The organism is Arthrobacter sp. NPDC057388 (assembly GCF_042668165.1).
Classification (GTDB): Bacteria; Actinomycetota; Actinomycetes; order Actinomycetales; family Micrococcaceae; genus Arthrobacter.
Window position 1 is genome coordinate 1 of sequence record NZ_JBHVBL010000011.1, and the last position, 57,671, is coordinate 57,671.

At 65.4% G+C, this 57,671-nt stretch carries 45 protein-coding genes and 1 pseudogene (1 of these 46 running past the window's edge); 16 read left to right on the plus strand and 30 right to left on the minus strand.

Annotation, left to right across the window (positions count from 1 at the left end; genetic code table 11):
- The first annotated feature begins 143 nt into the window (after positions 1–143).
- The 4 genes from ACFUTU_RS07470 to ACFUTU_RS07485 all read left to right on the plus strand — a co-directional run bounded on the left by ACFUTU_RS07470 (position 144) and on the right by ACFUTU_RS07485 (position 1,668).
- Positions 144–515 carry a hypothetical protein gene (locus tag ACFUTU_RS07470; protein ID WP_377962759.1) on the plus strand — a complete coding sequence of 124 codons (372 nt, stop codon included), beginning with the start codon at positions 144–146 and terminating at the stop codon, positions 513–515.
- A complete protein-coding gene (locus ACFUTU_RS07475; protein ID WP_377962761.1) occupies positions 508–1,014 on the plus strand; it encodes a hypothetical protein in 507 nt (168 codons plus the stop codon). The genes ACFUTU_RS07470 and ACFUTU_RS07475 overlap by 8 nt, the downstream gene beginning before the upstream one ends.
- Positions 1,015–1,102: 88 nt before the next feature.
- A complete protein-coding gene (locus tag ACFUTU_RS07480) occupies positions 1,103–1,414 on the plus strand; it encodes a hypothetical protein (protein WP_377962763.1) in 312 nt (103 codons plus the stop codon).
- An 11-nt stretch (positions 1,415–1,425) separates the two neighbouring features.
- Entirely contained in the window at positions 1,426–1,668 is a 243-nt protein-coding gene (locus ACFUTU_RS07485) for a hypothetical protein (protein WP_377962765.1), read from the plus strand.
- A 69-nt stretch (positions 1,669–1,737) separates the two neighbouring features.
- Here ACFUTU_RS07485 and ACFUTU_RS07490 read toward each other — a convergent pair whose 3' ends face one another.
- Together ACFUTU_RS07490 and ACFUTU_RS07495 are read right to left on the minus strand one after the other, a co-directional pair.
- On the minus strand, positions 1,738–1,950 hold the full coding sequence (locus ACFUTU_RS07490) for a hypothetical protein (protein WP_377962767.1): 213 nt from the start codon (positions 1,948–1,950) through the stop codon (positions 1,738–1,740).
- A 720-nt stretch (positions 1,951–2,670) separates the two neighbouring features.
- Positions 2,671–3,564, minus strand: a complete 894-nt coding sequence (locus ACFUTU_RS07495; RefSeq protein ID WP_377962947.1) for an ATP-dependent DNA ligase — start codon at positions 3,562–3,564, stop codon at positions 2,671–2,673.
- 153 nt (positions 3,565–3,717) lie between these two features.
- On the opposite strand from ACFUTU_RS07495, the gene ACFUTU_RS07500 reads away from it, so the two are divergent.
- Positions 3,718–4,092, plus strand: coding sequence for a hypothetical protein (locus ACFUTU_RS07500; protein ID WP_377962769.1), 375 nt, complete (start codon positions 3,718–3,720; stop codon positions 4,090–4,092).
- On the opposite strand, the gene ACFUTU_RS07505 is transcribed toward ACFUTU_RS07500, so the two are convergent.
- From ACFUTU_RS07505 to ACFUTU_RS07605, 21 genes are all read right to left on the minus strand, one after another.
- Complete coding sequence (locus ACFUTU_RS07505) at positions 4,093–5,196, minus strand: hypothetical protein (protein WP_377962771.1); 1,104 nt, start codon at positions 5,194–5,196, stop codon at positions 4,093–4,095. It lies immediately after the preceding gene.
- 105 nt (positions 5,197–5,301) lie between these two features.
- Positions 5,302–5,673: an HU family DNA-binding protein gene (locus ACFUTU_RS07510; RefSeq protein WP_377962773.1), complete on the minus strand. Its 372-nt coding sequence runs from the start codon at positions 5,671–5,673 to the stop codon at positions 5,302–5,304.
- Positions 5,674–5,782: 109 nt separating this feature from the next.
- Positions 5,783–6,148: a hypothetical protein gene (locus tag ACFUTU_RS07515; protein WP_314191922.1), complete on the minus strand. Its 366-nt coding sequence runs from the start codon at positions 6,146–6,148 to the stop codon at positions 5,783–5,785.
- 30 nt (positions 6,149–6,178) lie between these two features.
- A complete protein-coding gene (locus ACFUTU_RS07520) occupies positions 6,179–7,930 on the minus strand; it encodes a hypothetical protein (protein ID WP_377962776.1) in 1,752 nt (583 codons plus the stop codon).
- A gap of 1 nt (position 7,931) precedes the next feature.
- Entirely contained in the window at positions 7,932–13,484 is a 5,553-nt protein-coding gene (locus ACFUTU_RS07525; protein WP_377962778.1) for a hypothetical protein, read from the minus strand.
- A gap of 166 nt (positions 13,485–13,650) precedes the next feature.
- The gene (locus ACFUTU_RS07530) at positions 13,651–17,748 is read right to left on the minus strand and encodes a type IV secretory system conjugative DNA transfer family protein (protein ID WP_377962780.1); all 4,098 of its coding nucleotides are present in this window, start codon (positions 17,746–17,748) and stop codon (positions 13,651–13,653) included.
- Between the two features lie 127 nt (positions 17,749–17,875).
- Positions 17,876–19,945, minus strand: a complete 2,070-nt coding sequence (locus ACFUTU_RS07535) for a hypothetical protein (protein ID WP_377962782.1) — start codon at positions 19,943–19,945, stop codon at positions 17,876–17,878.
- A 132-nt stretch (positions 19,946–20,077) separates the two neighbouring features.
- Positions 20,078–21,844 (minus strand): AAA family ATPase, encoded by a 1,767-nt coding sequence (locus ACFUTU_RS07540; protein ID WP_377962784.1) that lies wholly within the window; start codon positions 21,842–21,844, stop codon positions 20,078–20,080.
- Between the two features lie 153 nt (positions 21,845–21,997).
- On the minus strand, positions 21,998–22,270 hold the full coding sequence (locus ACFUTU_RS07545; protein ID WP_377962786.1) for a hypothetical protein: 273 nt from the start codon (positions 22,268–22,270) through the stop codon (positions 21,998–22,000).
- A gap of 25 nt (positions 22,271–22,295) precedes the next feature.
- Positions 22,296–23,090 (minus strand): hypothetical protein, encoded by a 795-nt coding sequence (locus ACFUTU_RS07550; RefSeq protein WP_377962788.1) that lies wholly within the window; start codon positions 23,088–23,090, stop codon positions 22,296–22,298.
- An 87-nt stretch (positions 23,091–23,177) separates the two neighbouring features.
- The gene (locus ACFUTU_RS07555; RefSeq protein ID WP_377962790.1) at positions 23,178–23,717 is read right to left on the minus strand and encodes a hypothetical protein; all 540 of its coding nucleotides are present in this window, start codon (positions 23,715–23,717) and stop codon (positions 23,178–23,180) included.
- 159 nt (positions 23,718–23,876) lie between these two features.
- Positions 23,877–26,153 (minus strand): relaxase MobL, encoded by a 2,277-nt coding sequence (gene mobL, locus ACFUTU_RS07560; protein ID WP_377962792.1) that lies wholly within the window; start codon positions 26,151–26,153, stop codon positions 23,877–23,879.
- Between the two features lie 93 nt (positions 26,154–26,246).
- Complete coding sequence (locus tag ACFUTU_RS07565; RefSeq protein ID WP_377962794.1) at positions 26,247–27,263, minus strand: hypothetical protein; 1,017 nt, start codon at positions 27,261–27,263, stop codon at positions 26,247–26,249.
- Positions 27,263–27,799, minus strand: a complete 537-nt coding sequence (locus tag ACFUTU_RS07570; protein WP_377962796.1) for a hypothetical protein — start codon at positions 27,797–27,799, stop codon at positions 27,263–27,265. Before ACFUTU_RS07570 ends, ACFUTU_RS07565 begins: the two co-directional genes overlap by 1 nt.
- A 53-nt stretch (positions 27,800–27,852) precedes the next feature.
- Complete coding sequence (locus tag ACFUTU_RS07575) at positions 27,853–28,584, minus strand: hypothetical protein (RefSeq protein WP_377962798.1); 732 nt, start codon at positions 28,582–28,584, stop codon at positions 27,853–27,855.
- Positions 28,581–29,387, minus strand: coding sequence for a hypothetical protein (locus tag ACFUTU_RS07580; RefSeq protein WP_377962800.1), 807 nt, complete (start codon positions 29,385–29,387; stop codon positions 28,581–28,583). The genes ACFUTU_RS07575 and ACFUTU_RS07580 overlap by 4 nt, the downstream gene beginning before the upstream one ends.
- 73 nt (positions 29,388–29,460) lie before the next feature.
- A complete protein-coding gene (locus ACFUTU_RS07585; protein WP_377962802.1) occupies positions 29,461–30,186 on the minus strand; it encodes a hypothetical protein in 726 nt (241 codons plus the stop codon).
- Positions 30,183–31,163, minus strand: a complete 981-nt coding sequence (locus ACFUTU_RS07590; protein ID WP_377962804.1) for a hypothetical protein — start codon at positions 31,161–31,163, stop codon at positions 30,183–30,185. The genes ACFUTU_RS07585 and ACFUTU_RS07590 overlap by 4 nt, the downstream gene beginning before the upstream one ends.
- Positions 31,164–31,296: 133 nt before the next feature.
- The gene (locus ACFUTU_RS07595) at positions 31,297–33,588 is read right to left on the minus strand and encodes a phage tail tip lysozyme (protein WP_377962806.1); all 2,292 of its coding nucleotides are present in this window, start codon (positions 33,586–33,588) and stop codon (positions 31,297–31,299) included.
- 58 nt (positions 33,589–33,646) lie between these two features.
- Positions 33,647–34,948 carry a hypothetical protein gene (locus ACFUTU_RS07600; RefSeq protein WP_377962808.1) on the minus strand — a complete coding sequence of 434 codons (1,302 nt, stop codon included), beginning with the start codon at positions 34,946–34,948 and terminating at the stop codon, positions 33,647–33,649.
- Between the two features lie 172 nt (positions 34,949–35,120).
- Positions 35,121–35,504 carry a hypothetical protein gene (locus ACFUTU_RS07605; RefSeq protein WP_377962810.1) on the minus strand — a complete coding sequence of 128 codons (384 nt, stop codon included), beginning with the start codon at positions 35,502–35,504 and terminating at the stop codon, positions 35,121–35,123.
- Positions 35,505–35,946: 442 nt separating this feature from the next.
- On the opposite strand from ACFUTU_RS07605, the gene ACFUTU_RS07610 reads away from it, so the two are divergent.
- On the plus strand, positions 35,947–36,438 hold the full coding sequence (locus tag ACFUTU_RS07610) for a helix-turn-helix domain-containing protein (protein ID WP_377962812.1): 492 nt from the start codon (positions 35,947–35,949) through the stop codon (positions 36,436–36,438).
- Here ACFUTU_RS07610 and ACFUTU_RS07615 read toward each other — a convergent pair.
- Positions 36,419–37,591 (minus strand): hypothetical protein, encoded by a 1,173-nt coding sequence (locus ACFUTU_RS07615; RefSeq protein WP_377962814.1) that lies wholly within the window; start codon positions 37,589–37,591, stop codon positions 36,419–36,421. The genes ACFUTU_RS07610 and ACFUTU_RS07615 overlap by 20 nt on opposite strands.
- A 350-nt stretch (positions 37,592–37,941) precedes the next feature.
- Between ACFUTU_RS07615 and ACFUTU_RS07620 the strand changes: the two genes are divergently transcribed.
- From ACFUTU_RS07620 to ACFUTU_RS07665, 10 genes and pseudogenes are all read left to right on the plus strand, one after another.
- Complete coding sequence (locus ACFUTU_RS07620) at positions 37,942–40,653, plus strand: DNA methyltransferase (protein WP_377962816.1); 2,712 nt, start codon at positions 37,942–37,944, stop codon at positions 40,651–40,653.
- Positions 40,650–42,635, plus strand: a complete 1,986-nt coding sequence (locus tag ACFUTU_RS07625) for a DEAD/DEAH box helicase (RefSeq protein ID WP_377962819.1) — start codon at positions 40,650–40,652, stop codon at positions 42,633–42,635. The genes ACFUTU_RS07620 and ACFUTU_RS07625 overlap by 4 nt, the downstream gene beginning before the upstream one ends.
- Positions 42,632–43,825 carry a GIY-YIG nuclease family protein gene (locus ACFUTU_RS07630; protein ID WP_377962821.1) on the plus strand — a complete coding sequence of 398 codons (1,194 nt, stop codon included), beginning with the start codon at positions 42,632–42,634 and terminating at the stop codon, positions 43,823–43,825. Before ACFUTU_RS07625 ends, ACFUTU_RS07630 begins: the two co-directional genes overlap by 4 nt.
- A gap of 18 nt (positions 43,826–43,843) precedes the next feature.
- The gene (locus tag ACFUTU_RS07635) at positions 43,844–44,935 is read left to right on the plus strand and encodes a hypothetical protein (protein WP_377962823.1); all 1,092 of its coding nucleotides are present in this window, start codon (positions 43,844–43,846) and stop codon (positions 44,933–44,935) included.
- 118 nt (positions 44,936–45,053) lie between these two features.
- Positions 45,054–45,905, plus strand: a complete 852-nt coding sequence (locus ACFUTU_RS07640; RefSeq protein ID WP_377962825.1) for a hypothetical protein — start codon at positions 45,054–45,056, stop codon at positions 45,903–45,905.
- Between the two features lie 10 nt (positions 45,906–45,915).
- Positions 45,916–46,086: a hypothetical protein gene (locus ACFUTU_RS07645; RefSeq protein WP_377962827.1), complete on the plus strand. Its 171-nt coding sequence runs from the start codon at positions 45,916–45,918 to the stop codon at positions 46,084–46,086.
- A gap of 80 nt (positions 46,087–46,166) precedes the next feature.
- Positions 46,167–47,036 (plus strand): annotated as a pseudogene (locus tag ACFUTU_RS07650) (YifB family Mg chelatase-like AAA ATPase); the annotation flags it as partial.
- 11 nt (positions 47,037–47,047) lie between these two features.
- The gene (gene dprA, locus ACFUTU_RS07655) at positions 47,048–48,232 is read left to right on the plus strand and encodes a DNA-processing protein DprA (RefSeq protein ID WP_377962830.1); all 1,185 of its coding nucleotides are present in this window, start codon (positions 47,048–47,050) and stop codon (positions 48,230–48,232) included.
- Between the two features lie 99 nt (positions 48,233–48,331).
- Positions 48,332–49,258: a tyrosine recombinase XerC gene (locus tag ACFUTU_RS07660; RefSeq protein WP_377962832.1), complete on the plus strand. Its 927-nt coding sequence runs from the start codon at positions 48,332–48,334 to the stop codon at positions 49,256–49,258.
- A 255-nt stretch (positions 49,259–49,513) separates the two neighbouring features.
- Positions 49,514–50,017, plus strand: coding sequence for a DUF3145 domain-containing protein (locus tag ACFUTU_RS07665; RefSeq protein WP_377962834.1), 504 nt, complete (start codon positions 49,514–49,516; stop codon positions 50,015–50,017).
- Positions 50,018–50,133: 116 nt separating this feature from the next.
- Here ACFUTU_RS07665 and fabF read toward each other — a convergent pair whose 3' ends face one another.
- The 6 genes from fabF to aceE form a co-directional block, all read right to left on the minus strand.
- On the minus strand, positions 50,134–51,369 hold the full coding sequence (gene fabF / locus ACFUTU_RS07670) for a beta-ketoacyl-ACP synthase II (RefSeq protein ID WP_377962836.1): 1,236 nt from the start codon (positions 51,367–51,369) through the stop codon (positions 50,134–50,136).
- Between the two features lie 191 nt (positions 51,370–51,560).
- Positions 51,561–51,806, minus strand: coding sequence for an acyl carrier protein (locus tag ACFUTU_RS07675; protein ID WP_003806076.1), 246 nt, complete (start codon positions 51,804–51,806; stop codon positions 51,561–51,563).
- Positions 51,807–51,886: 80 nt separating this feature from the next.
- Complete coding sequence (locus ACFUTU_RS07680; RefSeq protein ID WP_377962838.1) at positions 51,887–52,948, minus strand: beta-ketoacyl-ACP synthase III; 1,062 nt, start codon at positions 52,946–52,948, stop codon at positions 51,887–51,889.
- Positions 52,945–53,874 (minus strand): ACP S-malonyltransferase, encoded by a 930-nt coding sequence (locus ACFUTU_RS07685; RefSeq protein WP_377962840.1) that lies wholly within the window; start codon positions 53,872–53,874, stop codon positions 52,945–52,947. Before ACFUTU_RS07685 ends, ACFUTU_RS07680 begins: the two co-directional genes overlap by 4 nt.
- A gap of 88 nt (positions 53,875–53,962) precedes the next feature.
- Positions 53,963–55,207, minus strand: a complete 1,245-nt coding sequence (locus ACFUTU_RS07690) for a PucR family transcriptional regulator (protein ID WP_377962842.1) — start codon at positions 55,205–55,207, stop codon at positions 53,963–53,965.
- A gap of 173 nt (positions 55,208–55,380) precedes the next feature.
- A protein-coding gene (gene aceE / locus ACFUTU_RS07695) for a pyruvate dehydrogenase (acetyl-transferring), homodimeric type (protein WP_377962949.1) crosses the window boundary here: on the minus strand, positions 55,381–57,671 show its 3' portion. It continues 478 nt past the right edge of the window; only the last 2,291 of its 2,769 coding nucleotides appear in the window; its start codon lies beyond the right edge, outside the window; the stop codon is at positions 55,381–55,383.

The window sequence follows — 57,671 nt, forward strand, 5'->3', positions numbered from 1 at the left end:
CCCTCGACCCGAAATGGGTCGAGGGCGGGGGCCTGCTTCTCTTCAACTGCCCCTTTATGCCATTCCCCAGCGACTCAATGTCCATCAGCAATGGTGGGGTATGAGGCACTAGCTTCCCATTCGACCACGAATAGACTGGAACCATGACTGACGACAAGACCCCCCAGGCCCCGCGCGAGGGCTCCCTGCCGAAGTTCTCCGTGAACGTCGCCCCGACCCAGAAAATTACCGCCGCCGACCTGGGCACCCTGCTCGAGCGCTTCCGCGCCGGGGATGCCGAACCCCTGATCTTCGGTGACGGGAACGTCCCCGAGGCCGCCGTGATCCCGTTCGCCGACTTCGTCGACCTGCTCCGGCGGGTCCACGCCGAAGAGACTGCCTTCCAGGCCGAGCTCTCCCGCCGCATCCGTGCCTCGGACGACTCCGAGGAGCCCGGCCTGACCCTCGATGAGCTCGGCGAAGATCTGGGCGAGCCGGCCCGGTCAATGATCCGCAAGGTGCTCGACGATGACTGAGGGGCTGCGGATCAAAGTCCATCTCAGTCCCGGGGCCCGCCAGGACATCGAACGGCTCAACCAGCGCGCCCTGAAGAATCCGCACGGCCGGGACGAGGCGCTCCTTGAAGCCACCATCGTCATGCTCCACCGGCTAAACGGCCGCCGCCACCCGACCAAGCCGCTGGACTACGACTCCCGCTTTGCCGACCTCTCCGACTGCGACACGACCTATGTCGGCGCGGACCCCTATGAGAAGCCGCCGCTGCGCATCGTCTCACGCGACATCAGGCCCGAGCCGCCCGGCGGCATCACCCGGCGCGAGATCGTCGCCATCGGCGCACGCCGCGACAGTGAGGTCTACCGGACGGCCGGCCAGCGCCTCGGGCGACCCGTCGGGGTCACCCTCGACCAGCTCGCCGCCCAGCGCCGCGCATCCGCGGCGAAGAACCATGCCCCGCAGGCGGGCAGGGGGCTCGACACACCCGCACCCGTCGGTGCAGACCTCGAGTTCGACTGACCATTGGGCCTCGTTTCTGTTCGTCATTCAGTCTTCTCATAGAATGGGTGGGAATGATGATTCGATGGAGACGGGATGAGGGCGCTCGATGCACGACTACGACACGGACCACCAGACCTGGGATCCGGCAGTCGCGGAACCACGCCGGGGGATGAACCCACGGGTGCAGCTGACAATCCGCCGGAGCCTTGCCCTGGCGATCGCCCTGGGAATGGCCTACGGCATCTTCCATGTGGTCTTCCGCACAGATGTTCTTGCGCCGGTGCTCGCTTACGCCGAACCCGTCAAAGACGGGATCACATGGGTGATCGAGGACCCGAAGCGGGCCTGGATGGCCTTCGCCGTGCTCGTCATCCCGCACATTGGGCTCTACTACCTGCTGTTCGAGGACCGGAAATGAGGGGACTGGCCATGTTCAGGAACACCAGAACGATCGTGGGGCTGTGCGTGCTCAGCGGAGTCTCGGTCACCGCCGTCATCAGCTGGGCTACCGGCTTCTTCGCCTGGGCCGTGGGCTCCACCCGCAGCCTGTGGGATGGCTTCATCGCCTTCCTCAACTCGCCGTTCAGCTGGGAGCACCTCGCCGCCGGCGCGGGCGTGCTGCTCATCCCGATCATCATCATCGTCGTAATCTTCGCGATCGCAGATAACTGAGTCGCGCGGCATCTTTCGCGAAACCCGCTCCGGCTGCCGACGCCTGCCCAGCGGGCAGAAATTGGCTGCTTAGGCCCGCGACAGCTCGGAATGCCGCTCGAGGCTGTACCGGATCAGATCCATGGCCGGGGTAAGGGCCCAGACAAGCAGCCTCATGGTCGGCCGGTTCTCCTTGACGATGACATCGTCCGGTAAAGAAGTGGATTGCGTCGGCGTCAGCACAGCATCAGCGGCCCAGCGCCTGCCGTGGGCAAAACCCGAGCACAGCTGCCATACGGACAAGGCGGACGTCCTGGGCACCAGGTCGCGGACCTGCGTGAGTATGTGCGTGCTGCTGGGGAGAATCAACTTTCCAGCGGCCCCGGAGGCATCGAGAATAGCCTGCAGTTGCGCCTTGTCGCTGTCGAAGTCCGGAAGCGTTCCCTGAAGATTCGGATGGCGACGTGCCAGTTCGCTGTACGCAGTCTCGCGGTCTTTGGCTACCTTCAGCGACAGAGACAGCGAACGAACTAACCTTGTGTCCTGTTTCTGGCGCTAAAATCCAGGCGGCCTGTGCGGCGCACTCAATAGCTGCCCTGACCAGCGAGAACGGGGCAAGAGTATGTGAGGCTCCGGCACCAATCATGATGCTGTCCAGAGCGTGCAAATGATCGATCGCACTGACTACCGCATTGGCGATGTTATGCGACGCCTGGTGGGGTTTGATGAGCCCATCGTCCTGCGCCAGACGGCTTCCGGCTTCCGGGATCCACGCCTCGTGGGAATCCCGGAAACCCAGCCAGGTCCTCAGCTCCTGAAAATACAAGTCGGCAATCTTGAACTCTTCAGGTTCATCTTCTCGTCGCATGACTCCATTCTTCACATGGCTACATTCTTTATCGCCAGGCACGCTGGAAGCCTTCCGGGAGGGATACTTCAGTCGGCGACAACTCAGGCCTGACCCGCGTGAGGCGGACTGAATGCCTGAATGCCTGACCCGACCAAGCTACGTCGGCCGAGACTTCAACCACCAACGGCTCCACCAAAGTCAGGCGGGTGATGCCGCCCTCCTTGGTAAAGCGGTCCAGCACCCGTTCGCTGATTTCCTCCGGCCATGGATGCCTTCCCTGGGGAGGACGAAGATATGTGGCCAGATCCCTTCCCGCACGAGCCGTCAAGGACGTGGACCGGCCGACAATGCGCAGCCGTCCGTAGACCGGCAAAACCCACCACCGCTGCCCGCGGATGCGCCATGGGACCTATGACCGCCGCAAGAACCACATCAAGGGCGCTTCTGCTCTTGACCTTCAGCCAGATTCGCCGGGGCTCGTACGTCTGACCTTCACCCTTGATCACAATTCCTTCCACACCCGTGGCGGTCATTTCACTTAACCACGTGGCCGCCAGGGCCCGGTCGCTGGTCGTTGGTGACAGCTGCAATGGCGGAATCCACCCGCGCGCCAGTTCCTCGAGCAAAGCCCGGCGATCCCGGAATTGAAGCCCGCGGGTATCCTGCCCGGCCACTGCCAGGACGTCGAAGGCGATCAGCGAGGCAGGGCTTTTCATCACGAGCTCCGCAAGAGCCGCCTTTGAGCTCACCAGGCGCATCTGCAGCGCATCGAAATCCAGCCGCCCTTCGGACCACACCACAACTTCGCCATCGACAACGCAGCCCGGAGGGATCTGCTCACGCACGGAAGCCAACACGTCCGGAAAGTACCTGCTCAGATCCTTGCCCTGTCTGCTGTAGAGCCACGCCCCATCCGAACCGACCAGGCACACTGCCCGGAAACCGTCGAACTTCATCTCAAAGACTGAGCCGCCGGACAGTGCGTCACCGCGTGGAATCGACTCCACGGCCTTGGCCAAAGCAAGGGCAACAGGAGGATGCAGGGCGGCCGGCAAACCTTCGAACATCGTGGGCACAGCGTAAGCCCAGCGAAGCAGGGGTGGAAACAAGGCTTCCTCCCGGCTGGATACAGCACCAAGCCCCGGGAAGCGTCACAGCAAAGCTGTGACCGGGTCCTTCTTCGATCAGGGAAACCAACCACGTTCGAAACAGGAGTCGTCATGTCCACTGAAGCTGTTGCAAACCCCGCTGGGTCTGCCGGGACTGCCGGTGGCCGGCGCTACAAGGAACCTACCTCACAGCAGATTGAAGATGCCGCAGCCCTGATGTTCCTGGCGGCGACAAGGAAAGCTCTGCGGGACCAGCAGCACATCTGGGATGTCGAACTGGAGTTGGAAGTCACCTACACCGTGCACAACCAGCGCAGGTACTGCGTGCACGCCAGCACCCGTACAGGTGAAAGCCTCACGGGCCCACACGGTGTTCTAGTGCATCCGGCCAACGGAACTGCGGAAACGGCTGCCTGGAGCATTGCCGCCGAGGCTCGCATTGCAACCGCAAAACGCCGGCAAAAGGCGACCATCAAGATTGCGTGACTACTGGCCTTTACCGGGGCGGGGCTTCCGAGGACCTTTTGGCGTGGCTTGTGTTTCGTCACTGCCGATCTTTAGCGAGAACCAACCGACATACCAAAGAATTGCCACCAGCCCGATCACAAAGCTGCCAAGCAACACTATTTTGGCCAAGACGTCCAAGCCCTTGGGCTCAAAGGACATCATGATCAACGGTACGAGGATTCCCAGGGAGAGGAGGCCCAGCATCCACATGGCCGCAGCCACACCCACAGGCTTGCCGACGCGGGCCAGCTCTTCATCCAAGCGGTCCCGCTCGGCAACAGCAGCCCGCAGTTGCGTCCGAAGATCGGCCTCAGCGCGGATTTCCTCATCCCGGTGTCGCACTTCGGCTGCGATCGCCCAGCCCGGTCTCAACGCCGATGCCAGATTTGTGTAGTCGAGGAGATCTCTAGATCCAAGAATCGATATTGCGGGAGGATTTGGCAGGAAGGCACGCCGGTGCTTGAATGCCTGTTCATAAATATCCTGGTCGGCGTCCGTAATTTCCAGACCGCGCTCGACGAGATCTGCAAGGTCAAGATTCCTCGTATCGCCTTTTCGGAGCTTCAAGTTGATGGCCTGCAGTCCATTTTGCACCCGTTGCCGGAGTGCAACCGCGTATGGTCTGAGCTCTTCCTCTGTTGTTCCCCGTGGCAGGTGGTCCTGGATCAGAGCATCAAGGTCCAAAGCCGGCTCTTCAAGCAGTTTTTCCACTGCCACTCCGTAAAAGCTGCTCTTCGCCCTATCAAACCGAATCCGCTGCGCGTCTTCCAGATCCGCCTCGATGTGTACGATGCGACCAACTGCCGCATCCACAAGCCTCCGGATTCCCTCCCGTTCGCTGGAGATCGCAACAATCCGGCTGACGAGAAAACCTCCAATGATGGCGACGAGGACAGCCGACGCCTGGCTGAGGGCGGACAACAATGTGCTCGGGTCCCAGCCCTGTTCCGCCGACCCGACAATCACGCTAAATGGATCGCATTGCACCACTGACTGGAGCAATGGCACATGAGAGGTACAGGTAAGGAATTCAGACGAGATCACCGAGCGATCATAAGCGACCCTTGACGATGCGTCGTGCACAGAGACCGGCCTTGGCACCTACAGCCCCTTACTCACAGACGAACCCCGGTGATGCTTCCGCATCGCCGGGGTTCTTATTTTTTTCTGTCAGCAGCTGTCCCGTGTCTATCCCGCCGCCCGGGCAAGGCCCTCCTCAGCCTCATCAAACTCATCGATCAGCCTCAAGGTCTCCTGACCACTCAGGTCAGCGTCCGGGTCGAGCCGCCGATTGATGCTGCGTGACGCGGAAAACTTCAGCACCGAGTAATCATCCACGTCCTTCTTGCCGAACCGGACCTTGTGGCCTTTATGCGTCTGCCGGGCGAAGCGGCCAAAACCAGTAAGGACGACGGTGTCTCCACGGCGCACGGCGTCCGTGAGCTCCGCGATGAGCGACTCGTACACCTCACTCACAACCCTTATAGGCTGTCCGCTGCGGCCGGCCACCTTCGAGATGAATCCTCGCTTGCTGATCCGCGGATGAACCGTCGTATTCATGCCCACACCTTTGTCCTATCGTCCCTCGTCGTCCGCTTCCTGCTTGAAAACCAGTTTATCCGACAGGCCTGTCGAAAAGCGATCCACAGGCCTGTCGGTGTCCATTCAACTAAAGCTCGAAATCCGGATCAATGGACTGGCGGTCGTCCTTGTACTCGTAGTCAACTGACTCAATAATCGACCGGGTCTTCGGATCGCGCCGGGTGCTGACGATCTTGTCGTGGGACTCATCGAACCGCTGCTGGTCGGCGATCCGGTGGGCCGCGTTGAGCTTGGCGTTGATGTTCTTATCGCCGAACTCCATCATCGAACTTACCGAGGACTTCGCACCCTGCTTGGTTGCGTTGACGTTCTTCTTGTTCTGCGCACGCTGCTGCTCCCAGCGACCGCGGTCCTCGGGCGTGACGTACCCGAACATCTGGGCAAGCCGGGAACCGTACCGCTCCTGCCGCTCTACCTGCTGGTCGTCGCTCATGGTCCTGTCTCCTTCTCGTTCGTTTCCGGACTATGCCGGCTGGTAATCCTCGGCCCCGCGGTCGCGGCTCCACTGGCCCTCCGGTCCCGGTCGGGCCGAGGGGCCGGGCCCCTGTCGGAAAGGCTGGGGCCGCGTGCGCTGCGCCGCCAGGAAAGTAGCGGGATCGTCGACTGCGGCCCGCATCGTGTCCTGCCAGTCCTCGCCGAGGGCCAGCTTGAGCTCGTGCTCGAAGTCCGGGTCCTCCTTGTTCAGCTCCTCGATGGCGTCCACATAGGCATTCGAATAGACACGCTGCTGCTCCTCGTCGGAGAGACCATCGATCTCCATGCTGGCGAGCATGCTCTCGGACTGGTCGAGGCGCTGCTGGAGCTCCTCGGGCAGCCCGCGGGTGTCCAGGCCCTGCTTCTTGGCCGCGAAACCGATCATGTAGCCCATGACGCTGCCACCGAGGGCCTGTCCGTCGCCACGCTGGACGCCGTCCAGCATCGCCGCCTTCATGGTTTCCGCCAGCTGCACCTGGTGCTCGTCCGGCTCCATCGGCGCGCGCAGCGTGAACATACCCTCGTCGGGGATCCGCCGGCCCAGGTGGTCGTCGAACTCCCCGGTCCAGACCTCACGTACCCGGTCGGTGCCCGCCAGACGTGCTTCGTGCGGCGGGGACTTGACGATGCGGCCGTGTGCGACGCCGTTGAACATCAGGCGCAGCTCCGGCTCGGACTCCATCCGCTCACCAATGATCGTCCGGGCGCGCTTGACCACCTCGGTCCGATCAAGCCCGTCGTCCTCCATCTGCTGGCGCAGATGCTTTCGAAGGGCCTTGTAGCTGGCATTGATCTGCTTCGCGTCCTGCTCGGGGTCACGCATCTTCCAGAAGGCGTTCTCCATGAGCGCGACCTCGGTCATGGCTGCCGACTCGGGAGTGAACAGCTCGCGGTTGCCCCGCTCGCGGCGCTCAAGATCCTCCAGACGGGTACGCCAGCGCTTGGAGAGGAAGTCGTCCCGGCTGGGGCCCCGCCGTCCGCCTTGCTTCCCGGCCTGCTTACAGCCGTCGTCGCCGGCGGTCTCCTGCGCCTGCGCCGCGGCCCCGAACAGATCTCCGGCCAGGGCCGCCTGGCGCTCGGCCCTGTCGCCGATGTGCCGGGTCTTCGCATCGATCCGGTCCTGGACCTTGTCCTTGAACGGCTGGAGGTAGGAATCCATCTCCTTCCTGAAGTCAGGAGCGAGCATCCGCATTGCCATCATCATTCCGGCGGCCTGAATGACCGAGTTCGGGTTCACGCCGCGGGTGAGCGGACGCAGGCAGCCCTGCATCATCATCTGCATGTAGACCGCGTGCATGGCGTCGAACTCCTTCGTGCGCTCCCCGTCGTTGAAGCCGGGCACAAGCAGCTTCGAATCGCGCAGCGTCTGCATGTACGCCTCGCCCGCCAGTCGCGTCTCCGCCCGGAGCTTCAGCAGCCGCTCCCGGTCGTCGAGGCTGTCATCGTCGGCGGCGGCGCGCTCCTGGTCGCGTGCACGCTGGCGCTCCCGCTCCTCGGTCCGCTCCCGCGTCGTGGCCCCGAAGAACCCGCGGGCACGGTCGCGCAGCCGCTCGCGCTGCCCATGTGAGGTCTCGGGTCCGGCCTGCGTGTCCGCCTCGTCGACAATCTCCGCGTCGATGATGTCCTCCTCACCGGCGGTCCCGCACACGGGATGGACTGTGTCCAGGGGGTCGACCGGCAGCGCCTTGCGCCCCCGGCCCCTGCCGCCCGGACCCATCTCCCGCTCCGTGTCCTGTGTCATGTCAGCCTCCCAGTCCATAGTCGTCATCACTCTGCTGCTGCCCGGTTTCGTAGCTCGGCGTCCAGGCCGGGCGACGGCCGCCCACACCGACGGCGTGTGCTGAGCGCCGGCTGGCACTGCGCGCCCGGGCGACCCCGTCCCCGGTCTGCGCGAGCACGTCACGCTTGAGGACCGAGGCATCCACCGCGGCCTCCACCGAGTCCAGCCCGTCGAGGCCGTGGGCCGTGAACGCGTCGAGCTCGCGCGCCGCCGCGGACCGGGCACGACGGGTGCCCGCTGAGGCAAACTGCTCGTTCTTCTCGCCGTCGAAGACGCTCTCGCGGTTCTTCGCGGCCTGCACCAGCGCCTCGAAGTCGCCGCCGTAGGCCATCCGGTCCATCACGGTGCCGGCCAGCGACGGATCCTCCTCGAGGTTGCGCACGAGCCCCGTCTTCGGGTCCTCCAGCGCACGGGCCACACGGGCGACGCAGTCCGGATTGACCGAAACGTTGAACCCGTCCTTGGCCTCGTAGAACTCGACGAACTGGGCCTCCCACTCTTCGGCCGTGGCCTGGACCGCCTCGCCGTCGGCGAACTCGGGACGCCACTGTCCGGGGCCGGTGTGCTCGAGCTTGCGGCCCCGCCACAGATCACGTCCGGGACCCTGCAGCATCTCGTACTTGTGCCGGGCCTCCGCAGCGTCGTGCTTGGCCTGCAGGATCGACTGGGTCACCGGATAGGTCACCTCCAGCACCGCCTTCAGGTCAGCACCGCGCAGGGCGCGCACCGCACGCTGGGAGAACGAGCCACCCAGTCCCGTGCCGTGGGCCTTGATCGCCGTGGCGAACATCGAGGCCTCCTGGTCCTCCTGCGTGATGCCCGGCGTGCCCTGCTCGTCGCCGAGGTTGCGGGCGTAGTCCCCGAGCTTCTTCTCGCTGCCCTTGGCACCGGTCTCGACGCAGACTTCCCGCACGCTCTGCAGGTGCGCCTCGCGGCTGCTGAAGGTCAGCGCCGAGCCGAACTCGCCGCGCTGGGCTGAGCGATAGAGATCGCTGAGCTCCTCGACGAGGACCTCGTGACCGGCGGCAACCTCGTGCGGATCGCTGACGAACCGCAGGCGGTTCGCCTCCTTGACGGCGCTCTCGAGGCTCTCCGCCAGCTCCGGGCTCTTGGACAGCGCCACCTGGGTATCCAGCGAGACCTGCATGGCCAGCGGGTGCGAGCCGTCGGACTTCACCACGCCGGTATCCAGCAGGTTCGACCCGACCGAAAGCCTGGCCATCGCTTCAGCCTTGGCAGCCTCACTGTGCAGCCTCACGACGGCGACCGCGTCACCGTCGAAGTCGCCGTCGAAGCACTGGTCCATCACCGGGTTGATCGCCGCGCCGGTAAGCCGGTCGTCGATCGCCACGCGCATGTAGCGCACACCGGCGTCGCGCAGGACCGGGTCGCGCCAGACCAGCGCATGGTCGCCTTCGGCCAGGCCCAGCTGCTCGGCCTTGACCGAACTCAGGGCGATCTGGTCGATGTCCAGCCGGGGGTCGGCGGTCCAGACCATCGTGGCCGAGTCCGACAGGCGCGAGCTCATCAGTCCGGTCTTGAAAATGTTGTTCTTGCCGGTCAGCACGCGGTTCTGCACATCCGTAGTGATCGCCTCAAAGGCACGCTGGGCCCGTGAGACGGACTCGCTCATACCCCGGCGCATCTCGGCGCGCTTGTCCGGCGACAGGCCGTGGTCCTCCAGCTGCTCGGCCATGTACCGGTAGCGGCAGGCTTCAACGAAGACGTCCTGGTAGCTGCGCGTGTAATCGTGCGTGACGGAGGTGCCGTCATCGAACTCCTGGCCGCTGCGCAGGTGCGAGGAGAGCACCGGCAGCTTCCACGAAGCCGCGCTGACCGTCTCGGTCAGCTCACCTGTCGGATAGGTCAGCGGAAAGGGAATTTCCATATCGCCGCCGCGATCGCCGATCAGGTCGCCGAAGGACTTGCGCATGGCCGTGGTGTTCAATCCCGGCGTCGCCCCCTCGCTGCGCGGCTGCGTGCGCATCAGCTCCGGCATCGGAATCAGGCGGCGCTCGGGCCGCTCGTCGACACTCTCGGCCTGGCCCACAACGCGCAGGGTGCCGTCGGCCTCCATGTCCAGTCCGGCGACCAGCAGGTACTCGCGCAGGTTCGACTCGGCACCGGAGTTGTGGCCGTAGAACTCGCGCATGATCGCCGGGCAGTCCTGGGACTGCAGCGCCCAGGCCAGCTGCGAGGAGGCCTTGCGCCCCTTGCCGGCGCGCACCTGTTCGTCGTCATAGATCTTGGTCTTCTCGTCCACAGCCATGTGGGTGACCACGAACCGCATCTCGCCCAGCCCCCCGTGGACCGGACCGGCCCCGGGGCCCTGGACGGCGGGACGGCGGATGTCGCCCACGACTCCGCCCATCAGCTCGCGCGCCGATCCGGCGTTGCGGCGGGAGATCAGCGAGAACGGGCTCATCACCACGTCGATGCCCGGGTTCTCCCTGAACCAGGCCACTTCCTGCTCCAGGCCCTGGGCACGTGCCTCTTCCGGGTCCATGTGACGGTCGATCACCAGAGAGACGACACCCTTGTTGCCGTGCAGGTCGCTGATCTTGTCGCCCACGACGAGGTCGCGCAGCTGGCCACCGGCCCCGCGGATGCGGTGCCGCTCGGAGAACTCCGTCGACACCACGATCGGGTCATCGGCCGTCCAGCCGCCGAAGGTCATCAGCGCGGTACCGGTCGGCTTCGTTACTTCAGAAGACTGCATGATCGTCGAGGCCGTCATCTGCTGGCGGTCGAAGGGGTCATAGCGCAGCGTCTCCAGCTCCGAGCGGCTCATCAAAGGGGCACGGGAACCGGTCACGGTCTCCGGGTCACCGGGCTCAACGGTGCCGTCAGGACGAACCGCTGCGTCCTCGGTAAGGTAGCGCACGATGCCCTGGTTGGTCGCTCCGCCGGTCATCACCGGATCAAAGAAGCCGCCGGGAGCCGTCACATGGTTACGGTCGGTTCCCGTGAGCACCGTCATGTTCCGTCCGCCGGTCAGCCGCCAGGCATCGAAGACGTTGTCGTCGGCCGGGTCGGTCCGATCGCGTTCGGCACGGTACTCGGCGTAGATCGTCGAGCCCTGCTTGATCTCGTTGGAATAGCGCACTCGCTTGGCTTCGGTCTCGAGGATCGAGGCCGTCCACTCGTCCAGTCGTGCGGTGGCCTTGCCGGTGGCAGGGTCGACCTCATACGTCGTGGCCCGTTCGATGAAGTCGACCGGGTGCTTGGTGCCGTAGAGCTGCGAGTACACCGCGTTCAACGAGGCTGGCTCTCCGGTCCGGCTGCGGCCGGAGACGAGGTCGCCGGCAAGCTGGTACTGGATGCGCTCGTGCATCAGCTGCTCGTAGCCGCGCAGCACCGTGCGCTCCTCGACCGACTTGGGGGCCTCGCCCGGGGTCTGGGCCTTGATACGGGCCTCGTAACCGGGGACGATCAGCGCGTTTTCGCCACTGGCGAAGCGCGTGATGATCTCCCCATGGCCACCAACATCGAAGACCTGACCGATCTCACCGGAAACCGGCGTGGCCTTGCCGTCGCGGCGCAGCTTCTCGGCGCTCCAGCTGATAACGCCCTGCGCATCGACCAGAATCTCACCCGGCGTCGCGGCGTTGCGTTCGATGCTCTCCCGAACGGTCTGACCGATCCGGCGCATGAACTCCGAGGGGTGCTCGGCGATGGGGGCGGCTGTGGCCGCGTCGAAGGAGACGATCCGGTCCTTGAAGCGGGTGGCCTGAAAGCTGGTGCCCATGAGCTCGGTGGGAGGCACCCCGCAGCGGCGCAGCGCCGAGGCGAGGTTGTCCAGGTTCGACCACTGGCCGGTCGGGCTGGTCATGTACTTGGCGACCCGGGCGGGGTCGAAGCGCTGGTCGATCCACTCGCCGTCGATCAGGTGCGGCTCGGCATCCCAGGTGCCGACCAACTCGAACGGAACGTCATCGGCGTGCGCACGGACCTTGTCGGCGGCCGTGCCTCCATAGACGAGGTTGCCCAGATCCGGAAGCTCACCTGCCTGCAGCTCGCCGATCTCCTCCAGACGCTCCTGGTACATCTCCTCGGTCGCGCCCGGACGCAGCAGCTCGCTGCGCACTCCGGTGAGCACGTCCCAGTAAGAGCGCTGGATTGCCGCGACCTCGGGGTCGGAGGCATACTCCGGGGGCTCGATCTCGTCGAGCGCGCCCTCGGTGCGCTGCAACTCAGACTCCGCTCGCAGAATCAGCGCCTCGACACCCAGGGCGGCGCGCAGATTCTCCCGCGCGGTCTCCACGGCCTCGCGACCATAGGCCTCGGCCGGCTCTGCGTCCACGAAGAAGGTCGGCAGGGAACGGTTCTTCGCATCGCGGCGGAGCATGACCTTGGACCCGGGGCGCGGGGCGCTCTCACCGGGGACGACATAGTCCGCGACGACGAACATGCTCTCGCGGTCGACGTGATAGCTGTCCGGCACGTCGATGAGGGAGCGTCCGCGGCCGTGCTCGGGGTGGCTGGAGCCGACGACGCCGACCGCCGTGCCGGGAAGGTCCTCGCGTTCGATGGGCAGGCCCTGGGCGAAACGCAGCAGCCGCACGGCGTCCTCGGACGTCGGGGCGGGCACGGCCATGCCACCGGGCACCCGGTGATTGGTGCTGTAGCGCAGCACCGTGCCGTTGTCGTAGATGCGCGCCCCGGCGTACTCCTCCTGGCGCGTGTCAGTGAGACGGATCTCCATGCCGGTCCCGGAGATCCGGGCCTTGATCTGTCCGGGCTCACGGTCGCGCAGGACCTCGTAGGCCACGCCCTGGGACTTCAGCTCCTCGAGCAGTGCCGCCGAGCGCGCCACCGCCCGCGGGGACATGAAACGGTTACGGTCGACACGGCCGGTCTGCGGGTCGCGTCCGCCGTCGATGACCCATTCGCGGACCTGGTCGTACTCCTGGCGGCTCATCTTGTCCATGAGCGCCGTGAGGCCCGCGGCGTCGTCGTTGGTCATGGCACGGCCGGCCTCGTAGGGCTTGCCGTCTTCGTCGAGCCGCCAGAGCGTCATGTTCCCGCGGCGCGGCTCAGACAAGGACTCCACCTCGCCGCCGGCGTTCTTCACGATCGTCTCGTCCGGGATGTACAGCAGCTCGGTACCTGCGCGCTTCACCGTCGCACGCCCGGACCATGCCGGGTCGTAAGGGCTGATCGGCAGCCGCGCCGAACGCGGATCGATCTCCGCACCAACGCCCGTGGCGCGGGTGAACTCGCGCTGCAGCGTCTGGTAGCGGTCGTTGGCGGGGGAGTGGTCGCCGAACTGCGGCTCGTAGTCCGGGACGCGCTCTGAGAAGGCCGTGTCGATCGCAGTCAGGCACGCGGTGACGCCGAGTCCGGGATCAGCCAGGGCGGTTCCGCGCTGGCCGAGGATCTGGTCGACCCGTGCGCGGATGGCCTTCGCCTGGGAGATTGGAATGATCTCCCCGCTCTGCTCCCGGGCCTGCTCGACTGCCTTGTAGAAGACGTACTCGTAAAAGTACCGCCTCAGTCCGTGTGCCTTCTTCATTGCTACTCAGCCTCCTGTGGACGCTCGGGGACATAACCTATGTATAGATCATATCCCAATGAGTCGAATGGAAGCGATAGACGAGTCCGAAACGAGCCAAAAGACGAATGCCGGGACAGTCGATGCAATCGACTGTCCCGGCATAGAGCGAATAGACCCGCCGGCACTACACCCGGGACTTCATCTCTACGGCCATGGCCCGGTCGAATGCCCCGTCGGCCAGGACCTCCCAGCTGGGCAGCGAGGCCAGGTACGTGTAAAACGCAGCATGGACCTTGACCGTGGCCAGCGACCGCAGATCCTCCTCGGTCACGTCCTGCTCAGCGAACACGCGCGAGCCCTCGTCGCTGATCTGGCCGTTGATCCGGCGGGCGGCGTCGGTATAGGCATCGGAGCGAACCTGACTGATGTAGGTCTTCGATCCGTCGGCGCTGCGCAGCTCGCCGTCCCCGCCGACCGAGAAGTGTTCGCGGTCCTGCTGCATCTCCACCAGCGCGGTCTTGTACGCCTCACCGATCTCAAGGTCCAGGGCCTTGACCTTCGCCGAGCCGTCGAGATTGATCAGCATCTCCTTACTGACCGTGCCCTCGGCGTAGACCAGGCGCTTGTGGTCCTTCTGCGTCGCCTGGTGGGCAGCGACGGTCGCGGCCACCTCCACGTCCTCCAGGAACTCCTCGTCGTTGCCCATCATCATGGCCTCGTAGTCGTCCGGGTCCACCTCCACGGGCGCGTTCGGGTCACTACTACCGTTGGTAACGACCATGCGGGTGATGACCTCCATGACCTCGTCGGAGTAGACATCCGGGTCGAGGCGCTCGACGTCGATGTCCTTGTAGTCGTACGTCTCCTGGTAGAGCGCCTTGGCATCGGCGGCCTTGACCGCCTGGGCCATGCGCTTGTCGAGCATCTTGACGAAGTCAGGCTGGTTCATGCGCACGTCGAACTCCATCGCGGAGCTGAGCGTGGGGATCGTCTGCAGCGAATACTCGTGCCCCGGGTGGGTGATCGTGTTGCCGAGCAGCTTGAACGACATCGGCAGGATCGTCTCGTTGCGGTTCCACACCGGGGCGTCGCCGGCGCGCAGCACGATCGAGTTGCGCGGCGAGAGGAAGGCGAAATCGTTGTACTTGATCAGCGGCTCCTCCTCCGTCGACCAGGTGCGCGAGATCGCCCCGTCCGTCTTCCCACCGACCACCTTGTCCAGGTTCTGCGTGATCTGCTTCGAGCTGGCGTGGGTGCGGTGGGTCTTGCCGCTCATCTTCTCCAGCGTTTCGATCATCGAGTCATCGGTCGACTTGAGGAAAACGATGTTGCTCGTGTTTCCCTGCACAATCTTGTCGACCGACTCACCGTAGACGTCGCGCAGCTGCTGCAGCGTCTGCAGGATGAGCGTGAACTGCTGCTCCTGGCCCAGGCCGATGGAGAGCATGGTCTCGAAGCCGGCGATGCCGTTGCCGTCGGACTGCAGGTTGCCCAGCTCGTCGAGCATGAACCGCGTGCGGTACAGCGGCTTCTGGTTCGACTTGGTCATGTACGACTGGTCGAACGAGACGTCCACCAGCTGCTTGACCAGGATCAGGATCAGCTTGGCGTACTTCATCAGGTGCGGGGGAGTGACCAGGAAGACCGCCTTCGGTGACTCCGAGTACCTGGCCATCGTCTGCGTGATCGCGCGCGCATCGTTATCGACGGTCTGATAGCCATCACCACCGTCGATCGGCACCAACCTGGTGCTCCGATACGTCGTGTCACCGGGCTGGAACGAAAGGATCTTCCCGTCGCGGGTACCACCCTTCCGCACCGGCCGCAGCTCGCGCAGCACGCCGTTCTTCACGATCTTCTTGTCGGTGACCGGCTCGACCACGAAGTGCCGGCCGTTGAGGGAGAGCTGGTAGCTCTTGCGGAAGTGGAAATAGAAAGTGCGCACGAGCATGCCACTCTGCGGGTTCTTCAGCTCCAGCTTCAGCCAGGCCTCGTCGCCCGGGAAGATGCCCTTGAAGTTGTAGCGTGCCCAGCCCACGCGGCCGACGATCTCCGAGTGCTCGAAGTCCTTGCCGAGGTTCCGGGTGAACATCGGGTCCGCGTACGCCGACCAGCTCGCCATCTGCCCAAGCAGGTGGTCGCGCTTCATGAAGTTCGGCGAGAAGCGCACACCCAGCCGCCGCGGGAAGGACAGACCCGCCAGGTCAGTGTTCTGGCTCGGCTTACCGGAGGTCAGGGTCGAGATCGTCGGGTCGGTGAAGAAGCTGATGCCCGTGATCGCGATGCCGTAGACCGAGGACATCATCTTCTCCGCACCGGCCATGGCGACCAGGGCGTTGTGGGCGTTGCCCACGAGCGTACGCATCGAGTTGCGCGGCAGGGCCTGGGTGGCGTTGAAGTAGAGCGTAAGCAGGTCCTGCTCGGCCTTGCCCTCCCACAGGAAGTCCTTCTCGGCAACCTTGGCCTGCTCCACGGCCAGCGCGTCCTCGTCCTCTTCGAACTCCCCATTCTTGATGCGCTTCTCCAGCTCGGCAGCGGGATTCTTCCACTTCTTCGAGGTCAGCTGCACGAAGAGCTGGTAGCAGTTGTACAGCGTGACCTTGCCCCACATATCATCGAGCCGCTGCTCCAACGCGCCCGGGTCCATGCCGGTGGCTGCCGCATACTCGCGCAGCTCGCGCTCCTCCTCGAGGTAGTAGTCGATAAGCCCATAGGCCGCCCGCTTGAAGGCGTTGTTCGCCGCGTTCGGCCAGACCGGGTCCTCGCCGCCGTCCAGCGGGAAGAAGACCTCGCCGATGTTCTCGATGTAGAGCGCACACTTGGTCGAGTCACCCTCGCGGGCGGCGTCGGCGGCCATGCCCAGGGGATTGTAGATGTCGGTCTTCATGGCGTTGATCAGGTTGAACTGGACCGGCTCGAAGCCTCGTGTGACCAGCGGGATGTAATTCTTGACGAGCAGTTCGCCCTTGGGGTCGTTGATGACCATGTTCGAGGGCTTCTTCTCCCGTGACCACATGTCGATCATCGGCTCAATGTAGGTCTGGCCCTTACCGGCACGGGTGATGGCCAGGACCATCGTGTTCACCGGAGCGGTGTCGACGATATAGGCACCGGCGGGGCGCTGAACCTCGTATGCCGGGAACTCCCAGTCATCGGTGATCAGGTCCGACACCGTGCGGTAGGGTCCGAGCTTGTCACGGTTCGCGCCCTGGAGCTTGCCGGGGTCCTTCGCCTCTTTGGCCTTGCGCCGGCTTTCCTCGGTCGGCGGGTTGTACGGGATCACCGTGGCGTCGTACTTCCGGCGCAGCCGCTTGTCCCGGGGCAGGCCCGAGGCGTCGAAGAGCGCCTCGCCGAACTCCTCGTCGATCAGCGGCAGGGTCTCGACCAGCGGCTCGCCGTCGTCGCCGTCCATGACCTCGCCCTTGTAGTAGACGATGTTGCCCTCTTGGTCGATCACGTCGGACTCTGCACGCCGGGAAACCTTGACCGTGCCCAGACCCTTCTTGCTGAGCATCATGTGACTGATCATCGAGCTGACCTGCACTCCGGAGTGCGCGCCGGCGTCCGGGAACCAGTCGTAGTTCTGCTGGACCTCCTCCGGCAGCGCGATGTGCTGGTCGTTGCGGTGGTCGTTGATGTCCGTGTGGTCGACCGTCGCGTTGTGCTTGTTGACCTGGCGTCCGGTCCAGGTGGAGATAACGATCATGACCAGCGCACCCGATCCCAGCGTCAGGAAGAGCTTGAACCCGGTGACGGACCCCATTTGCGCGCCGACGTTCGTCACCGCGGGCGTGGCCGCCTGGTCATTCTTCGGGGCGTCCTGGGCGGCGCTGCCTGCCTGGGTCCACCACGCGGGCACCGGGACGTCCTTGAGGTCCGGATGGCACTTCGAGCCGATCTCGGGGTTACCCTTCTCGTTGACGGCGCGGTAGCACGTCATCGGTGCCCCGCCCTGACCTGTCGTGGTGTCCTCGACGTAGTACGAGTCCGGCTTTCCACTGCTGTTGCCGCCCAGGCCACCGCTCATCGTTGCCCCGAGCGTGAACACTGCTGTGGCGACGACCGAGTACAGCACCCACGCCACGATCGCGACCAGCAGGCCCGCGATGCCGGCGAGCACCAGGCCCGACGTGTTCGACTTCTTGCTCAGCCGTTCGCCGCGGTCCAGCTGCTGGTCCTCATAGACGTCCCGGTTCGTCAGCGTCTCGTCCGGCCGACGCGCCGAGATCTTCTCCCAGCCGCTGGCCTTCGGCCGTGCCGCCCTGCGCTTGCTGCCTGCCATGGTTCTCCCTGCCTGTTCCCGCGTGTGTCTGTGTGTCCTGCGCCTGTTTGTGGTCCCGGAAGACGCCAACGGCGCACGGGGTGCGAGCCCCATGCGCCGTCAGACCCCCGTCGATCTCCGAGTTTGCTCAGCCGCCCATGGCTGCCCCGCCGATGAAGCCGGCGAGGCCGCCGAGCACGGGCAGCGCGACGATCAGGGCGATGAGCATCTTGTTGTAGCGGCTCTGGATCTCCGAAGCCCTGGCCAGCTCGCTGGCGTAGGACTCCTTGTCCGCCGTCATCTCCTCCAGCCGTGCCTCGTACCGACGCTTGACCGAGTCCTCGACAACCTCCATCTGCTGCAGCAGGTCCGTGTTGCGCTGTGTGGCCGAGTCGGTCTTCTCCTTCTCAAGGGACAGGCTGTGCTGCCATTCCGTCTCGCGGGCCTGCATCTGGGTGATCGCGTCCTTGCGGTTGCGGTCGAGCTCGTCCTCCATCCGGCGCATGCGGTCGGCGTGCTCGTTGCGGATCGACTCCAGCAGCGCCTCCTGCTCGCGGCGCAGGACTCCGATCTCGTCGGTGGTGCGCTGGTGCTCGGCCAAAGCCTCGGCCTGGGCAATGTCCGCCTTGCGGTTGTCGTCGACGATCCGCTGGATCTCGGCCTTCCACTGCCCCAGGCGCTGCTCTTCGGCCTCAAGATAGGCCTTCTGCTTCTCAGCCAGAACCTCGAAGATCCGCGTGGTGCCGACCTGCATCTTCAGGGCGGCGTCGGAGCGGCGCACGCGCAGGATCTCCTGCCGGTCGTGCGAATAGGAGTTCTCAAGAACCCGCTCGATCTCGGCGACGGCGTCAGCCTGCTCGCGCTCCATGCGGGAGCGGTTGCGCTCCTTGTACTGGATCTCGGCCTGGAGGGCGGCCTGCTCGGCGAGCTTCTTCGCCTGGGCCTCGTAGTCCTGGACGATCTCGGCCTTGCGGGTACGGATCCGCTGCTCCTTCTCGGACTCCCGCTCACGGTGCGCCGCCTCGGTGCCGTCCTTGAGAGCCTTATAGCGCGAACCCTCGCGGTCGGTGGCCACGTCACGGATGACCTGCTCGACGTGGGACGACATGAGATTCACGTACAAAGTACGCAGTTCGTCCTCGTGCGCCCACCGCAGCTGGGCAAGGTCGGCGTTGGCCTGCCGGTTGAGCTGGGCCACCTGATCGCCCAGCCACTCCGTCGCGCCCTGCGGGACCTCGATCTGTACCACGGGTGCGCCGATGGCAAAGGTCGCGTTGAACTCGTCCAGGCGCACATCGAGGTCCAGATCCTCGGAGAGGAAGCGGCGGGCGATGACCTCGCGCACCTGCTCCTGGTTCTCCAGCAGGACGGCTTCCTCTTCAGCCGGGGCGTACGCAGTGTCGTCGGCGGTCACCGGGCCGGAGTCCTCGTCGAACTCCTCGAAGCCGGCCGTGCCGTCGAAGCCGGGCTCCGGCTCCACCGCAACCGGGGCCGCGTCCTCGTTTCCGAAGTCGGCGGCTTCGTCGTCGAACACGGGTTCGTCGCCCGCAGCGCCGAAGACCGGCTCGTCACCGGCACCTTCGTCCCCGCCGGGGATCGAGTCGAAGATCGGGTCACCCTCATCCAGGGTGTCCACGGCAGCAACAGCGTCCGCATCCGCCGCGGAAAGGGTCCCGGGCCCGTCGGCAGTGACGCCGCTGTGCTCGCGCCAGGCCTGTGCTCCGACAGCCTCCTCGAGGCTCAGCGCGCCCGAAGCGACCTCCTGGGCCTGCTTGAACGAGGCCTCGGCGACAAGGTCCACCAGCAGCTCGCCGCTGGGCTTCTGCCAGACGAGGGCCCAGGTGTACTCCGCGCCGGTCAGGAGCGAGTACTCCTCCATGCGCGCAAGCGTCTCCGTGTTGGGGATGATGCCGAAGACCTCTTCGCCGAGCATCTCTGCCGTGGCGACGGTCTTGATCTGGTCGGAGTCGATGAGCTCAATGAGTGAGCCCTTCGCCTCGTCGCGGCCGTGCCGCTTGCTCAGCCCGCCGATGGACTCGGCAGCCAGCACGAGCATGACCCACGCCGTGCCGCTGGGGAAGACGAACTTTGCGTTCGACCGCAGCAGTTCGGCTGCTGCGGGGATCGCAGTCTCCCTGACCACGGACGACAGCAGCTCGTCAGGCTTCTTCTTCCGATCCTTGTTTCGGCTTCCCGCAGCCGTGCCCAGAATGCCCATTGGTGTCGATCCCTTCGATTATGAAACGCAGTTCGCCTGGTATATGAGTATCCTATCGCCTATAAGTCGATAGGTGCAATGATAGGCAATCCGACACGTTGCCGAATGGCCCGCAATGATCTGTGCCGCAGATCAGCGCACGGCGCTCACCTCGATGCGTGCATCGGAGGTGAGCATGTCCTTGTGGTCGCTCGCCAACTCGCCGACGACATCGATCCGGATCCGCCGCTCGGAGGGGTGCTCGTTGATGAAGGTCGCCACGCCGGTGGTGACTTCGTCGGTCATCTTCGCCACCGCGCCACGGGCACCGCCGGCATTGGAGTCGGTGTCACCCTTGTCGTCGATGAGGTACTGCAGGACCCTCTGGTCGATGTCCACCCGAACGTTGTGCTTGATGAGCACCTCCTGCACCATGTGGCGCAGCTTGTTTCGCACGATCTTGCGTTGGGTGTTCTCCGATAACGGCTGGAAGGGCACGATCGCGTCCATGCGGCCCAACAGCTCGGGCGGGAAGCGATTATCCGACTGCGTCTCAGTGATGGAGCGACGGATGAGCTTGTCGTACTTCAGCAGCTGCTCGCCCGAGCCCGTGTCGTCGGCCGCGTACTGCGCGATGGTCTTGTAGATCTCCGAGCCCGCGTTTGTCGTCATGGCGATGTAGGTGTTCAGGAAGCTGACCTCGCGGTTGTTGTCGTCGGAGAGCCGCCCGTCGTCGAGCACCTGCAGCAGCAGGCGGGTGACCATCGCGGAGGCCTTCTCGACCTCGTCGAACAGCAGTACGGCATGCGAGAGGTCCCAGACCCGCTTCGTCAGCTCGGAGCGGAAGAGGTCCATCGAGGAATCCTGGGCGTATTCGGACATGTCGAAGCGGATCAGGTGGCGCTGGTCGTCACCAAAGAGCAGCCGTGCCAGCTGCTTGGTGAGCTCCGTCTTTCCGACGCCGGTGGGCCCCGTAAACAGCAGCGAGGCCTCTGGTCGGCTCTTGTCGTTCAGGTCCGCCACCGACAGCTGCAGCCGCCGCGCGACCGCGCGCGTGGCCAGGTCCTGGCTGAAGACCTTCGAGTCCAGCTGCGCCTTGATCTTTGCGCCGTCGACTTTGAAGGCGACATTCACGCCCAGGGATTCCTGAAGCACGTCCGAAAGCAGCTCCCGGTCCAGAGCCCGCTTGGTGAGGCGGTGCCAGCCGACCATGCTGTCCAGCACGAGGATCGATTTGCGCGGCTGCGAGCTCGCCGGCATGTAGCGCTCGGTGTACTCGTAGATCTGGCGGTAGATGTGGTCGTCGTAAAACTGATCGGCGACGTCGTAGTGCTCGGCCATGCCCTGCAGGATCCGGATGGTCGTCTCCTGGTCCGGAGGCGTCAGGTTGATACGCTGCAGACGCTCGACCAGAGGCTGGTTCGGGGCAATGTGCTTGTGGAACTCGTCGTAGGTCGTTGCGGCGATGATGCGGATGCCGCGCGCCCCGGAGGCTGCCAGCACCGGCTTGATGGCCTCGACGGCGGCATCGGAGAGCTGGATAATCTGGTGAAACTCGTCGATGAACAGGACCAGCTCCTGCTTCCCGTCCGCCACGAAGTGCTCGGCCTCGTCGAAGAAGCCTTTGAGCATGGCAGCCATGCGGTCCGAGTCGCCGGCTTCGGAGATCATTCGGGACGGATCGACCTCGAGGTACAGCCGCTCGGTGTCAACGGCCATCGTGGCCTGGACGAGGGCGGTCTTACCCGTACCTGCCTCGGCCAGGAGCAGGGCGTTGCACAGCTCCGGCCTGCTCATCGAGGCCAGCAGTTGGAGCTTCTCGTGCTCGCGGCCGACGATCTCGCGCTCGGCCCTCTTGAGCGGGTCCGACAGCTTCGACAGGAGCGGATAGCCCTCATTCAGGTGCACTTCATGGAACATGCCGTGGAAGACCTCTCACCAAGACTTGGATTCATCTGATAGATCAGTCGAAAGTCTATCATGTCATCATTCATTGCCACTGCGAGAGGACAGAGAGAGGCCCCCGGACTCATATCCGGGGGCCTCCTGGTCATTCGTGCCACAGGGGTGCTGTCACAGCCCCTGCTGGCGGTCCTCCGGGGGCGAACACCCATCCTGCTCGAACTGGTAGTCGTACCGCTCACTCAGCGGCCGACTGGACTCCCGGTCGCGTCGTGCCCGCGCGTTCGCCTCGCGCTGCTGACGCATCGAGGCACCCACGCGGTCGACCAGGGCGCGCCCGGCCTCCGCCCACGTGTCCTCGCTCTCGTCCGGAGCCGTGATCTCGTCCAGGCCCAGCTCCAGCAGGCTCGTGCCGCTCAGTGGGCTGGGATCGTTCCTCGCCATTGCCTTCTCCTCCTCCGTGCCTGTCTCAAGCCCCGCGCTGCGGCTCGGTGCCCTCGGGTCCGCTCTGGCCCTCGAACTGGTAGTCGTACCGCTCGCTGACCGGCTTCCGTCCCTGTTGCGTGGTGCCCGGCGGCTGCGCCTGAGTGCCGCGGCCGACAATCGAGCCCATCCGCCCGACCAGGTCCGCGCCGGCAGCGGAGTCCTGGAGGGCCTTCTGTCCGCCATGTCCGGCCAGCTCCGTATGCAGCCCGCGGGCTGCACCCATGACAGCACCCTTGGCGGCGCTGGCAGCGACACGCCTGGTCGATTTACCGGACTGCCGGGCAGGTACGGCGTGGGCCGCGGCATCCCGCATGACACCGGTGCCCAGCCGCCTGGCTCCCTCACCGAAGCCCTCGGGCTGCACGGCCTGTCCGACCTCCGACTCGGCGGCCCGCTGGGCGGGCGGGACCTTCACCGGACCCCGAACCGTGCCGCCGACATGAGCCTGCTTTGCCTGGGCTTGCGCCTGCCGTGACGATTCCGGCGTCGGCACATCCGCTGAGGAGATCATCCCCGGTGCCGGCTCAGCCTGCGGGCGCGGCCGCCGCTCGACCAAATTGGGGTTGAACCTCGAGCCCGGCTGGCCGGGAGCGGGGGAGGAGGGCACGCTGTACCGGGGACCCCGCACCGCGCCGAGGCCCGCCTGCGAGCTCGGGCCGCGTTGCGCTCCGGTATCGGGGGTGGCCCCGCGGATTGCCGCCAGCTGCTCGGGCGTGTACGACGTCGGGCGCTGGCCGTGCTCCGGTCCGCCCTGGGGACCTTTGCTGAGATCTGCCATGATGATTCGTTCCTCTCTATGCGAAAGGCCCCCGGAGAGGTCTCTCCGGGGGCCTTTCAATGAGTTCTGCTGAGTCGTGGATCGCTGTCAGCCGACCGCGGGGGCCTCGGCCTCGACAACCTGCTCGGCCTGAGCGGTCTGCTCCGGACCGGCCTGGCTCTGCTTGGCAGCTGCCTGGGCCTCCTTGGCCGCCTTCATGGAGGCGAACTGGTTGTCCAGGGTCTTGGAGTCGACCTTGAAGTCGCTGGCCTCCACGGACTTGGTGTTGACCACCAGGCCGGTGCCGCGCGAGGCCGGCATCACGTTGCCCTTGAAGCCGTAGACGGTGCCGACCTTGTCGCCGTCCTTGTTGAGCAGCGGCTCCGTATTCGGGCCCGCGGCCTTGACGATCTCCTCCAGCTGGCCCACCGAGTAAGGGGCGGTGTTGGCAAAGCGTTCCTTGCCGTCCGGACCCTTCACGCGTTCGGACTTCAGGTGCAGGTTGCTCTGCTCCGGTCCGCGCAAGTCGCGGGCGTCGACCTGGATGTCGGCGTAGTGCGACTTGCCGTCCTTGGTCGCGCCGTTGTCATAGACCTTGGCGATGAGGTTGACCCCGGTCATTGCGCCCTTGCCCTTGAGAAGTGCCATGATCTCGTCCTTTCGTCGTTCCGTCTGCCACTCGGCAGAACGGCCTTGATCATTCACGTCGTCCGAACAAAGCCCCGAAGTGCCTGCCGAACTGCTCTATACACTAATACTCCTATAGAGCATTCCGCAACCATTCGAATGATCTTTCGAGTCGTGTCGTTACTCGTGCTGGATGCCGCCGGCATGCCCTGCCGGTTCCTGCTCGAGGCCGGGGAGGACACCGGTACCGGCCACCGCGGCGTCGACCCGCTGCTGGACACGCACCACCAGGCCGGCGTCAAGCGAGGAAGCCTTCGACCGGCGCATCCGGACAGCCTGTTCCTGCTCTTCACGCAGCGCCGCGATCCTCGAACGCAGAACCGGCCGCGTGGAGCCGTCCTCCACCGGAACCAGTTCACGCGAGACCCGGGTCATCGCCGCGATGTCGTCGACCGGGAGGTCGGCAATTGCCTCGGACTGGCCCGACTGGTCGAGGTACTCCATGGCCGCCAGCAGCAGCCGGCGGCGTTCGGCCGCGGCTGCGGTGAACTCCCTCCTGGCCCGCTCGCCGATCTCGACGTCGGCCACGAAGTCGTAGCCCAGGTGATGCAGGTCCAGTGCCTTGACCTCGTCGAAGGGGTGCGCCGTCCCGGTCTCGATCGAGAGCTGGGTGGAGACCTCCGGATCCCCGCCAGCGACGGCGCTGCGACGGTCAGCAGAAGCGGCGACGAGCACGAGCCCCGAGTCGGCCAGGTCGGTGCGCAGCTCCTGGAGCCGTTCATCGTAGACCTGCTTCATCGTCTCGATGCGCGCGTCCAGCACCGCCCGTCCGGCCTTGCCCGCGGTCAGGTGCCGTCCGCCGGGCTGGCCGTAGATCTCGCGGCCCATCTCCTCGGCCTGGCCGGCGTCCTTCATCCGCTGCAGCGAGGCATCCTGCCGCAGCGCCATCAACGAGAGCAGGCGCTGGCCGTACGCGGCGACCTCCTGCTGCTGGGCATACCACTGGCTGGCGTCGCCGACAAACGGCAGGAAGTGCTGGTACTTGCTCATCACCCGCCGGTGCCAGTCTTCTTCGTAGCGGTAGAAGTCGTAGAGCGGCCGGGAGTCCTCCACGGCCACCTCGGCCTTCTCGGCACGCTCCCACTGCCGGGCCAGGTCGCGGTAAGCGCTGGCCTTGGACTTATGGTGTTGCAGGCGGGAGGCATAGCTGCGCAGCCGGAAGCCGAAGGAGACGACGTCGTCCTCCGGGCTGCCGTGCCGCTGCTGGCGCTCTGCGGCCAGGGTGGCCATCTCGGCGTAGTCCATGCCCATTACCTCGAGCATCGGCGTACGCACCCGCAATTCCTCCTCGGGCATGGACCGCAGCATCTGGTAGACACCGTTGACCGCCCGCTCGGTGATCTGGTTGCGACCCGCGTCGACCAGGCGCTGCCACGCGTCGGCGGGCAGGCCCTCGGCCTCGCGTCGCTGGTTGGCGTATTCCACGACCTTCTCCATCGCCGCCGGCAGCGGAGAGCCCGGCCGTTCCAGCTGCTCGGCCACCAGCTCGGAGACCAGACGGTTGGCTTTGCGCATCCGCAGATCATTGGTTCCGGCGCGCCACAGCGAGCGATCGGCGGGCAGGCATGCCAGCAGGAACTGGGGGAGAGACTCTGACCGCATGCGCTCGTGCGCCCAACGCTTGATGAAGGTCGTCACGTTCCTGCGCTCATAACCGACAGCGCTGGACAGGTGAGCGACGGCCTGCTTTTCGTCCAGCCAGGCGTCCACGCCGCGCCGCAGCCGGGACTTGTGCCGGTCCAGCAGCTTGCCCCGCTGGGTCCCGTCCTTGGCCAAATTGCCGTGTCCGGCGTCGACCATTGCCAGGTGGCAGTGGACGTGCTCGGTGTCGACCTGGATCACGCCGACGTAGCGCAGGTCGTCGAAACCGCTCGTGCCCGAGCTCATCCGCTCCAGCCCGTGCATGATGGCCATCCGCAGCTTCATCTGGTCGATGTGGCCGCGGTAGTCCCCGCGGCCCTCGCAGTGGAAGTCCTCGCCGACGATGCGGTGCTTCTTCAGGTACTCCTCGTCGAAGGAGAGCACAGTCTTCAAAACCGTCTTGCCGCTCTCAAAGTGCTTCTGGATGTCCCGGGACGCAGCCCGCAGCTGCTCGTCAGAGAGTGACACCGAGCCGTAGCCGAAGGCCACGCCGCCATCGCCCTGGGCCTGGCGCATGGTTGTCTTGGCCTCGACCCGGCTTGTCCCGGGGCGCTCGACCGCGCTCTCACGGGCCATGTAGCGCAGGATGAAGTCGTCCGTGCGCAGCCGCTGGATCGGCGCGAGCGACTCAGTCGCCTGCTCGCGCGCCATGTACCGGGTGACGTAGTCGCCGGGAGTGCCGCCCCGGGACCCCTTGCCGCCGGGCAGCGGCACGCTGAACTCGTTGACGATGACCACTGACTGCTTCAGGCCCATCCCGCCTCTTCCCTTCCTGTCGTGAATGCACGGGACCCGGCCGCTGTCCTCCAGCGACCGGGTCCCGTCCGTACTGCTCTGCCCGCCTCGGCCTCAGTGGCCCAGGCCGTGCCCGGCGTCCTCGCCGAAGTCAAGGTCGGCGGCGCGGCGGGAGGCCTCGCGCTTGCGCTCCTCAAGCGTCGGCGCGGGCACCTCCTGCCCGGTGGCCTCCTCATCCAGGCCAAAGTCCAGATCGTGGGTCGCGCCGGCATCAGGCTCCGCGTCCGCAGTGGCGGGAGTGTCGTCCGGTCCGTCCAGGTGCAGGGCCGGGGCCACGCGCTCGTGGTACAGGTGCTCGGGCGTGCCCTCAGTGCGCTCCAGCTCAGCCTGATACCGCTCGCGCTCCGCGGCGATCTCGGCCTCGACCGCCAGCAACTGTGCGGAAACACCCTCGGCAGCCGGCTGCTGCTGCCCGGGCCGCTGAAGGTTCTCCGCCTGTGCGACCAAATCGAGCTCGTCCTCGCTGAACAGCGAGTTGATCGCGTCGGAGCGGGCCCGCAGGCCCCGCTGGTCGACGACGGCCTCGACCGGACCATGGCCGTCCTCGGAGCGGTCAGCGAAGTAGGCCGCCAGGTCGTACTCCGTGGAGGCCAGGTCGATCTCGAGATCGGCGATGCGGTGCACGTTCATGAAGACCACGGGGGCATCGGCCTGCTCCCCGGACGGGGTGAGCACGAGGGCATCCACCCTGGCTGGCAGCTCCCACTCGATCCCCGTGAGCTGGTCGGGCACAGTGAACGAATGGCTGAAGTAGCCCTTGGCCGCAAGCGCGACCAGCTGCTCGTCGTCAAACTCATAGAAGGCGTCGACCTTCTCGCCCTGGCCGTTCGAATAGGTCACCTGGGTGATCCCGTACGGCAGCGGCTCGGCGGGAGTGATCGAGCGCAGCTCGCCGACGACATGCAGGTAGGGCCGGTAGTTCTCCTCCTTGCCGCGGTGCTTGAGCTCAACAGAGTCGACCAGCACTCCGATCTGGGCATCGAGGCCGTCGTAGCGATGCGCCTGAACGCCCCGCTCCCGCAGGGCCCGGTCGGCCCAGACGTCGTTCATCATCAGTCCAGCAGTGCGCATCAGTTGCTCCTCTTGCGGTTGGTCTTCTTGCTCGGGCGGGTGGTCCTGGGGGCGGCGGTGGCCGGGGCCAGCGCCGGAGTCCGTGCCTCACGCACGGCCTGGATCCGACGGGTGGACCAGCGCCACATCCCGCGCATCGCGGCGATCTCCGCGGCGGCCAGCAGCAGGACCACAAACAGCAGCGGGGCAATCCACATCGCGACGGTCCCGGCCATGGTCAGGTCGCCGCTGGCCGCCCCCGACTGCCGGTGTAGCCATGCGCCGAGCATCGGGATCACGACCGTCGCAGTCATCGAGGCCAGCACGTAGTCGGCGATGAGGACGACCGAGCGGAAGAACACCGCCCAGATCAGCACCGGCGATCCGCCGGAGCCCTTCCCGGGGGCCAGGCGGCGCAGCGTGCCGGCCAGCTTCGAGGGGCTACGTCCGGCCTTCGGTTTGGCCGGGGCCTTCTCGACGGGGGCCGCAGTAGCGGCCTCCGTGCGGGCTTCGTCCTCGGTTGCGCTGCCGGTCTTGTCCAGGGTCTGGATCGTCATTCGTCTCGTCCTTCGTTGTTGTCGTGTCGTGTCTGTGCGGGCGCGCCGCCGGGTCAGCCGCTGTGGCTGGGTCCGGGGCTGGCGGTCTCGGTCGGTGAAGCAGAGGCAGGGAGTCTCGGCGCGGCAAGCTGGTCCCGCGTCCGGCCCGAGGCCCGGTACGCCTCGTACGAGGTGACCGTGCCGTCCTGTCCGGTGGCGAAGGTGAAGACCACGTACTCACTTTTGGCCGTGGACTTGCCGTCGGCGGAAACCGGGTCCAGGCGCGCCACTCCGATGTAGGAGTAGTCCAGGCCCTTCACCGAGGCAACGTCGACGTCGAAGTCGCCCAGCTGGTAAGCCGTCCCCGCGCCCTGTCCGGCACCGGTCGCTGCCATCCACTCCGGGATAAACTCCGTGAGAGTCCGGGATGAGGTCCCGAGAAACCCGTACCGGGCATCAAGAGCGGTCTGCGTCTCCTTGACGGTCCGCGAGGCGGCCGAGGAATCCGTCAGGCTCAGCAGCACCGAGCGCGCTGCGGCCCGGTCCCGGTCGGCCCGTTCGGCATCCATTCCCGGCAGGTCGGCCAGCAGCCGGCCGTGCTTGGTCTCAAGTGCCGCCTGCGCGTCCTCCTGCTTGCCCTGGAGCTGGACGATGAGCTGGTTGGCCTTCGCGTCGGCGTCCGCCGAACCGTCGGCCAGGAGTGCCGGGGCCAGGGAGAACAGCGACAGCGCCAGCAGCCCTCCTGTGCTGCAGACCAAGACCTTCCCGGCCCTCGCGCGCGCCCAGTCCTTCACGTCCTCGATCACGGTGCCTTCACCTCCTGCCGCAGGGCCTCGCCCGTAGTCGTCGTGCCGGTCTGAACCCCGGAGAAGCTCTTCCGGGTCATGTCGTAATCGGCCCGGGCCCAGCCCAGCACCGCCGGAGACTGCCCGGCCGCCGGGCGGGTCTGCACCGCCAGCCAGGTGACCCGGATCGTGCCGTCCACCTCGACCGAGTAGGGGCGCTGGGCGACCCACTGGAAGCCGGAGTCGAAGCTCATCGGAATCTCGTTGCCCGCGGCGACGTCCTTGTCGGAGGCCAGCAGATACCAGGGTTGGAGCGTCGCCTGCCCGACGTCGGGGGCGAAGTAGGGAGTGAGGTTCCGGCGCGTCGGCTCGGCGGCAGCCTGGTCCAGCTTCCCGCCTGAGTCCGCCACCGATGGGGTCAGGTAGCGGTACTCGTTCTGCAGCCGGGCAATCTGTTCCGCAGCTCCTTGTGCCGTGACCAGAGCGCGGTCGGCGTCCTTGGCTGCCGGGAGAGCGTCGGCGCGCACCTGGGCAGTGCGGATCTGCTCGTGCAGGGAGACGATCTGCTGTGCCTTGTCGTGGCTGACGGTGGCCTCGCCGCCAGAGAGACCTGCGCCGAGCACGAAGCAGAGCAGTGCGGCCGCACCCATGCACACCCCGCCGATCGCCGCCCGGCGGCTCATCAGTGCTCCCGGGACTTTTCCGTCCCTGGTGGGGTCGGCGTCGCCCGGTGCCGCACCGGCGTCCGGCGTGGCCACGAACCGGGTCTTGCGGACAGGCTTGTCAGCCTGCACGCCCGACTCGTCGATCTTTGTCGATGCCATTGCCCCTCAACTCGCTCTTCGTCTCGAATATCAGTACAACTCTATCAAGAAGATGAGTCGAAAGGGAGTCGAATCATCGAGAATGGCGAGTCGAGCCGCCAGCGGGAATGGCCGACAAGCCCGAGACCTTCCCCTGCGCGTCGACGGTAAGGTACACCAGCACGGTCCGATACGACTTGATCCGGTCCGGGGCCACCTTGTTCTGCGAGACCGCGTCGGACGTGCCTGCGACTTCGACCTGGGCCGCGTACCTGTACTCGTCCGCGGTGACCTTCACGACCTCCAGTTCCGTGTCGGCATTGACCGTCGAGTTCAGTCCTTGCGTGTCGATGAAGTAATAGCGCTTTCCCGAGGTGTCCTCGTTGAAGCGCGCCGGCGGCATGAACTGCTTAAGGAACTGCTCGTCTTCGGAGAGGTGGTAGCGCTCCTTCAGGTCCTGGCGGGCGGCTTCATAGGCCTGGCCGGAGTCCCAGGTGAACGCCGTCTTCACCAGACGGTCCACGATCTGCTTGTCATCGTGGATCCGGCTCTGGCTCACGCCGAGCGACTCCAGGATGTCCTGCCCGATCTGCTCAGACCTCGCGGCTGTGGCCGAGACGAGCTGGCCCTGCAGGCCGGTGATCGTCTGCTGTTGTGCATCGAGCGCGCTGCGCTGGGACCCCCAGGTCAGACCGGTAACCGTAGCTGTGGTGACGAGCAGGGCCGCGACGGCCACCACGAGTGCGTTGCGCCGCACAAAGCCGGGCCCCGGCGCTGCCGTTTCGTCCGTGCCGTCCATCTGCTGGTCCTGCATGATCAACCCTCTCCGCTTCCGTTGCCCGTCGCCGATGCATCCTGCTGATGGGCCGCGCCGGCGGCGGTCACAACAACCTCGAGCGCATCGAAGGTTCCGGCCTTCCCGTCGTAGGTGTAGACCGCGCTTGCCCACGCCAGCACCTGTCCGTCCTCAGTGTCCCGGCACAGCCAGACCGCCCGGGCCGTGCGTGTGGTACCCGTCTCGTCCTGGGCCGCGAGGTCCGGCATTACTGACTCGACCGACCAGGCGTAGGCATCCGGGGAGGAAGCCTTCAGTCCCTCGTAGCGCACGTACCAGGGAAACCGCGGATCGATCTGCGTGTTTGGGTCGAACGGCGTCACAGAGGTCCAGGAGTAGGCCCCCTTCTCGTCGGTCAGAAACGAGCGCGGGCTGAACAGCGGGGCCAGCGTCCGGCGGTGTTCGGCGATCTGCAGCGTCGCCGCGTTCGGCGTACCGTTGCCTGCGGTGGGCTGTGTCGCCGCCTCGTGATGCAGCTGCGCGAAGCGCTGCTGGGCCTCGGCGACCTTCCGGGCGTCCCTCGCGGCGGCCTCCGTCAGCTGCGTCATTTTCCCGGACAGGTCCGTGGCGACGGGCGTCGCCTTGGCGTCCTCGACCTGGGACTGGAGGGAGGTGATCCGGTCGGCGTTTGCTGCGTGCTCGGCCTCGAAGCTCTTGCCGCTCACTCCCGCGGCTGCCGCCAGCCCGAGGATCGCCACGCCCATAGCGGCGCTCAAAACCAGGCGCGTCCGCCGCGCCGATTCCTCCGGGGTGCGTACCTGCCGCTCTCCGCGCCGCCCGGAGCGCCAGTCCTCGAAACGGGCCTCAAGTTCGACCCCGCTGACCCGCCTGCGGGTGGCAGGGGCCTTCAGCCTCTTCGGCGTGCCGCCGCCGTCCTTGTCTACGGCCGTGTCGCCGGCCCTGCCGCGCGCCTCTTGGTCCGCACTCGTCACGATGCCCGCCCCTTCTCGCGTTGTCCTCATATATGACTCCCAAGTCTATCGGTAATGGTCATTCAATAACGAGTTATGCCATTCGAGAGATCACTGCGGGTGGATCAGGACGCAGAAAGGGCCGGTGCCCGGATCATCCGGACACCGGCCCTGCTTCCACCGGCTACGCCGGCAGCTTGCCGCCCGTGGCGATGAGGTCCGTGACGTCGACGAACACCCACCCCTCGGACTTCATCCGCTCCGCACTGTCGACGCGCACCCGGCCCATGAACGCGCAGTAACCGGCCTCACCGAGGATGACCTTGTCGCCCTGCACGCCCAGCACCACGAGGGTGTGGCCGGCGGACCCCGTGCCCGGCCCGGAGCCGACCGAGTACGCCGTCGGAGTGCTCGAGACCTGCTTGCCCGTCATGGACGCGATTGCGTGCGCCGTCTGGATGCCGTCGCCCGGCGGGTACTGCTGGAACGAGGTGTACTTGTTCATGAAGTACACCGAGAACGACACGCAGTTCATGGCGTGGTTGTCGCCGCAGGAGCCCGGTCCGCCAGCGCCGTACTTGTCGTCCAGGAACTTGTCACCCTCCTGGTTGTACAGGTCGATCAACTGCCGGGCCTGCTCCTCGTCCATGCCGCCGTCGACGAGACTGCCCGGACGCACCTTGGTGTCGCTGTCGCAGTTGCCGAAGATGGAGCGGACCCCGCTGCCGACCGTGTCAACGATGCCGCCCACAATGTCTTCGACCCCGCCCACGACCGAGGTGTCGACGGTCCAGCCGCTCATCTTGCCGAACCACATCTCGGCATCGGCCTTGCGCTCCTGCAGCTGCGAGGCATTGTCGGCCGAGCGCTCCCACTTGTCATGGAAGTGCTGTGCAGCAGCAGAGGGAGAGCCCTGCGAGGTTTTGATCATGTCCTTGAACACGGACACGTCACCCGGGCTATCGCCCTCCACCATGAAGGCCAGCTGGGCCTTGACGGTGTACCAGTCCAGGTTCTTGGACTTGGCGTAGTCCAGGAGGATCGTGGTGCGCCCGTTCGACCACTGGCCCAAGCCGATGCCGCCGTGCGACTGGCCCGGAATGTGCGTGAAGTTCCCGTCCCAGGCGGTCTGCTTGCGCGGGCCGATCTGGTACGGCTCGTTGTAGATGCCCTCCACGCTGGTGGGGTCCACGCCCGACTCCTGTGACCAGTTGCCCAGTATGCCCGCGATGTTCTCCTCGGGCATGCCCCAGGTCTTCAGCACGGAGTAGACCGCTCGGGCGTTCGCCTCGGTGTTCGCCGGGACATCAGCGCCGGGGCCGTTGCGGCTGACGTTGACGATGCAGTTGGTCATGGTCGAGCCGCGGCCGCCATCGAGGCCGGTCTGGTCGAGCACGCCCGTGAGGACCGTGCTGAGCACAGCCACCGCGGCAACGGTTGCAGCCACCCCGGATGCGGCCGTGGCCGCAGGGGCGACGGTGGCCGTCACGGTCACCCCGAACACGGCTCCTGCCGCCTTGCCGACCAGCCCTCCCAGTGCGATGAACGGCGCGGCGATCGTGTGCCCGACCGCCTTGGCGATCCCGAGGACGAAGCCCCAGATCATGCTGGCCGCGTTGGCGGCCATCGCGAGCATCGCAAAGAACATGGTCTTGAGCCACTTCAGAAATGCCATGACCATGAGAAGCCCCGCGGCCGGGGGAGCAGCCGCCGCGGTGCCGCCGACGGCGACACCCTTGGCGGTCTTGGACAGCAGCTGGCCGTCCTTCTCGTTCTGCGAGGTCCGCTCGTAGCCGGTACCCCCGGCACCGAGCCGCTTGTCCGCAGGCTCGGCGTCCGGACTCCCGCCGGTGACCTTGGATGCACCGTCGACAACGTCCTTGCCGGTCTCCAGGCCCACGTTCTTGGCAGCACCGACCGCTGCCCCGGGCAGCGCGCCGACACCGCCGGCCGCGGCTCCTGCCTGCGCCCCGGCGACAGCTCCCGAAGCAGCCGCACCCGCGTACCGGCCGGCACCGCGGCGGACCGCGCTGCTGCCGTCACCCTCGACTGCCTTGCGGGCGGCTCCCCCGGCCGCCCCGGCGGCGACACCGTCGAGGCTCTTCGCAGCCTTGGCAGCCGTGCTGGTCTTGCTGGCTGTACCGGCCGCGCACGCAGCCTTGCCAGCGGCAGCACCTGCGTCCGGGTTCGATGCTGCTCCCAGACTCTTCGACCCGCGGCCCGCAGGCGTCGGGCCCACGGGCTGCGGCGCGGGGGAGGGGCCCGGGGTTTTCGGGAGGCTCTTGGCTGAATCCCCGGACGGGGAGGGAGCGGAGGCCGGTCCGGTGCGGGGTCCGGCGCGGTGTGCGCCGGACCCCTCACGACGAGGGGGCTGCGACTCCTCCTTCGCACCCCCGTCGGCGGACCTGCGGTCCCCGCGGGGCGATGCAGCGCGTCGGGCCGGGTCATCCCGCCGCGTCGGCTTGTCGATGGCCATAAGCTTGTCCTTTCCGGCTCGATGCCTGGGTAGTAACTGCCCGCTCCTTGGAGCGCGCTCAGTGATAGACGGTCAGGAAGTCCCCGGCCGAGTTCGCAGTGCTGTTAGACTGCACATCGCGCAGCTTCACGTCCAGGCCGAGCAGCTCGAGCAGGAGCCCAGACTGGTACTCCGACTTGGCCTTGCCGTAGTCCTGGTAGGCCTGGGAAAGGTTGTTCATCACATTCGTCAGCGGGCGCATCGTCACGTCGGAGGACCGGTAGTCCTTCTTCAAGTCGGTGCCATCGGAGAGGACCCACCTCATGTCCGAGACCTGCTGGCTCGTGCTGTCGCTGCCCTCGGCGCGCTTGTCGGCGAGGAACTGCACATAGCCCTTACCGGCCGGCACGAGCGTGTCGAGGTAGCCGTCATAGACGTTGCCCGCGCGCCAGTTGAAGTCGAACCCGCCGGGCACGACATGGACCGTCTTCAGCTCCAGCGTCGCCTTCCCGTCCTTGGCCTCGGCCTTCGAGGCACCAGCCACCTGGTCACCGGCGATGGAGGTCGGAACGGCCGGCGGACGGAGGAAGAGCCCATCGACCTTGGTGGTCGCCAGGTCGGAGGTGTACGACTCGACCTGCTTCAGGCTCGTGCGCATCGCGAGCAGCTTCTGGTCGAGCTTGTCGCGCGTCTGCTGCTCCTGGGTCTTCAGTACGACGTCGTAGTAGGCCCGGGCCGGGTCGAAGCTGGCCGCGTCCAGGGCCGGGATGTCGGTGGTGCCCGACGCGCCAGGGTTGATGATCACGCGCCACTGGTCGTACTTCTTGAAGCTCGAGTCGCCCACGACCTGGTCGTCCTTGCTCTGCTGCCGCTCGTCGTACGTCAGCTCGGCGTTCGCGCGGACGGTCAGGTTGAGCACCTGCCGGTCGAAGGGCCGGTCCGCGTCCAGGAGGACCCCGACGTAACCGGTCGAGCCGAAGACGTGGAAGGTGCCCCTGATTCCACTGGTGCTGACCTTCTCGGTCTGCAGCTTGTCGTTGGTGCCCAGCAGGAAGGCCTGGTAGTCCGCCGCGTTGTACGAGATCGCCGCGCTGGCGGGGAAGTGCATCATGACCAGTGCCCTGTTGCCGGTGTGATTGGTGTAAACCCCGTCGACCGCGCCCTTGAGCTGGGTCTTCGAGGAGGTGAACTCGGTGTTGTAGAGCGCGGTGTGCGACACCGCGTCACTGCCCGCCTTGAAGGCGGCGGCACCCGAGCCGGCCACCACGACCAGCCCCATCACCGCGAAGATGCCGAAGAACACCCCGAAGCGCTCGATTGCGTGGTGCGAGTCGAGCTTGAACCGCTTGCCAAAGGCCAGCGCCTTGTCCTTGATCCCCATGTCCGTTCCCGTTCGTCCTGTTCCTTGCTCTGCCTGTCCTGCTCGTCGTCAGCGCCGTCGTCCGACCCCGGAAACGACGCACCGGGCCGGTTGAGGCCTGGTGACCTCAACCGACCCGGTGCGGTCCGTCGACGCTTTGTGTGCCCGGCCGTTGATTCCTGCCGCGCCGGGCCTAGCCCAGGACGCCGCTGGTCAGTGCGTGGCCGACCGTCTGCACGAGGACCGATCCGCCGCCGAGGTCCTCGAGGGTCTTCTGGCCGCCGGAGCCGATGGTGTTGATCAGCGACCACCCGCCGGTGCCGAGCGCGCCGCCGACCAGGATGAGCAGGGCGATGGTGCCCCATCCCTGCTGCTGGCCCGCGGACTGCGGGGTGGCCATCAGCTTCTTGATCAGGAGCACGCCGCCCCAGACCAGTCCGACCGCACCCAGGAGCATGAGCAGCAGCCCGCCCCAGAGCTGGATCTGGGACTTCGCGTTCTCCAGGAAACTCGTCAGGTCCCAGGCCGCGGTGGGCAGGGCAACCCGCTCGAGTGCCACCTCGTAAATCTTGGTCATGGTTCTTTCCTCTCGCCTATCGAATGGTCGCTTGCATGACATGAGTCACGAGGCGACTGGCACAACCTATTCGCCTAGACAGAGCATAGTGCCCTATCAATGGTCTCTTCCGATGCGACGTAAGTCCCCGTCGAGCGGGAAGAACAGCCTGCAATCATGCCGCCGACCCCTCTCTAGGGACTCGTATACGTGCACATCTTCAGTGACCAATCTACATCATTCGAGTCATCAGTCATAGTCGTATCGACGATGAGTCCGATACCAGTCCGGAATGTGCTCGAAGACCAGCACAAACGAGGTGTTGGCGCAATGACTGACGTTCTGCTCAAAAACGTGTAGATTTCACATGACGGGGCGCGCGGTGTGCGGCTCCGGCACGGCTCGGCATACGCTTCTTGCTGAGCCCTTCGCGCCCATGTACCCGACCAGGAGCCCAAACCAGATGAATGCTTTGCCCGGAGACCTCTTCGCCCGCCGATTGCGACAGGAGAGGGAGCGCCTGGGCATCAGCCAGGCTGAGCTGGCCCGCAGGATCGCCGAGATTCTAGGAACGAACGTCGATCCTTCGGCGGTAACCCGGATAGAACAGCAGATCCGCGCCGTCCGCTTGGATGAGGCGGTCGCCGCCTCCAAGGCCCTGGACGTCCCCCTGGCGATCCTGGTCGCCGAGGATCCGGAGGCAGAGAGCGAGGCCCAGCTGCAGCAATACCTCGCTGACCTCGCAGCGGCCCAGCGCGAATGGGAAAAGAACAGGCTGGAGGTGCTGCGGCTCTCCAAGGCCATTCAGGTGCTCGGCGGCGGTGCGCAACTCAAAGGCGTCGTCGACTTCCGCCTCCTGGAAAGCATCGACGCCCGCGTTCCGGTCGAAGAGGACGACCAGCACGGGCACCGGTTTGCCCCCGGCATCGAAGGGGCTACAACCCCAGACGCATGACGCTGTTGCGTACCGCAGGATTGAACTCGCGGTCGTAGACGTCCACCGTCGCTGCCCGGCTCCAGCGGCCGGCGCGCATGATCTCCTCCGTACCCGCACCGTTGCGCCGCGCCTGGGTGACATGCCCGGCCCGGAGCGAGTGGAAGCCGTAGGCGGCTGGATTCATCCCTGCCTCGACCATCCGAGAGAGCAGCATCGTGTGCAGCGCGTCGCCGCTCACCGCCCGTGGATGGATCCGGGCGTCCTTCCTGTTGCGGTACGTCGCACGGAGCAGTGGCGCGCCCGAGGCCAGGTCGGCGCTGCTGATGAGCGCTGTCGAGTCAGTGATCCCGCAGACGTGCTCCTCGAGGCCGTAGGAGAATAGCTGCTGCATAATGGCGCGACGCCGCGTACGTGCGTCGTCCTGCCGGGCAAGCCCGAGCAGCGCAACCCAGCGGTGTACCGCGCACGGGGGACAGGAGGCCGGCGAGCTCCCGAAGGGCAGCACGACCACGTCCGGCAGCGCGTTTTCCGGGTCGGCCTTCGAGGCCCCCACATGAACGTGGACACCATCGACCGGGTGCAGCTCGAGCCGGTTCAGCGTCAGGGCCGCAGCCTCGCTCCTGCGCAGGGCCCCTGCGAACCCGAGCCACACCGCCAGAGCGTCCCTGGTAGCAGATACGCCTGCCGGATATGTGTCGTGTTCCATCGCCGTGATGATCCGGACCACGTCATCCAGAAGCAGTGGGCGCTTGCGCCGGGGCCTGGTGGCCCTCAGCTTGGCCAGCCCGCGCACAAGATCCACGACGCCGCGGTGGGCCGTGGGATCCAGAAGTCCCCCGCGCAGGTGCCTCTCGCCGATACCGGCCAGGCGCTGGCGGATCGTCGCCACGGAGAACCGCGGGAGCCCGTCATCATCGAGCTGAGTGGACATCCAGGCGACGTACCAGCGCACGGTTTCCGGATGCGCAGGCAGTGCCTCCAGTCCGTGGCCACTACAGAAGTCCCCGAAAGAACGCCACGCCGTGTCGTAGGCGCGCCGGGTGGCAGCAGACAGGGTGTGTCCCTCCAGGGAACGCGAAATTTCTTCGAGCTCGCGCAGCTCGTCGTCCACCTCCGGTTCAGGCGGGACCGTGGGAGCGCTGAGCGCTGCAAGCCTCACCTGTGCTGCCATGACTCCAGTCTCGACTCACTGGCCCGAGAATCCAAGTCGCAATGGTCTGTCAGCGGCGATTCCCCATACCCGCGATCGACGGAGCGGCTTTGAACCGGGTCTCTGGTAAGTGCGCTTATCAGGCCATGGATGAAGACTGCCGTCGCGTGACGCGGTGAGGGAAAATCAACCGCGGTCAGGTCCCGGATAAGATCACGAGGAGGCAGTGCGCCTCCGCCCTGCCGCGTAAGGAGTAACAACGTGTGTAAACCGTGGACCGACGGTCTTTCAGCCTGCCCCCGAGGCACGTGCATAGCCACCAAGAGACTGACGGCCCACGATAAGAACACGTTCGCGGAGGAAGCCCGTTAATGGTGAAGCTCAACCTGAAAGCCGTCGAGGAACGCGTTGCCCCGCTTGGAGGCCGTGAATCCTACGACCGCGAGTTCATTTTCAGCCTGCTGCTGGCCTACGGCAAGCCCCAGGGCAACGTGACCAGGCTGCGCAATGGTTCCCTCAACGTTGCCGCTGACCCCTCCACAGAAGTGGCGCAGAAGAACGTCGTCTATTTCAAGGAGACGATCGGTGATCCTCTCGCAGTCATCGAGGAACTCAAGACTTCACCGCTGGTCGTCCGGTACAACACCCGCTTCGTGATCGTCACTGACTACACAGAACTGCTGGCCATCGACACGAAGACCGGCGAGAACCTGTTGATCCCGCTCCGGGACATCGACCAGCACTTCACGTTCTTCCTGCCTTGGGCCGGGATGGAGAAGGCGCAGTTCGTCTCCGAGGCGCATGCAGACGTCAAAGCTGCCGAGCGGATGGGCAAGCTTTTCGATGAGCTGCTGGCGGCGAACCCAGAAATGTTCGACATGGCGCTGGGGCGTCATGCGCTCAACGTGTTCTTCACCCGGCTGCTGTTCTGCTTCTTCGCCGAAGACACTGGAATCTTCGATGAGGCCGGGTTCACCAACGCCGTCGGCTCCCACACCCAAGCCGACGGATCGGACGTCGCAGACTTCTTGACCGATCTGTTCACGGCCCTCGACACCGAAGAGGTCGAGGACAAACCCAAGCACCTAGCCGGGTTCCCGTACGTCAACGGCCGACTGTTCACGATGGCACCAGAGCATGTGGTGCCGCAGTTCACGAAAAGGGCCCGCGACCTGCTGATTGAGTCCGGCACGCTGATCTGGAGGGACATCAATCCGGACATTTTTGGCTCGATGTTCCAGGCGATCGTCACCCCGGGCAAGCGCAGCGACCTGGGCCAGCACTACACGTCAGTGCCGAACATCCTCAAAACCATCGAGCCACTGTTCCTCGATGACTTAAAGGAACAGCTCGATTCGGGGTTCGATTCCGTCAAGAAACTTGAAGCGCTGCTCGACCGCATCAGCGCGATCAAGGTTTTCGACCCTGCCTGTGGGTCGGGAAACTTCCTCGTCATCGCCTACAAGGAACTGCGTCGGCTGGAACACGCGATCCTTGAACGCCTTTTCGAGATCGATCCGAAGCATCAGATGCTGTACGCCGAGTCTAAGATCAGCATCGAACACTTCTACGGACTGGAAATCGACGATTTTGCCGTCGAGGTCGCGATCCTCTCGCTTTGGATCGCTAAACACCAGATGAATGCCGAGTTCAAGGATAAGTTCAATCTCTCAATCCCGCTGATCCCGTTGAAGGAAGCCGGACAGATCCAGGCTGGTAATGCGATCACGGCGGACTGGGAGGCCGTCTGCCCGAACGATCGCGTTTCCGAGATTTATCTATTGGGAAACCCGCCGTATTTGGGCAGTCGCAATCAATCGGCCGAGCAGAAGAAGGATCTTGCGACGGTCACGAAGAAGTACAAGAGCCTCGACTATGTATCTGCATGGCTAATCAAGGGTGCCGACTATATCCGTGGCACTGCCACGAAGCTAGCGTTCGTCACGACAAATTCCATCTCGCAAGGCGAGCAAGTCGGGATTCTCTGGCCGCAGGTACTCGGTACTGAACTTGAGATCGGTTACGCCTACACATCCTTCAAGTGGTCCAACCATGCCAAAAATTCCGCAGGCGTCACCTGTGCTGTTATAGGACTTCGCAACATCTCTTCCGAACCAAAGTACATCTTCAGCGACGAGATTCGACTTGATGCCAAACGGATCAACCCCTACCTTGCAGATGGGCCAGATTTGTGGCTCGGTCGCCGAAGCGCTCCCTTGTCTGCGCACTTACCGCGACTTGGTTATGGATCAATGCCGAATGACGGCGGGAACTTGATCTTGAGTGACCAGGAAAGAGAAGATCTGATCTCCGCCCACCCGGAAATCGAAAGGTACGTTAAAGGTTTTTGTGGCGCTGATGAATTTATCAAGGGGAAAACGAGATGGTGTCTTGTCATTCCGGATGAGGAACTGGACGCTGCATCGAAAGTGCCTTTTATCAAACATCGGCTCGAAGGCGTCAAGGCCCATCGCCTGAAAAGCACTGAGAAGTCAACGAGGGCCTTGGCTGAATATCCGAATCGATTTTACTATTTCGCCCACAAGCCTTCTGACTCGATCATCGTTCCTAGCATCTCGTCCCAGCGGCGCACCTATGTGCCCATTGGCTATGTTGGTCCCAATGTCATTGGATCCAACAAAACTTTGGTCATGTATGAAGCTGAGCCATGGGTGTTCACGCTGCTGACTTCACGAATGCACATGTCGTGGGTCAACGCTGTCTCAGGGCGCATGCGCGAAGACCTTCAGTACTCCAACACTATTGTCTACAACAACTTCCCGGTGCCGCCGCTTTCTCGCCCAAACAAGGAACGTCTCACGATCGCCGCCCTCAGGGTCTTGGACGTTCGCGAGTATCACTGCGAACGAACGCTGGCTGAGCTCTACGACCCGGATCTGATGCCCGGAGACCTTCGCCAGGCGCATGCAGAGGTCGACGCGCTGGTCGACTCGATCTACTCCAAGCGCGGATACGAGACTGATGAACAAAGACTGTCTGACCTCTTTGCTATGTATGAGGAGATGACAAACGCCGAGGCCGAAAGGGCCCCAGTGAAGAAGACCCGGAGGACCGCGAAGTGAACGCGATCAAAAAGCCCATAAACATCGTTGACGTCACCTATGCCCAAACGAAGGCTTCGGTGAACACGGATGTGCTGGGTATGCGCGACATGCAGCAGCGAGTCTTCGCGAAGCGAGACGCGCAGCACCTGCTCGTCAAGGCCCCGCCCGCTTCAGGCAAGTCGCGTGCGCTGATGTTCGTGGCCCTCGACAAGCTCTACAACCAAGGGCGCAAGAAGGTCATCGTGGCCGTCCCGGAGCGCTCGATCGGCGCGTCCTTCGCCTCGACGGAACTGTCCAAATTCGGCTTCTTCGCAGACTGGGAGATCAAGTCGGAGCACAACCTCTGTGACGCTGGCTCTTCGGCCGGCAAGGTCGACGCGTTCATCAGCTTCCTGCAAGGACCCGATGCAACGCTCGTGTGCACCCACGCGACACTCCGCTACGCGTTCGAGAGGCTGGCACCGGAGTCATTCAACGGCACGGTGCTCGCGATCGACGAGTTCCACCACGTCTCCGCGGACATCGAGTCGAGCCGCCTCGGCGCGCTCCTGCGCGACGTGATGAACGGCAGCGACGTCCACATCGTCGCGATGACGGGCTCCTACTTTCGCGGGGACTCCGTCCCGGTGCTCTCGCCAGAGGACGAAGGCAAGTTCATGCCCGTCACCTTCAACTACTACGACCAGCTCAATGGCTACGAGCACCTGCACTCGCTCGGCATCGGCCACCACTTCTACCAGGGCCGCTACACCGACGCGATCGGCGAAGTGCTGGACCTCGACAAGAAAACTATCGTCCACATTCCGAACGTCAACTCGGGTGAATCCACGAAGGACAAGCTCGAGGAGATCGGCCGCATCATCGATGTCATCGGCCACGTCGAAGAGACCGACCCCGACACGGGCATCATCAGCGTGCGCCGGCAGGACACTGGAACCATCGTCCGCGTCGCGGACCTCGTCGACGACACCGACCAGAAGAAGCGCGGCGACACCCTCCACTACCTGGCCCACACAGCCTCCAAGAACCGCGACGCAGTCGACATCATCATCGCCCTCGGCATGGCCAAGGAAGGTTTTGACTGGCCGTTTGCCGAGCACGCCCTCACGGTCGGGTACCGGGCATCGCTCACCGAGGTCATCCAGATCATCGGCCGTGTCACCCGCGACAGCCCCGGCAAGAAACATGCACAGTTCACGAACCTCATTGCCGAGCCCGATGCCTCCCAGGGTGAGGTGAAGGTCTCGGTCAACAATATGCTCAAGGCCATCACGGCGTCGTTGCTGATGGAGCAGGTACTCGCACAGAACTTCACCTTCAAGACTAAGAAATTCGATGGTGACGATTCCGCGGTGCCGGGGCAGCTAAAGATCAAGGGCTTCAAGGAGCCGTCGAGCGATCGCGTGAAGCAGATCGTGGAGACCGATCTGAACGACCTGAAGGCGACGATCCTCCAGGACGACACCTTCGCGCGGGCCGCCGCCGGCTCAGTGGACGCCGAGACGACCAACAAGGTGCTGATCCCCAAGATCATCCGTGAGAAGTACCCGGATCTCACCGAAGCCCAGGTGGAGGAGGTCCGCCAGCAGGTCGTCGTGGACTCCGTGATCAAGAACGGCGAAGTGCGCACAGTCGGCGACAAGCGGTTCATTAAGATGGCGGAGAAGTTTGTCAACATCGACGACCTCAACATCAACCTCATCGACTCGGTGAATCCGTTCCAGCGCGCCTTCGAGGTCATGTCCAAGTCGGTGACTCCCTCGGTGCTCCGGATCATCCAGGACCAGATCACGGCCACTCGCGTCGAGTTCACCGAGGAAGAGGCGCTGGCACTCGTTCCCCGGATCAAGAACTGGATCAAGGTCAACGGCCGGAAACCGGACCCGAGGGCCGAGGACCCAACTGAGAAGCGGTATGCAGACGCACTGCTGTGGCTCCAGCGGGCCAAGCAGAAGCTCGAAGCCGAAAAGCGCGCGACTGAGATGGTGGAGAGCGAATGAGCGACTACGACGACATCCTCGAAGCAGCACCGTCCTCCCTCCAGGACCTCATCGACAACGACCTCGACGGGCTCCTCGACGCGCCTGAGAAGACCAAGAAGATCACCTCGTCCGACCGGCTAGAACGTGCCTTCCTGGAGATCGTGGAGTTCCGCCGGACGCACGAGCGCCTGCCGAGCTCAGCGACGCGGGAGATCGCCGAACGGAAGCTAGGGGCCCGCCTCGATGGCATCCTCGCCAGCGACGAGAAGATCGCAGCGCTCAAACACCTCGACACGGAGTACGATCTGCTGGCCGTAGAGGCAGCGCCCGAGTCGCTGGACGACCTTCTCGAGAGTGACGACCTGGACGATCTGCTCGGCGACGACTCCGGCATCCTCGACGTGTCGGATCTGCCCGTGACCAAGCGTCCCGAGTCTCCGGACTCGGTTGCTCAGCGGGTGAAGTCCGAGGACTTCGACCTGTTCGAGCCGCTGTTCAAAGCGAAGCACGCCGAACTGGCCGAGGGCACATACAAGCTGATGCCCTTCACTGGTATGGATCTTATCCGCGAGGGTGTGTTCTTCGTGCTGAGTGGCGTCATGTGCTTCGTGGCTGAGGTCGGCGAGGACGTGGACCTGGTCGTCGGTGGCAAGCCCAGGCAGAAGCAGCGACTGCGCGTCGTCTTCGAGAACGGCACGGAGTCGGCGATGTACAGGCAGAGTCTCATGACCCGCATGTACGAGGCGCAGGGCCAGGTCCTGGCGCGGACGGGCCGCGATGCGGACGAGGTCCTTGACGCGGACGTAGAGAGTGGTCATATCTACGTGCTGCAGTCGCTCAGCGACGACCCCCCGATCGCGGGAATGAAGGACCTTCACAAGATCGGTTTCTCCACCACCAAAGTCGAGACCCGCATCAAGAACGCAGCCAAATCGCCGACCTACCTGATGGCACCCGTGAAGGTGCTGGCGGACTACCGGCTTTACAACGTGCGCGCGTCGTGGCTGGAGCACCTCTTGCACCGCGTGTTTGCCGAGGTGCGTCTGGACCTGACACAGGTCGACCGGAAGGGACGCGACTACGACCCCTCGGAGTGGTTCGTGGTACCGCTGGAGATCATCAACGAAACCATCGCAATGATCATGTCCGGCGAGATCACCGACTATGTCTATGACGCTCAGCTCAAGAAACTCGTCGAACGACAATAACCAGGAAGGGAATGACCAATGGCGGTTGAGATGGGCTTGTGGCGGGCCGAGGGAGGCAAACTCGGCCGGATCGTGCCGGTATCAATCGGCTTGGAATCCCAGTTGGAGGGCTACATCGAGTCTGACCCGTCAGTGCTTGGCGAGCCGCTTCTCGTCATTGGCCGACAGGTTCCGACGGCACATGGGGGATTCGTGGATCTGCTCGCGCTGGACGAAACAGGGTCGCTGCACGTGATCGAACTCAAACGCGACAAGACTCCCCGCGATGTTGCCGCTCAAACACTAGACTATGGCTCCTGGGCGGCGACCCTTGGCCGAAGCGAGATCGACAATATCTTCGCCACCTACCGTCCAGGCCTTGCTCTCGAAGAAGCGTTTGCCGATCGTTTCGGCGACACTCTCCCTGAAGAGGTCAACACTGCACAAGAATTTAGAATCGTTGCCGCCAGTGTTGACGCCGCTACCGAGCGCATCGTGCGGTTCCTCAATGAAGACTTCGATGTCCCCATCAACGTCGTCTTCTTCAGACATTTTCAGGACAACGGATCTTCGTATCTTGCCCGCAGCTGGCTCGTCGATCAGAGCGAACAAGCCAAGTCGTCCGTTGCCGCGACCTCACGGAAGAACAAGACACGTGAACCCTGGAACGGGTCTGACTGGTACGTCTCATTTGGCGACGAGCCAACAGGCCGGCAATGGGTCGACGGCATGAAGTACGGCTTCGTCTCGGGCGGCGGCGGCAAGAAGTATTCACAAACGCTGAAGAACTTGCCTCTCGGTGCCCGAATCTTCACCTACATCCCCAAAATCGGATATGTCGGAGTTGGCACTGTCACGGGCGAGGCGCAGAGATTCGACGAAACCACCGTCATCGTAGATGGAATCCAGACAAAGTTGACTGACCTCGCCCTGGCAGGAAACTATCGCCATGACGGCGACGAGGACGACGACAATGCAGAATGGGCAGTACCGGTCGAATGGACCCGCGCCGTTCCGCGTGATCAGGGAGTGCGGAAGACCGGGCTCTACGCCAACCAGAACACAGCTACAAAGATGCGCAGCCAGTTTACGATCGAGCACCTCACTGCTGCCTTCGGTCTTGATGACTGAGCCTGGGCGGATGGCCCATCGAGACTTATGCGGACGAGAGCGTTGGCGAATAGCAGGCCTGACCCGCGCCTGAGGCGAGGCTCGTAGCGAACCAGGCCGCGGTGGGAGAATCTGGAAGATGATGACGGTGCTGCCCGACCTCTGGATCGACTGGTGCTCGGTCACCGGCGTGCCCGCCAGAGAGATCAACGAGACAGCGCTCCTGCGCTTCTCGCAGCAGGTACGGCCGTCCCGGGCTGTGCTCTCGACACTGCGCCGGCAACTGGCTCTCGACGTTCCAGCGGCCCCCGCGTGGCCGCGCGGGCACACGGAGGACACCGGCTCCCTGCAGCGGCTGATCCGGCGTGGGACGGCAATCATCCAGCACCCAGGCACACACTGGGTCCTCCGGCTGCGGATGCGCCGGATGCTGTTCGCTGCGGTGCTGCTGGCACCGCGCTCCCACGGAGGCCTCGGACTGGACAGGGCGGGGGCACTTGGGCTGCGGCCGGACAGAATGCGCGAGCTGCGCCAGTGTATTGGCATCGCCGAGGACCCGAACGCCTGCCCGGCGTGCGCCACCTGGTCGTGGCTCGATGTGATCGGCACCAACAGCGGGTGGTCGCACGGCTCCGTCCGGGCTCTGGGGCACCGCCGCGGCGAAGACAGCCCCGTGCATCGGCACCTGCGGCCCGACCCCAGTCCGGACTGGCATCACAGCATCGGCATGCTGCCAGCCGTGGACCGCTGGGGATGGATCGACGACTACCGCTCCATACATCCATCCTCGCTGTCGGCAGTCATCAGCGCGGCGGCCTTGCTGCTCGCCGGTCCGGAGCCAGCACCTGCACCGCGCGCTGCTGCAACTGCGATGCCGGCCAGCCCCCGGCGGCAGATGTCAGGTGAGGACGAAGAGCAGATCCTCAAGCGCGCCGACGAACTCATCGCGCGCGTCGAGGCAATCCTTCGCGAGTTCGATACCGGCCGATAAAGTCGTGTGTATGGGATTCAACTGGGAGCAGGTCCTCGGGACCAAGGGTACAGGCCTCTCCGACACCTACGACCAGAGCGCCTCGGACGCGCTGTACCAGGACCACCCGAGCGCGGCTCCGCCAGCAGGTCCGGAAGACCCGGGCGATGAGGTCGTCTGCCTGCCGTTCGACGAGAGCTGAGCCTTCAGGACTCGCACGCCGGGATGTCTATTTTGGGACATAACCGCAGCTCACCGCGCATCTGTACTTAAGGTCGCAGACCCCCCGGCGCCGGCAAGACCATGCTGGCCGAGCGGCTTCCCGGGCTTCTTCCGGATCTGCGCGACACGGAGGCGATGGAGGTGACCGCAATCCATTCGCTGTGCCAGCTCCCTGCCGCCGGGGTTCAACTCATGAGGCGGCCGCCCTTCGAGAATCCCCACCACACGGCGACGGCAGCGGCCATCATCGGTGGCGGGTCGGGGTTGCCCCGTCCCGGGGCGGCGTCGCGTGCGCACCGCGGAATCCTGTTCCTCGACGAGGCACCCGAATACGAACGCAGGGTCCTCGATGCGCTCCGGCAGCCGCTGGAGAGCGGCGAGCTGGTCATCCACCGCTCTGCGGGGGCAGCGGCCTATCCCGCCCGGTTCCAGCTAGTCCTGGCAGCCAATCCCTGTCCCTGCGGCAAGGCTTCGGGGAAGGGCATTGAGTGCACCTGCACGCCCTTCATGCGGCGCCGGTACATGTCGCGCATGTCCGGGCCGCTCCTGGACCGTGTGGACATCCAGCTGCAGGTGGACCGCGTATCGCTGGCGGACTTTGGCCAGTCCGGGGGAGCGGAGGACACCGCTACGGTCGGCGCCCGCGTCCAGGCTGCCCGGGCCAGCCAGCTGGAACGGCTGCAGCCCCTGGGCATGGAAACCAATTCGCAGGTGCCCGGGAGGATCCTGCGTGGCGAACTGAGGCTGGCATCCGCCACAACCAGGATCCTCGACCACGCCCTGGAACGGGGCGTGCTCACGGCAAGGGGCTATGACCGCGTGCTCCGCGTCGCCTGGACCCTGGCAGACCTCGGCGGCCGGGAACAGCCTGACGGGAACGACATCGGGCAGGCCCTGGGCCTCCGGCAGACCGCATCGGCAGCGGCGTGAAAGGACACCACATGCATAACGACAGACTTGCGCGCGCCGCGCTGTCCAGGCTCATGGAGCCGCAGGACGTCGCGGGCCTTGCCCTGGTGCATGTCGCCGGAGCCGAGGACGCCCTGGCGATTGCCACCGGCCAAGTCGGTTACGGCCCCGGGCTGGAACGGGACATCACGGCGACGTTGGCTGAGCACAGTTCGGTCACCTCCTGGGCAGGCCTGGGTGCCGCGCTGAAGCGCTGGGCACCCAGGATTCCCGACCTCGCCCCTGAACGCGACCTGGCCACCATGCAGCGCCTGGGCGGCCGGATGATCATCCCGACGGACGGCCTGTGGCCCCGGCAACTGGACGATCTCGGCCTGCACCAGCCGATCTGCCTGTGGTGGCGGGGCGTAGAGCTCGAACTCCCGCCGGCCGCGAAGGCAGTCGCCCTGGTGGGCTCCCGGGACAGCACCAGCTATGGCGCGTCCGTGACGGGTGACCTTGCGTACTCGCTGGCACAGCGCGGATTCGCAGTGGTCTCAGGCGGCGCTTACGGGATTGATGCCCATGCACACCGCGCGGCCCTGGCGGGCGGTTCGGATGCCATGCCCACGATCGCCGTAATGGCGGGCGGCGTGGACCGCTTCTATCCCTCAGGAAACGAGGATCTCCTGCGGGCCGTGGCAAACCAGGGTGCGGTCCTCGCCGAGGTGCCGCCCGGCTCTGCACCCACCCGCTACCGGTTCCTCCAGCGCAACCGGCTGATCGCGGCCCTTGCGTCCGTCACCGTGGTGGTGGAGGCCCGGTGGCGGTCGGGCGCCCTGAATACCGCCCATCATGCGGAGACCCTGGGCCGCGCGGTCGGCGCGGTTCCGGGCTCGGTGCACAGTGCCAACTCGGCGGGCTGCCATCGGCTGCTGCGCGACGGCGGCGCCGTCTGCGTCACCGACGCCGGCGAGATCGCCGAGCTCGCCTCGCCCAGCGGCCAGTCCTTGCCCGATGAAAAGGGCGGTCAGGCGGCTGATCACGACGGCCTGACGCTTGAGGACCTGATCCTGCTGGACGCGCTCCCGCTGCGGTCCGCGAGCTCGGTCGAGAAACTCTGCACCGTTGCCGGCCTGGGTGCTGAATCCGTGCGCGCTGGCCTGGGCAGGCTGGCGCTGCTGGGGCTGGCCGTGTCCGAGAAAGGCGGCTGGAAGCGCACCAGGCAGTCAGCGTGAAAACTGCCGTCCGGCGCTGTCCCCCTCGCCGGACGGCTGCTGTTTCATGACCAGCGCGCCGTTCCCTGATTCCACCGCAAATGCTGGCACAGTGGGGGAGTGGAGAAACAGGAACTGCCGGCAGCCCTCGCCCGGGCAGTCTCGGGTTTCGGCCGGTACCTGACGGGTGAGCGGGCGCGGTCCGAACACACGGTGCGCGCATACCTGTCTGACGTCTCCAGCCTCCTGGCCTACGCGGCCGGCGAAGGGGTCGCCGATCCTGCCGGACTTGAACTTGGAACGCTGCGGCGGTGGCTGGGCAGCCAGAGCGAGGCCGGTGCATCCCGTTCCACGCTGGCCCGCCGCGCGGCCACGGCGAGGAGCTTCACCGCCTGGGCGCTGCGCGAAGAACTCATCGAGACCGATCCAGCGCTGCGGCTGCAGGCCCCCAAGCGCGACAGCTCACTGCCCGGCGTGCTGCAGCAGCAGCAGCTCACCCGCCTGCTGTCCGACCTCAACGAGGCTGCCCAGAACGGTGATCCCCTGCCGCTGCGCGACCGGGCCATGGTTGAACTGCTGTACGCCACCGGTGTCCGGGTCGGTGAACTGGCCGGCCTGGACGTCGATGACCTCGACCCTGACCGCCGGACCCTGCGCGTGCTCGGCAAGGGCAACAAGGAACGGACGGTGCCTTACGGGCTCCCGGCTGCTGTCGCCGTCGACGACTGGCTGCGCCGCGGGCGCGGGAAGCTGGCTGTCCGGGACAGCGGGCCGGCCCTGTTCCTCGGTGTGCGCGGCCGGCGTGTGGACCAGCGCCAGGTCCGCAGCGTTGTGAAGGTCCTGTTCGACGCTCTCGGCGACACCTCCGCCACGGGGCCGCACGCGCTGCGGCACACCGCCGCCACCCACCTGCTCGATGGCGGAGCAGACCTTCGTGCGGTCCAGGAAATCCTCGGGCACAGCAGCCTTGCCACCACCCAGATCTACACCCACGTCTCCGTGGACCGGCTGCGGAAGAGCTACCAGCAGGCCCACCCGCGCGCCTAGCCCCGTTCGCGCGGCGAATCTTCTACAGCGCGCCGAATTGCACTGGCGTAATTAGACGGCGTACGGCACAATAAGATCCAAGTTCGGCAACTTTCAAGTTGTGCTTGAAGCACTATTTCTCTGCACTCCTTGTCAGCCCGGCAAGAAATTTCATAGATTGGCAGGAATCACCGGCACCACGCGGCGCCCGGCGCAGCAAGTATCCCGTCCATGCAGGTCGTTGGGGAAGACGTACCTACAGCTATGGAGGATGGAATGTCTGTTGCAATGACCCGCGGTGTGCTCTTTATTCACTCGGCCCCTACCGCACTGTGCCCTCACGTTGAGTGGGCCATCGGATCCGTCGTGGACAAGCGCACGGACCTCGAATGGACCCCTCAGCCCGCCGCGCCCGGCATGTTCCGATCGGAACTGTCCTGGACCGGCGCGCAGGGGACAGGTGCGCAGCTGGCGTCCGCCCTGCGCGGCTGGGCGCACCTACGCTTCGAGGTCACCGAAGAACCCAGCCAGGGTGTGGACGGCGGACGCTGGTCCCACACCCCCGAGCTGGGAATTTTCCATGCCGTCACGGACGTGCACGGCAACATCATGGTCTCCGAGGACCGCATCCGCTACGCCTATGAGGCCGGGGCGGGCGAACCCTCCGCCGTTTACCACGAGCTGTCGCTTGCCCTTGGTGAAGCCTGGGACGAGGAACTCGAACCCTTCAGGCATGCCGCCGAGGGCGCGCCGGTCCGCTGGCTGCACCAGGTCGGCTGACGGACCGCACCGGCTAACAGAACAGTTCGCCTGCACGCGGCAGACCGAGCATCCATAGCAACGAAGAAGCCCCCGCCAACCGGCGGGGGCTTCTTCAGCGTTCTGTCAAGCTCAGATCACACACTGCGGATGGCAACGACGGCGTTGTGCCCGCCGAAGCCGAACGAGTTGCTCAGCGCCACAATGTCGCCGGCCGGAAGGGCCCGGGCGGAGGTCACGACGTCGAGCGGGATCTCTGGATCCTGGTTCTCGAGGTTGATCGTGACAGGAGCCTTGCGCTCGTGCACGGCCAGGACCGTCAGGACGGCCTCGACGGCGCCGGACGCGCCCAGCAGGTGGCCCATCTGCGACTTTGTAGCCGAGACTGCAACGTTGTCGACGTGGTTGCCCAACGCCGCCTTCAGCGCCGTGTACTCAGGCTTGTCGCCCACCGGAGTCGACGTGGCGTGCGCGTTGACGTGGACCACGTCCTCGGCCTGGATGCGGCCGTCGAACATGGCAGCCTTGAGCGCGCGGGTGGCGCCCAGGCCTTCGGGGTCCGGTGCCGTGATGTGGTACGCGTCCGCGGTCACGGACGTGCCGGCCAGCTCGCCGTAGATCCGGGCGCCACGTGCGATGGCGTGCTCCTCGGCTTCCAGCACCAGCGCGCCGGCGCCTTCGCCCATGACGAAGCCGTCGCGGTCCAGGTCATAAGGGCGTGAGGCGTGCTCGGGATCGTCGTTGCGGCGGGAGAGTGCCTGCATCGAGGAGAACGCTGCCAGCGGCATCGGGTGGATGGCGGCCTCGGCACCGCCGCACATGACGACGTCGGCCTTGCCGGAGCGGATCAGGTCCAGGCCAAGGTGCATGGCCTCGGTGCCGGACGCACAGGCGGACACAGGGGTGTGCGCACCGGCGCGGGCTCCCAGGTCCAGGCTGACTGCCGCGGCCACACCGTTGGGCATGAGCATCGGAACCGTCATGGGCAGGACGCGGCGGGGGCCCTTTTCCTTCAGCGTGTCCCACGCGTCCAGGAGCGTCCACACGCCGCCGATGCCGGTGGCGAAGGCGACAGCCAGCCTGTCGTGGTCGATGTCGGTGATGCCGGCGTCGGCCCAGGCCTCACGGGCGGCGATGACGCCGAACTGGGTGGACGGGTCCATGCGCTTGGCTTCAACGCGGGTCAGCACGTCGAGGGCAGGGGTGGAGCACCGGGCTGCGAAGTGGACCGGCAGTTCGTACTTTGAGACCCAGTCGTCCTCAAGGGTGCGGGCTCCCGAAACGCCCTTCAGCGCGTTCTGCCACATGGTGGGTACATCGCCGCCGATGGGCGTGGTGGCACCCAGACCTGTAATGACTACTTTGCGTGTCATGGGATCACTCTCTGTCGGTGCGCCTGCCGTGTCCTGTGCTGCTGGCCGGAGGCCGGAGTGGGTGGCGTGCGGAGGAAGTCTGCAAAAATTTAAGGGTGGTGCATCGGCTGGCCGGTCCGGGAAAAGCAGCGTCCGGGCCGGCCAGCCGGGGTCAGCCATAAGGCTGGAGCCTGCAAAGGCTGGTGTTCTAGTTACGCTTGGGCGTTGGAGATGAAGTCCACGGCATCGCCGACGGTCTTCAGGTTCTTGACCTCTTCATCCGGGATGCGGACGCCGAACTTCTCTTCGGCGTTGACGACGATGGTCATCATAGAGATGGAGTCGATGTCCAGGTCCTCGGTGAAGGACTTGTCCAGCTCGACGGCCTCGGGGGCCAGACCGGTCTCTTCGTTGACGATTTCAGCCAGTCCGGCCAGGATCTCTTCGTTGCTAGCCATTGATGGCTCCTTTTCTTGTTATTGCCGGCAAAGGATGCCGGAAATGGGCAAACCGCGGTTGCGGCCTGTGTTTGGGATTGCTACGGAAGGACTACAACCTGGGCGCCGAAGACCAGTCCGGCGCCGAAGCCAATCTGCAGTGCGAGGCCTCCGCTGAGTGCGGGGTTTTCCTGCAGCAGGCGGTGCGTGGCCAGGGGGATCGAAGCTGCGGAGGTGTTGCCCGCGTCAGCGATGTCGCGGGCCACCGTGACGGTCTCGGGGAGCTTGAGCTTCTTGACCATCTCGTCGATGATCCGCATGTTGGCCTGGTGCGGGATGAAGGCCACCAGGTCCTCGGCTTCGATGCCGGCGGCGTCCAGCGCCTGCTGGGCCACCTTCGCCATCTCCCAGACCGCCCAGCGGAACACCGTCTGGCCGTCCTGGCGGAGGGTCGGGTAGAGCTCCTGCGCCTCCTCGAGGAGCGCGAGGTCGCCGGTGGAGTCCGAGCGGCGCGCCGCCAATCCGAGGTCGCGGACATCCAGCATGGAGCGGGTCATGCCGATCGCGTCCCACTTGCTGCCGTCCGATCCCCAAACCGACGGGGCAATCCCGGGGGTGTCCGAGGGGCCGATGACGACGGCGCCGGCACCGTCACCCAGCAGGAACGAGATGGTGCGTTCCCGGTTGTCGATGACGTCGGAGAGCTTTTCGGCGCCAACCACGAGGACGTACTGGGCGGCTCCGGAACGGACCAGTGCGTCCCCCTGCGCCACGCCATAGCAGTAGCCGGCGCAGGCAGCGGAGATGTCAAAGGCAGGCGCCGGCGTGGCGCCCAGGCGGTCGGCGAGGCTGGCAGCAGCCGAGGGGGTGGCGTACGGGTGGGTCACCGTGGAGACGATGACGGCGCCCAGCTGGGACGCCTCGATGCCCGCTTTCTCCATGGCTTCGCGGGCGGCGCCCTCGGCCATGTCAATCACACTGACGTCGGCGGGAGCGCGGTGGCGGGTGATGATGCCGGTGCGCTGGCGGATCCACTCATCGGAGGAATCGATCCACTGGCAGACATCCTCATTGGTCACCAGGACATCGGGGCGGTACGCGCCGATGCCCAGGATCCGGGCGTGCTCGTTGAGCGGAGTCTGCTTCAGTACCGGCGTGCTCATGCCTGTCCTTCCAGTTCTGCGAAGAGTGCAAGGGCCGCGGACAGGTCGTCCGGGGTCTTGACCGCGACGGTCTTGACTCCCGGCATGCCACGCTTGGCCAGGCCGGCCAGGGTGCCCGCGGGAGCGAGTTCAATGACGCCGGTAACGCCCCGGTTCACGAGGGTCTCCATGCAGAGGTCCCAGCGGACGGGCCGGGAGACCTGGGCGATCAGGCTGTCGACGGCGGCAGCGCCTTCCGTGACCTCCTGGCCGTCGAAGTTTGACAGCAGCGGCACAGCGGGTGCCTGGGGCTGCAGTTCCGGGCGGAGCGCCTCGAGGGCGCTCACCGCGGGCGCCATGTGCGAGGTGTGGAACGCGCCGGCGACCTTCAGCGGGATCACGCGCGCCTTGGCGGGCGGGTTCTCCGCCAGGGCCTTGAGCTGATCGAAGGTGCCCGCGGCGACGGTCTGGCCCGCACCGTTGACATTCGCGGGCGTCGCGCCGGCGGCCTCAATGGCAGCGAGGACCTCGGCGGGATCGCCGCCCACCACGGCGCTCATTCCGGTGGGGGTGACGGCAGCGGCAGCAGCCATGCTGTTGGCGCGTTCGCGCACAAAGGTCATGGCCTCTTTTTCGGTGAGCACGCCGGCCAGCGCGGACGCCGTGATCTCGCCCACCGAGTGCCCGGCCAGGATGACCGGCAGGGTGTTGAGTTCGACGTCGAACAGCGACTTGGCGGCCACCAGTCCGGCCGCGACAATCAGCGGCTGCGCGACGGCGGTGTCCTTAATGGTTTCCTCGTCCGACGTGGTCCCGTGCGCAGTGAGGTCAATGCCTGCAATTTCGCTCAGGGAGGCCAGATGGCCTGCTACGGAAGGCAGTTCCAGCCACGGGGCCAGGAAACCGGGGGTCTGTGAGCCCTGTCCAGGGCAGACGATTGCAAGCACGTATCCAGCTTTCCAAATTACCGGGTGATCCATTGGTGTTTCCGTACACCAAGCTCACGGGGTCAGGTTGTAGGAAGTCTACAACGGTTCAGTTCGCGTTCCGCGCGGCAACACGCTCGGCGGCAGGCTTCGGCGGAGTGGACAGCCGCCCCACCACGAGGGCCGCCTGGAGCACAAAAGCCTCCCTTGGGAGCAGCGGATCCCAGCCCGTTACATCGCAAACGCGCTTGAGCCGGTACCGCACAGTGTTTGCGTGGACGAAGAGTTCCCGGGCCGTGGCCTCGAGCGAATGTCCCAGCTCCAGGTAGGTGCCGAGCGTCTCCACGAGCCCGTTGGACGCCGCGAGGAGCGGGCGGTAGATGTTCTTCACGAGCGACCGCCGGGCGGCGTCGTCCCCGGAAATGACACGTTCCGGCAGGAGGTCGTCGGCCGCCACGGGGCGGGGTGCGGCCGGCCAGGCCCGCGCGGCGGTGAGCCCGGCGAAGGCCGACTGGGCCGAGCCGCTGGCTTCCAGCAGCGAGCTTGCCTCCGCTCCGTACACCACCGGACCCGGCGCAAACATCTCGCTGAGCTTCACGTATGCCGTTTCCCGGTCATGGACGCCGCCGAGGATCAGGATGAGGCGGTCACCCTGGATCCCCACGAGCGCATCCTCCGCGTACCGGCCGGCCATGCGGCGCAGCTCGCTCACATAGCTGGCACTGGGTTCCGACGGCGAGTTCCCCACCATGACGGTGAATCGCTCCTGCGCTTTCCAGCCGAGCGCGGCGATCCGGGACCGCAGCGCGTCAGTGTTTTCACCGCGCAGGATGGCGTCCACGATCAGGGCCTCGAGCCGGGTATCCCAGGATCCGCGGGACTCCGCGGCCCGGGCGTAGACATCGGCAGCGGCAAAAGCGACTTCCCGCGAGTACCGCAGGACCGCTTCGCGAAGGGAAGGCTGGTCCGCCTCGGGCGCGATGACCGGAACCTGGTCCTCCACCACCTCCACCACGATCCGGATGAGCTGCAGCGCCTTTTGCAGGCTGATGGACCGGGTCAGTTCCGTGGGAGCGGTCCCGAAAACATCCGAAAGGATCCAGGACGGGGAGCTTGGCCGCTCATACCAGGTAACGAACGCGGCGATGCCGTTCTGCGCGACGAGGCCCAGCGCGGAGCGCTCGTCCGAACTGAGCCGGCTGTACCACGGCAGTGATTTCTCCAGCTGGCGCATGGTGGTGGTGGACAGCTGACCGACACTTGCCCTGAGTTTTTTCAGGGTCTCCGTCTTCTCCGGAGTCATGGTCCGGGAAGACGTTTTGCGCGGTGCAGGGGCAGGGGACGGCTCGGGCATAATTCGAGCATACGGCGCCCGCCGGTCAAGCTCCATTTTGTGCAAAGGCTACAACTTCGGTTGTGCTGCATCACAGCTCTTCGGGCAGGTCCCGGAGTAGCCAACCGGAATGGCCCAAACGAACGACGGCGGCCCCCACCTTGGGTGGGGACCGCCGTCGATATTGGTACCGGTTAGGACTCGCCTCCGGCGTTGCCAGTGGTGCCGGCGTTCACGTTGAGCAGGCGGTACTTCTCGATCGCCTGCGCCGGTGCGTTTCCGTCAACCTCACCCTTGGCCGCGAGCAGCTGCAGGGTCTTCACGACGACGGAGTGGGTGTCGTTCTTGAAGTAGCGGCGGGCGGCGGCGCGGGTGTCGGAGAAGCCGAAGCCGTCGGCGCCGAGGGTGGCGAAGTCGTTCGGGATGAACTGCCGGATCTGGTCCGGGACGGCCTTCATGTAGTCCGAGACGGCGACGACGGGTCCCTGGGCTCCGGCGAGCTGCCGGGTGACGAAGGGTTCGCGGGCGTCCTTGCCGGGGTTGAGGAAGGCTTCCTCTTCGGCGGCGAGGCCGTCGCGGCGCAGTTCGTTCCAGGAGGTGACGGACCAGACGTCGGCGGAGACGCCCCAGTCTTCGGCGAGGATCCGCTGGGCTTCGAGGGCCCAGGGGACGGAGACGCCGGAGGCGAGGATCTGGCTCTTGGGGCCTTCTGCGGGGGAGTCCGCGAGCTTGTAGATGCCCTTGATGACGCCTTCGACGTCGAGGTTCTCCGGTTCGGCGGGCTGGACGATGGGCTCGTTGTAGACCGTGAGGTAGTACATCAGGTTACGGTCGGTGGAATCGTGACCGTACATGCGTTCCAGGCCGTCGCGGACGATGTGGCCCATTTCGTAGCCGTAGGCGGGGTCGTAGGTGACCACGGCGGGGTTGGTGGAGGCCAGCAGGGGGGAGTGTCCGTCGGCGTGCTGGAGGCCTTCGCCCGTGAGGGTGGTCCGTCCTGCGGTGGCGCCGATGATGAAGCCGCGGGTCATCTGGTCGGCGGCGGCCCAGAAGGCGTCGCCGGTGCGCTGGAAGCCGAACATGGAGTAGAACACGTAGACCGGGACCAGGGGTACGCCGTGGGTGGCGTAAGCGGTGCCGGCGGCGGTGAAGGCTGCCACGGCGCCGGCTTCGTTGATGCCGGGGTGGATCAGCTGTCCCTGCGCGGATTCCTTGTAGGCCAGGACCAGGTCCCGGTCCACGGACAGGTAGTTCTGGCCCTTCGGGTTGTAGATCTTCGCCGTCGGGAAGAACGCGTCCATGCCGAACGTGCGGGCCTCATCCGGGATGATCGGCGCGATGTGCTTGCCGAAGTTCTTATCCCTCATCAGGTCCTTGAGCAGGCGGACGAAGGCCATGGTGGTGGCGGCCTGCTGCTTGCCGGAACCGCGCTTGGCCACCTCGTAGGACTTCGCCTCGGGCAGTTCGATGTCGGAGTGCTTCGAGCGCCGCTCCGGAACCGATCCGCCGAGGGCCGCGCGGCGCTCCAGCAGGTACTTGATTTCCGGCGCGTCGGTGCCGGGGTGGTAGTACGGAGGACGGTAGGGGTCCTTCTCCAGCTGCTCATCCGTGACCGGGATCCGCAGGTGATCGCGGAACTTCTTGAGGTCGTCGAGGGTGAGTTTTTTCATCTGGTGGGTGGCGTTGCGGCCTTCGAAGTGCGGGCCCAGGCCGTAGCCCTTGACCGTTTTGGCCAGGATCACGGTGGGTTTGCCCTTGAATTCGGTCGCTGCCTTGTACGCGGCGTAGACCTTGCGGTAATCGTGGCCGCCGCGTTTGAGGTTCCAGATCTCGTCGTCGGACAGGTCCGCGACGAGGTCCTTGGTCTGCGGGGTTTTCCCGAAGAAGTGTTCCCGGACGAACCCGCCGGACTCGGCCTTGTAGGTCTGGTAGTCCCCGTCGGGGGTTTCGTTCATGATCTTCACCAGCGACCCGTCGGTGTCGCGGGTGAGCAGGTCGTCCCATTCCCGGCCCCAGACGACCTTGATCACGTTCCAGCCCGCGCCGCGGAAGAACGCTTCGAGTTCCTGCATGATCTTGCCGTTGCCGCGCACCGGACCGTCCAGGCGCTGGAGGTTGCAGTTGATCACGAAGTTCAGGTTGTCCAGGTTCTCGTTCGCGGCGAGCTGGAGCAGGCCGCGGGATTCGGGCTCGTCCATTTCGCCGTCGCCCAGGAACGCCCAGACCTGCTGGTCGGAGGTGTCCTTCAGGCCGCGGTTGTGCAGGTAGCGGTTGTTCTGGGCCTGGTAGATCGCGTTCATCGGGCCGATGCCCATCGACACGGTCGGGAACTCCCAGAAGCCGGGCATCAGGCGCGGGTGCGGGTAGGAGGAAAGGGCGTGGCCTTCCTTGGACTTTTCCTGCCGGAACCCGTCCAGGTCCTCCTCCGAGAGGCGGCCTTCCATGAACGCCCGGGCGTACATGCCCGGGGACGCGTGGCCCTGGA

What these genes read in the sequence shown, in the direction of transcription:
- ACFUTU_RS07610 (WP_377962812.1), top strand. Translation starts at nt 35,947, where the DNA reads ATGAATGCTTTGCCCGGAGACCTCTTCGCCCGCCGATTGCGACAGGAG.
- ACFUTU_RS07510 (WP_377962773.1), bottom strand. Translation starts at nt 5,673, where the DNA reads ATGAATACGACGGTTCATCCGCGGATCAGCAAGCGAGGATTCATCTCG.
- ACFUTU_RS07590 (WP_377962804.1), bottom strand. Translation starts at nt 31,163, where the DNA reads ATGAGGACAACGCGAGAAGGGGCGGGCATCGTGACGAGTGCGGACCAA.
- ACFUTU_RS07565 (WP_377962794.1), bottom strand. Translation starts at nt 27,263, where the DNA reads ATGCGCACTGCTGGACTGATGATGAACGACGTCTGGGCCGACCGGGCC.
- ACFUTU_RS07640 (WP_377962825.1), top strand. Translation starts at nt 45,054, where the DNA reads ATGATGACGGTGCTGCCCGACCTCTGGATCGACTGGTGCTCGGTCACC.
- ACFUTU_RS07515 (WP_314191922.1), bottom strand. Translation starts at nt 6,148, where the DNA reads ATGAGCGACGACCAGCAGGTAGAGCGGCAGGAGCGGTACGGTTCCCGG.
- ACFUTU_RS07500 (WP_377962769.1), top strand. Translation starts at nt 3,718, where the DNA reads ATGTCCACTGAAGCTGTTGCAAACCCCGCTGGGTCTGCCGGGACTGCC.
- ACFUTU_RS07645 (WP_377962827.1), top strand. Translation starts at nt 45,916, where the DNA reads ATGGGATTCAACTGGGAGCAGGTCCTCGGGACCAAGGGTACAGGCCTC.
- ACFUTU_RS07555 (WP_377962790.1), bottom strand. Translation starts at nt 23,717, where the DNA reads ATGGCACTTCTCAAGGGCAAGGGCGCAATGACCGGGGTCAACCTCATC.
- ACFUTU_RS07545 (WP_377962786.1), bottom strand. Translation starts at nt 22,270, where the DNA reads ATGGCGAGGAACGATCCCAGCCCACTGAGCGGCACGAGCCTGCTGGAG.
- ACFUTU_RS07630 (WP_377962821.1), top strand. Translation starts at nt 42,632, where the DNA reads ATGAGCGACTACGACGACATCCTCGAAGCAGCACCGTCCTCCCTCCAG.
- ACFUTU_RS07690 (WP_377962842.1), bottom strand. Translation starts at nt 55,207, where the DNA reads ATGCCCGAGCCGTCCCCTGCCCCTGCACCGCGCAAAACGTCTTCCCGG.
- ACFUTU_RS07605 (WP_377962810.1), bottom strand. Translation starts at nt 35,504, where the DNA reads ATGACCAAGATTTACGAGGTGGCACTCGAGCGGGTTGCCCTGCCCACC.
- ACFUTU_RS07530 (WP_377962780.1), bottom strand. Translation starts at nt 17,748, where the DNA reads ATGGCAGGCAGCAAGCGCAGGGCGGCACGGCCGAAGGCCAGCGGCTGG.
- ACFUTU_RS07470 (WP_377962759.1), top strand. Translation starts at nt 144, where the DNA reads ATGACTGACGACAAGACCCCCCAGGCCCCGCGCGAGGGCTCCCTGCCG.
- ACFUTU_RS07480 (WP_377962763.1), top strand. Translation starts at nt 1,103, where the DNA reads ATGCACGACTACGACACGGACCACCAGACCTGGGATCCGGCAGTCGCG.
- ACFUTU_RS07540 (WP_377962784.1), bottom strand. Translation starts at nt 21,844, where the DNA reads ATGTTCCATGAAGTGCACCTGAATGAGGGCTATCCGCTCCTGTCGAAG.
- ACFUTU_RS07535 (WP_377962782.1), bottom strand. Translation starts at nt 19,945, where the DNA reads ATGGGCATTCTGGGCACGGCTGCGGGAAGCCGAAACAAGGATCGGAAG.
- ACFUTU_RS07525 (WP_377962778.1), bottom strand. Translation starts at nt 13,484, where the DNA reads ATGAAGAAGGCACACGGACTGAGGCGGTACTTTTACGAGTACGTCTTC.
- ACFUTU_RS07570 (WP_377962796.1), bottom strand. Translation starts at nt 27,799, where the DNA reads ATGACGATCCAGACCCTGGACAAGACCGGCAGCGCAACCGAGGACGAA.
- fabF (WP_377962836.1), bottom strand. Translation starts at nt 51,369, where the DNA reads ATGACACGCAAAGTAGTCATTACAGGTCTGGGTGCCACCACGCCCATC.
- ACFUTU_RS07485 (WP_377962765.1), top strand. Translation starts at nt 1,426, where the DNA reads ATGTTCAGGAACACCAGAACGATCGTGGGGCTGTGCGTGCTCAGCGGA.
- ACFUTU_RS07665 (WP_377962834.1), top strand. Translation starts at nt 49,514, where the DNA reads ATGTCTGTTGCAATGACCCGCGGTGTGCTCTTTATTCACTCGGCCCCT.
- mobL (WP_377962792.1), bottom strand. Translation starts at nt 26,153, where the DNA reads ATGGGCCTGAAGCAGTCAGTGGTCATCGTCAACGAGTTCAGCGTGCCG.
- dprA (WP_377962830.1), top strand. Translation starts at nt 47,048, where the DNA reads ATGCATAACGACAGACTTGCGCGCGCCGCGCTGTCCAGGCTCATGGAG.
- ACFUTU_RS07550 (WP_377962788.1), bottom strand. Translation starts at nt 23,090, where the DNA reads ATGGCAGATCTCAGCAAAGGTCCCCAGGGCGGACCGGAGCACGGCCAG.
- ACFUTU_RS07495 (WP_377962947.1), bottom strand. Translation starts at nt 3,564, where the DNA reads ATGTTCGAAGGTTTGCCGGCCGCCCTGCATCCTCCTGTTGCCCTTGCT.
- ACFUTU_RS07475 (WP_377962761.1), top strand. Translation starts at nt 508, where the DNA reads ATGACTGAGGGGCTGCGGATCAAAGTCCATCTCAGTCCCGGGGCCCGC.
- ACFUTU_RS07520 (WP_377962776.1), bottom strand. Translation starts at nt 7,930, where the DNA reads ATGACACAGGACACGGAGCGGGAGATGGGTCCGGGCGGCAGGGGCCGG.
- ACFUTU_RS07595 (WP_377962806.1), bottom strand. Translation starts at nt 33,588, where the DNA reads ATGGCCATCGACAAGCCGACGCGGCGGGATGACCCGGCCCGACGCGCT.
- ACFUTU_RS07635 (WP_377962823.1), top strand. Translation starts at nt 43,844, where the DNA reads ATGGCGGTTGAGATGGGCTTGTGGCGGGCCGAGGGAGGCAAACTCGGC.
- ACFUTU_RS07615 (WP_377962814.1), bottom strand. Translation starts at nt 37,591, where the DNA reads ATGGCAGCACAGGTGAGGCTTGCAGCGCTCAGCGCTCCCACGGTCCCG.
- ACFUTU_RS07600 (WP_377962808.1), bottom strand. Translation starts at nt 34,948, where the DNA reads ATGGGGATCAAGGACAAGGCGCTGGCCTTTGGCAAGCGGTTCAAGCTC.
- ACFUTU_RS07580 (WP_377962800.1), bottom strand. Translation starts at nt 29,387, where the DNA reads ATGGCATCGACAAAGATCGACGAGTCGGGCGTGCAGGCTGACAAGCCT.
- ACFUTU_RS07680 (WP_377962838.1), bottom strand. Translation starts at nt 52,948, where the DNA reads ATGAGCACGCCGGTACTGAAGCAGACTCCGCTCAACGAGCACGCCCGG.
- ACFUTU_RS07620 (WP_377962816.1), top strand. Translation starts at nt 37,942, where the DNA reads ATGGTGAAGCTCAACCTGAAAGCCGTCGAGGAACGCGTTGCCCCGCTT.
- ACFUTU_RS07675 (WP_003806076.1), bottom strand. Translation starts at nt 51,806, where the DNA reads ATGGCTAGCAACGAAGAGATCCTGGCCGGACTGGCTGAAATCGTCAAC.